The 56889-nt window shown below is 61.8% G+C and carries 50 protein-coding genes, 2 tRNA genes and 1 riboswitch (1 of these 53 only partly in view); of the genes, 30 read left to right on the top strand and 22 right to left on the bottom strand.

The genetic code is table 11. From position 1 onward, the window contains the following. Positions 1 to 328: the 3' portion of a phosphoglucosamine mutase gene (gene glmM / locus K9B37_RS13455; protein ID WP_224313841.1), read on the top strand. The gene continues 1049 nt to the left of window position 1, outside the view; only the last 328 of its 1377 coding nucleotides appear in the window; the start codon falls outside the window, past its left edge; its stop codon occupies positions 326 to 328. 66 nt (positions 329 to 394) lie between these two features. On the opposite strand, the gene K9B37_RS13450 is transcribed toward glmM, so the two are convergent. After that, positions 395 to 688 carry a DUF2218 domain-containing protein gene (locus tag K9B37_RS13450; protein ID WP_224313608.1) on the bottom strand — a complete coding sequence of 98 codons (294 nt, stop codon included), beginning with the start codon at positions 686 to 688 and terminating at the stop codon, positions 395 to 397. Between the two features lie 137 nt (positions 689 to 825). Here K9B37_RS13450 and K9B37_RS13445 point away from each other — a divergent pair, with 137 nt between their 5' ends. After that, positions 826 to 1599: an outer membrane protein gene (locus tag K9B37_RS13445; RefSeq protein WP_224313607.1), complete on the top strand. Its 774-nt coding sequence runs from the start codon at positions 826 to 828 to the stop codon at positions 1597 to 1599. 51 nt (positions 1600 to 1650) lie between these two features. Here the strand turns inward: K9B37_RS13445 and K9B37_RS13440 are convergent, their stop codons facing one another. Both K9B37_RS13440 and K9B37_RS13435 read right to left on the bottom strand, forming a co-directional pair. Further along, the gene (locus K9B37_RS13440; protein ID WP_224313606.1) at positions 1651 to 4806 is read right to left on the bottom strand and encodes an efflux RND transporter permease subunit; all 3156 of its coding nucleotides are present in this window, start codon (positions 4804 to 4806) and stop codon (positions 1651 to 1653) included. Between the two features lie 90 nt (positions 4807 to 4896). After that, positions 4897 to 6168 (bottom strand): efflux RND transporter periplasmic adaptor subunit, encoded by a 1272-nt coding sequence (locus K9B37_RS13435; RefSeq protein ID WP_224313605.1) that lies wholly within the window; start codon positions 6166 to 6168, stop codon positions 4897 to 4899. A 1009-nt stretch (positions 6169 to 7177) separates the two neighbouring features. Here K9B37_RS13435 and K9B37_RS13430 point away from each other — a divergent pair. The 4 genes from K9B37_RS13430 (at position 7178) to serA (ending at position 11036) form a co-directional block, all read left to right on the top strand. Continuing rightward, positions 7178 to 7519, top strand: coding sequence for a hypothetical protein (locus K9B37_RS13430; protein ID WP_224313604.1), 342 nt, complete (start codon positions 7178 to 7180; stop codon positions 7517 to 7519). A 38-nt stretch (positions 7520 to 7557) separates the two neighbouring features. Further along, positions 7558 to 7902: a hypothetical protein gene (locus K9B37_RS13425; protein ID WP_224313603.1), complete on the top strand. Its 345-nt coding sequence runs from the start codon at positions 7558 to 7560 to the stop codon at positions 7900 to 7902. Positions 7903 to 8077: 175 nt separating this feature from the next. Continuing rightward, complete coding sequence (locus K9B37_RS13420; RefSeq protein ID WP_224313602.1) at positions 8078 to 9250, top strand: phosphoserine transaminase; 1173 nt, start codon at positions 8078 to 8080, stop codon at positions 9248 to 9250. Positions 9251 to 9443: 193 nt separating this feature from the next. Then, complete coding sequence (serA, locus tag K9B37_RS13415) at positions 9444 to 11036, top strand: phosphoglycerate dehydrogenase (protein WP_224313601.1); 1593 nt, start codon at positions 9444 to 9446, stop codon at positions 11034 to 11036. Between the two features lie 165 nt (positions 11037 to 11201). Here serA and K9B37_RS13410 read toward each other — a convergent pair whose 3' ends face one another. After that, on the bottom strand, positions 11202 to 12107 hold the full coding sequence (locus tag K9B37_RS13410; RefSeq protein WP_224313600.1) for a DMT family transporter: 906 nt from the start codon (positions 12105 to 12107) through the stop codon (positions 11202 to 11204). A 77-nt stretch (positions 12108 to 12184) separates the two neighbouring features. Here K9B37_RS13410 and K9B37_RS13405 point away from each other — a divergent pair, with 77 nt between their 5' ends. From K9B37_RS13405 to K9B37_RS13395, 3 genes are all read left to right on the top strand, one after another. Then, on the top strand, positions 12185 to 13048 hold the full coding sequence (locus K9B37_RS13405; protein WP_224313599.1) for a type 1 glutamine amidotransferase: 864 nt from the start codon (positions 12185 to 12187) through the stop codon (positions 13046 to 13048). Positions 13049 to 13201: 153 nt separating this feature from the next. Beyond that, complete coding sequence (locus K9B37_RS13400; RefSeq protein ID WP_224313598.1) at positions 13202 to 14494, top strand: adenylosuccinate synthase; 1293 nt, start codon at positions 13202 to 13204, stop codon at positions 14492 to 14494. A 33-nt stretch (positions 14495 to 14527) separates the two neighbouring features. Beyond that, positions 14528 to 15712: a histidine kinase gene (locus K9B37_RS13395; protein ID WP_224313597.1), complete on the top strand. Its 1185-nt coding sequence runs from the start codon at positions 14528 to 14530 to the stop codon at positions 15710 to 15712. Positions 15713 to 15768: 56 nt separating this feature from the next. Here K9B37_RS13395 and rpoH read toward each other — a convergent pair whose 3' ends face one another. Further along, positions 15769 to 16653: an RNA polymerase sigma factor RpoH gene (rpoH, locus tag K9B37_RS13390; protein ID WP_224313596.1), complete on the bottom strand. Its 885-nt coding sequence runs from the start codon at positions 16651 to 16653 to the stop codon at positions 15769 to 15771. Positions 16654 to 16851: 198 nt separating this feature from the next. Beyond that, positions 16852 to 17844, bottom strand: a complete 993-nt coding sequence (locus K9B37_RS13385; protein ID WP_224313595.1) for an RluA family pseudouridine synthase — start codon at positions 17842 to 17844, stop codon at positions 16852 to 16854. 93 nt (positions 17845 to 17937) lie between these two features. Here K9B37_RS13385 and K9B37_RS13380 point away from each other — a divergent pair. The 3 genes from K9B37_RS13380 to K9B37_RS13370 all read left to right on the top strand — a co-directional run bounded on the left by K9B37_RS13380 (position 17938) and on the right by K9B37_RS13370 (position 18906). Next, positions 17938 to 18013: transfer RNA gene (locus K9B37_RS13380), tRNA-Glu, on the top strand. A 22-nt stretch (positions 18014 to 18035) separates the two neighbouring features. Beyond that, a complete protein-coding gene (locus K9B37_RS13375; RefSeq protein ID WP_224313594.1) occupies positions 18036 to 18413 on the top strand; it encodes a hypothetical protein in 378 nt (125 codons plus the stop codon). Positions 18414 to 18525: 112 nt separating this feature from the next. Next, positions 18526 to 18906: a hypothetical protein gene (locus K9B37_RS13370; RefSeq protein ID WP_224313593.1), complete on the top strand. Its 381-nt coding sequence runs from the start codon at positions 18526 to 18528 to the stop codon at positions 18904 to 18906. Between the two features lie 449 nt (positions 18907 to 19355). Here the strand turns inward: K9B37_RS13370 and K9B37_RS13365 are convergent, their stop codons facing one another. The 4 genes from K9B37_RS13365 to ggt all read right to left on the bottom strand — a co-directional run bounded on the left by K9B37_RS13365 (position 19356) and on the right by ggt (position 23813). Then, a complete protein-coding gene (locus K9B37_RS13365) occupies positions 19356 to 19523 on the bottom strand; it encodes a hypothetical protein (protein ID WP_224313592.1) in 168 nt (55 codons plus the stop codon). Positions 19524 to 19609: 86 nt separating this feature from the next. Continuing rightward, positions 19610 to 20797, bottom strand: a complete 1188-nt coding sequence (locus tag K9B37_RS13360; protein ID WP_224313591.1) for an O-succinylhomoserine sulfhydrylase — start codon at positions 20795 to 20797, stop codon at positions 19610 to 19612. Positions 20798 to 20914: 117 nt separating this feature from the next. Next, positions 20915 to 21973 carry a dTDP-glucose 4,6-dehydratase gene (gene rfbB, locus K9B37_RS13355; protein ID WP_224313590.1) on the bottom strand — a complete coding sequence of 353 codons (1059 nt, stop codon included), beginning with the start codon at positions 21971 to 21973 and terminating at the stop codon, positions 20915 to 20917. An 82-nt stretch (positions 21974 to 22055) separates the two neighbouring features. Beyond that, positions 22056 to 23813, bottom strand: coding sequence for a gamma-glutamyltransferase (gene ggt / locus K9B37_RS13350; RefSeq protein WP_224313589.1), 1758 nt, complete (start codon positions 23811 to 23813; stop codon positions 22056 to 22058). A gap of 214 nt (positions 23814 to 24027) precedes the next feature. Between ggt and K9B37_RS13345 the strand changes: the two genes are divergently transcribed. Continuing rightward, positions 24028 to 24273 carry a hypothetical protein gene (locus K9B37_RS13345; protein ID WP_224313588.1) on the top strand — a complete coding sequence of 82 codons (246 nt, stop codon included), beginning with the start codon at positions 24028 to 24030 and terminating at the stop codon, positions 24271 to 24273. A gap of 149 nt (positions 24274 to 24422) precedes the next feature. Beyond that, entirely contained in the window at positions 24423 to 25694 is a 1272-nt protein-coding gene (locus tag K9B37_RS13340; RefSeq protein WP_224313587.1) for an MFS transporter, read from the top strand. Between the two features lie 12 nt (positions 25695 to 25706). On the opposite strand, the gene K9B37_RS13335 is transcribed toward K9B37_RS13340, so the two are convergent. After that, on the bottom strand, positions 25707 to 26882 hold the full coding sequence (locus K9B37_RS13335) for a transglycosylase SLT domain-containing protein (protein WP_224313586.1): 1176 nt from the start codon (positions 26880 to 26882) through the stop codon (positions 25707 to 25709). A 185-nt stretch (positions 26883 to 27067) separates the two neighbouring features. Continuing rightward, positions 27068 to 28084: a threonine-phosphate decarboxylase CobD gene (gene cobD / locus K9B37_RS13330; protein WP_224313585.1), complete on the bottom strand. Its 1017-nt coding sequence runs from the start codon at positions 28082 to 28084 to the stop codon at positions 27068 to 27070. Between cobD and cbiB the strand changes: the two genes are divergently transcribed. Continuing rightward, a complete protein-coding gene (gene cbiB, locus K9B37_RS13325; RefSeq protein WP_224313584.1) occupies positions 28068 to 29048 on the top strand; it encodes an adenosylcobinamide-phosphate synthase CbiB in 981 nt (326 codons plus the stop codon). The two genes, cobD and cbiB, sit on opposite strands and share 17 nt — an antisense overlap. 8 nt (positions 29049 to 29056) lie before the next feature. Here the strand turns inward: cbiB and K9B37_RS13320 are convergent, their stop codons facing one another. Then, complete coding sequence (locus tag K9B37_RS13320; protein ID WP_224313583.1) at positions 29057 to 31027, bottom strand: TonB-dependent receptor plug domain-containing protein; 1971 nt, start codon at positions 31025 to 31027, stop codon at positions 29057 to 29059. A 36-nt stretch (positions 31028 to 31063) separates the two neighbouring features. Further along, positions 31064 to 31280: riboswitch (cobalamin riboswitch) on the bottom strand. 54 nt (positions 31281 to 31334) lie between these two features. Between K9B37_RS13320 and K9B37_RS13315 the strand changes: the two genes are divergently transcribed. Further along, positions 31335 to 32150 carry an ABC transporter substrate-binding protein gene (locus tag K9B37_RS13315; RefSeq protein WP_224313582.1) on the top strand — a complete coding sequence of 272 codons (816 nt, stop codon included), beginning with the start codon at positions 31335 to 31337 and terminating at the stop codon, positions 32148 to 32150. On the opposite strand, the gene K9B37_RS13310 is transcribed toward K9B37_RS13315, so the two are convergent. From K9B37_RS13310 to K9B37_RS13300, 3 genes are read right to left on the bottom strand one after another with little or no spacing between them, the layout of a single operon-like run. Continuing rightward, on the bottom strand, positions 32151 to 33617 hold the full coding sequence (locus K9B37_RS13310) for a cobyric acid synthase (protein ID WP_224313581.1): 1467 nt from the start codon (positions 33615 to 33617) through the stop codon (positions 32151 to 32153). It abuts the gene before it with no gap. Continuing rightward, positions 33614 to 34159, bottom strand: coding sequence for a bifunctional adenosylcobinamide kinase/adenosylcobinamide-phosphate guanylyltransferase (cobU, locus tag K9B37_RS13305; RefSeq protein WP_224313580.1), 546 nt, complete (start codon positions 34157 to 34159; stop codon positions 33614 to 33616). Before cobU ends, K9B37_RS13310 begins: the two co-directional genes overlap by 4 nt. A 25-nt stretch (positions 34160 to 34184) precedes the next feature. Continuing rightward, positions 34185 to 35576, bottom strand: a complete 1392-nt coding sequence (locus tag K9B37_RS13300; RefSeq protein WP_224313579.1) for a sensor histidine kinase — start codon at positions 35574 to 35576, stop codon at positions 34185 to 34187. A gap of 245 nt (positions 35577 to 35821) precedes the next feature. Between K9B37_RS13300 and K9B37_RS13295 the strand changes: the two genes are divergently transcribed. Beyond that, complete coding sequence (locus K9B37_RS13295) at positions 35822 to 36865, top strand: lysylphosphatidylglycerol synthase domain-containing protein (protein WP_224313578.1); 1044 nt, start codon at positions 35822 to 35824, stop codon at positions 36863 to 36865. A gap of 65 nt (positions 36866 to 36930) precedes the next feature. Further along, positions 36931 to 38238 (top strand): ATP-binding protein, encoded by a 1308-nt coding sequence (locus tag K9B37_RS13290; RefSeq protein ID WP_224313577.1) that lies wholly within the window; start codon positions 36931 to 36933, stop codon positions 38236 to 38238. A gap of 93 nt (positions 38239 to 38331) precedes the next feature. Here the strand turns inward: K9B37_RS13290 and K9B37_RS13285 are convergent, their stop codons facing one another. Then, positions 38332 to 41139 carry a hybrid sensor histidine kinase/response regulator gene (locus K9B37_RS13285; protein ID WP_224313576.1) on the bottom strand — a complete coding sequence of 936 codons (2808 nt, stop codon included), beginning with the start codon at positions 41137 to 41139 and terminating at the stop codon, positions 38332 to 38334. Between the two features lie 266 nt (positions 41140 to 41405). Here K9B37_RS13285 and pstS point away from each other — a divergent pair, with 266 nt between their 5' ends. From pstS to phoB, 6 genes are read left to right on the top strand one after another with little or no spacing between them, the layout of a single operon-like run. Next, on the top strand, positions 41406 to 42449 hold the full coding sequence (pstS, locus tag K9B37_RS13280; protein ID WP_224313575.1) for a phosphate ABC transporter substrate-binding protein PstS: 1044 nt from the start codon (positions 41406 to 41408) through the stop codon (positions 42447 to 42449). Positions 42450 to 42484: 35 nt separating this feature from the next. Continuing rightward, positions 42485 to 43456 carry a phosphate ABC transporter permease subunit PstC gene (gene pstC, locus K9B37_RS13275; RefSeq protein WP_224313574.1) on the top strand — a complete coding sequence of 324 codons (972 nt, stop codon included), beginning with the start codon at positions 42485 to 42487 and terminating at the stop codon, positions 43454 to 43456. 9 nt (positions 43457 to 43465) lie between these two features. After that, the gene (pstA, locus tag K9B37_RS13270) at positions 43466 to 44359 is read left to right on the top strand and encodes a phosphate ABC transporter permease PstA (RefSeq protein WP_224313573.1); all 894 of its coding nucleotides are present in this window, start codon (positions 43466 to 43468) and stop codon (positions 44357 to 44359) included. A gap of 53 nt (positions 44360 to 44412) precedes the next feature. Next, on the top strand, positions 44413 to 45174 hold the full coding sequence (gene pstB / locus K9B37_RS13265) for a phosphate ABC transporter ATP-binding protein PstB (RefSeq protein WP_224313839.1): 762 nt from the start codon (positions 44413 to 44415) through the stop codon (positions 45172 to 45174). Positions 45175 to 45198: 24 nt separating this feature from the next. After that, positions 45199 to 45909: a phosphate signaling complex protein PhoU gene (gene phoU / locus K9B37_RS13260; RefSeq protein WP_224313572.1), complete on the top strand. Its 711-nt coding sequence runs from the start codon at positions 45199 to 45201 to the stop codon at positions 45907 to 45909. 3 nt (positions 45910 to 45912) lie between these two features. Continuing rightward, complete coding sequence (gene phoB / locus K9B37_RS13255; RefSeq protein WP_224313571.1) at positions 45913 to 46614, top strand: phosphate regulon transcriptional regulator PhoB; 702 nt, start codon at positions 45913 to 45915, stop codon at positions 46612 to 46614. A 56-nt stretch (positions 46615 to 46670) separates the two neighbouring features. Here the strand turns inward: phoB and K9B37_RS13250 are convergent, their stop codons facing one another. Next, positions 46671 to 47201: a GcrA family cell cycle regulator gene (locus K9B37_RS13250; RefSeq protein ID WP_224313570.1), complete on the bottom strand. Its 531-nt coding sequence runs from the start codon at positions 47199 to 47201 to the stop codon at positions 46671 to 46673. 383 nt (positions 47202 to 47584) lie between these two features. Between K9B37_RS13250 and K9B37_RS13245 the strand changes: the two genes are divergently transcribed. Genes K9B37_RS13245 through K9B37_RS13235 form a run of 3 tightly spaced genes read left to right on the top strand, consistent with a single transcriptional unit; the run spans position 47585 to position 50702 of the window. Then, positions 47585 to 48793 carry an aspartate aminotransferase family protein gene (locus K9B37_RS13245; protein ID WP_224313569.1) on the top strand — a complete coding sequence of 403 codons (1209 nt, stop codon included), beginning with the start codon at positions 47585 to 47587 and terminating at the stop codon, positions 48791 to 48793. Next, complete coding sequence (gene argF / locus K9B37_RS13240) at positions 48790 to 49716, top strand: ornithine carbamoyltransferase (protein WP_224313568.1); 927 nt, start codon at positions 48790 to 48792, stop codon at positions 49714 to 49716. Before K9B37_RS13245 ends, argF begins: the two co-directional genes overlap by 4 nt. Next, entirely contained in the window at positions 49713 to 50702 is a 990-nt protein-coding gene (locus K9B37_RS13235) for an Hsp33 family molecular chaperone (RefSeq protein WP_224313567.1), read from the top strand. The genes argF and K9B37_RS13235 overlap by 4 nt, the downstream gene beginning before the upstream one ends. A gap of 21 nt (positions 50703 to 50723) precedes the next feature. Here the strand turns inward: K9B37_RS13235 and argE are convergent, their stop codons facing one another. Next, complete coding sequence (gene argE / locus K9B37_RS13230) at positions 50724 to 51899, bottom strand: acetylornithine deacetylase (RefSeq protein ID WP_224313566.1); 1176 nt, start codon at positions 51897 to 51899, stop codon at positions 50724 to 50726. Between argE and K9B37_RS13225 the strand changes: the two genes are divergently transcribed. Then, complete coding sequence (locus tag K9B37_RS13225) at positions 51898 to 53841, top strand: calcium-binding protein (RefSeq protein WP_224313565.1); 1944 nt, start codon at positions 51898 to 51900, stop codon at positions 53839 to 53841. The two genes, argE and K9B37_RS13225, sit on opposite strands and share 2 nt — an antisense overlap. Positions 53842 to 53901: 60 nt before the next feature. On the opposite strand, the gene apaG is transcribed toward K9B37_RS13225, so the two are convergent. Then, entirely contained in the window at positions 53902 to 54294 is a 393-nt protein-coding gene (apaG, locus tag K9B37_RS13220; RefSeq protein WP_224313564.1) for a Co2+/Mg2+ efflux facilitator ApaG/CorD, read from the bottom strand. A 238-nt stretch (positions 54295 to 54532) separates the two neighbouring features. Here apaG and K9B37_RS13215 point away from each other — a divergent pair, with 238 nt between their 5' ends. Next, a complete protein-coding gene (locus tag K9B37_RS13215; RefSeq protein WP_224313837.1) occupies positions 54533 to 55624 on the top strand; it encodes a 2'-deoxycytidine 5'-triphosphate deaminase in 1092 nt (363 codons plus the stop codon). Between the two features lie 13 nt (positions 55625 to 55637). Here K9B37_RS13215 and K9B37_RS13210 read toward each other — a convergent pair whose 3' ends face one another. Continuing rightward, positions 55638 to 55910 (bottom strand): hypothetical protein, encoded by a 273-nt coding sequence (locus K9B37_RS13210; protein WP_224313563.1) that lies wholly within the window; start codon positions 55908 to 55910, stop codon positions 55638 to 55640. Positions 55911 to 56050: 140 nt separating this feature from the next. Between K9B37_RS13210 and K9B37_RS13205 the strand changes: the two genes are divergently transcribed. Next, positions 56051 to 56125, top strand: a tRNA-Gly gene (locus K9B37_RS13205). Between the two features lie 550 nt (positions 56126 to 56675). On the opposite strand, the gene K9B37_RS13200 is transcribed toward K9B37_RS13205, so the two are convergent. Next, a partial coding sequence (locus tag K9B37_RS13200) for a hypothetical protein (RefSeq protein ID WP_224313562.1) occupies positions 56676 to 56889 on the bottom strand: 214 nt, incomplete at its 5' end.

The raw sequence follows: 56889 nt of genomic DNA, 5'->3' as shown, positions 1-56889 counted from the left end.
CGCGGTGGTCAAGCGCCTCGACAGGCCCGTCTCGGAAGTCTGCCACTGCTTCGAGCCCCTGCCGCAGATCCTCAAGAACGTGCGCTACAAGGCGGGCCAGCCTCTCCAAGCAGAGTCGGTGGTGAGGGCCATCGAGGCCGGCCGCGAGCGCCTGGGGACGAATGGCCGTCTCGTCATCCGCCCGTCAGGCACCGAGCCTGTCATCCGCGTCATGGCGGAAGGTGACGACAGCGACCTGATCACCCGCGTCGTCGACGATGTCGTCGATGCGGTTTCACGGGTGGCATCGCAAACGCTCGCCGATACGTCGATCAAAGGCGCAGCGTAAAGTCTCCATCTGCGATCATTCGTCTTGCCCTCTCCCTAGCGGGGGAGGGCTTTTGTTTTTCGGGCATCACGCCGGCTGAGCTGTCCAGTCGTAAGCGAGCGTTTCCTTGAAGGCGAAGCGATTCAGGTGATCCTCGATCACCTTCTGCATCCGGACCCGGCTTTCTTCATCCGGCACGGTCAGAGTGATCCAGAGACGGTCGTCCTCGGCGACCAATTCGGCCGTTCTGTCTTCGGAGAACGGAATGGTGCTGTTCGTCGCGGTATAGTTCACATCGAACTTGTGTGACCAATGCTTGCTGAGCTGCTGCAGATAGCGGCTCGCATTCGCCGTCGAAACGCTTGATTTGGATGTGATCACGCTGTTTCTCCTACATTCGACCGCCGCATGAGAACCCCTGCGACGGCTCATCGTGAGCGTTATAGCCCGGTGAAAAATTATGGTTAAGAGCCACTTAACCACTCCGCTTTAGAGTTGCGCTCCTCAGAAGCCGCGGCATGCGCCACGGGCTGGAGGAGCGTGTGCGGAGCGTCGGATTGCGTCGAAAAGTCATTGTTCTGGCAGGAAGCCTAGTCGTCGGCATTGCTGCTGTTCCCGCTCGCGCTGCCGACCTGCCGCCGGCGCCGGTGCTCGATGATTCCGACGAGCCGACCGGCTCAGGCTGGTATCTGCGAGGTGACATCGGTATCGACGAGCCGGTGCTGCGCCATGGACGCGACCTGGGAACTGCCATGACGCCGCCTCTCACTAAGGCACGGTTCGATCGAGAGGGAAGCTTCGGTGGCGGCATCGGCTATCATTGGGCGTCATTTCTTCGAACCGATCTGACCATCGACCGCCGGTTCGGCGGCACTTACAAAGGAAGCCGCTTCGGTGTCGGTTCGGGGCTCGCTTTCGACCGAGCGGATTTCGAGGCAACGACTGTCCTCCTCAACACCTATATCGATCTGCCGCTGTGGAGTGGCGTCACGCCCTATCTGGGTGCGGGCATCGGCGTCACGCGCAACCGCTTCGATGACGCCACGCGCAGCTTTGCCGACGTGATTGCGCCGGTGGCGCTGCCTTCGAAGACGCAGACGGCCCTGGCCTGGGCGCTCACGGGCGGCGTCGCCATCGACCTGACGGCACAACTGAAGCTCGATCTCGCCTATCGCTATACCCATCTCGGCTGGGCCCGCACCGGCTATGCGGATGTCGACGAGCCGCCGATCCGCGCCCGAAGCATAGGCACGCACGAACTGCGTATCGGCGCGCGCTACTATTTCGATTGAAGCATGATGGATTTCAGCCGTCCGACACGGATCGCATCGGACGGTTGACGGTTACTCCGCCGGATGGGCGGGCGGGTGATGCTTGCGCGGACCCAGATCTTCGCCATGGGCGCGCATGCCGGTCTGCTCGCGCAGCTTCTCGATCAGCTCGCTCACATAGGTCGCAGGCTTGGTGTAGCCGCCGAGGAGCAGGTAGATCGACGGTACCACGAGCACGGTGAGAAGAGTCGAGAGCGTGACGCCGCCGACGATCACCGAGCCGATGGCGTTGCGCGCTTCGGCACCGGCGCCGGACGACCAGGCGAGCGGGATTGCGCCGCCGATCATGGCGATCGACGTCATCAGGATGGGGCGCAAGCGCAGCACGGAAGCCTCGATCACTGCATCACGCACCGAGTAGCCGCGCTCGCGAAGCTGGTTCGAGAACTCGACGATCAGGATGCCGTTCTTCGTCATCAGGCCAATGAGAAGGATCATGCCGATCTGGCTGTAGATGTTGAGCGACTGGCCGGTCAGCGCGAGGGCCGCGAGGCCGCCGGTTACGGCGAGCGGCACCGTCAGCATGATGATGAAGGGGTTGATCCAGCTTTCGAACTGCGCGGCCAGGACAAGGAAGACCACCAGCAGCGCCATGCCGAACGTGACATAGATGGCGTTGGAGGATTCCTTGAAGTCCTTGGACTGGCCCGTATAGCCGATGCGTGCCTCGGCCGGCAGGTTGTCGTGCACGATCTGCTCGAGAATGCTCAGGCCCTCGCCGATGGAGACGCCCGGCCTCAAGGTCGACTGGATCGTGATCGAGCGCAGACGGTCGAAGCGGTTCAATGTCTGCGGCGCAGCGGATTCCGTCAGGGTCACGAAGGACGAGATCGGGATGAGTTCGCCGTTGGCGGCCCGCATGAACGTATTCGTCAGATCGTTCGGTGTCGCCCGGTCCTCGGGCCGGCCGCGCATGATGACGGAATATTCCTCGCCGCGATTCACGAAGGTCGAGATCTCGGTTTCGCCGAACATCAACTGGAGCGTGCGACCGATATCCTCAATGGAGACGCCGAGATCGGCGGCGCGGGCGCGGTCGATCTGCACGCGGATATCCGGCTGGGATTCCTTGTAGTTGGAATCCATGTTGACGAAGTTGCCGGTCTCCTGCGCCTTCTGCATCACGATATCGCGCCAGTCGCGCAAGGTGTTGTAGTCCGGTCCGCCGAGGACGAACTGGATCGGCTGCGAGAGACCGCGCTGGCCGAGCGAGCCCGGATTGATCGGGAATGCGCGCGCGCCGGGGAAATTCGAGACTTTGCCGAATAGCTCCTGCGTCAGGCTCTGCTGCTTCATGCTGCGCTGGTCCCATGGAACGAGGCGCACGATGATGATGCCGGAATTGACGGGGGACGGCCGCGCAAAGCCCGGCGCGACCTGGCTGGTGATCGACGCGACGATGCCTTTTTCCTGATAGGGCAGGATCTGCTTCTCGACCTCTTTCACACGCTCGCGCGTGTAGTCGAGGCTTGCACCTTCCGGTGCGCTGACCTGAACGATGATCGCGCCACGATCTTCCGTCGGCGAAAATTCCTTCGGAACGATCTGGAACAAGCCGTAGGCCGAGAAGGACACGGCCACGCCCATGGCGAGGATCACGAGCGGTGCCTTCAGGGCGCGCGATAGAATGCGCCGATAGACGTTGTTCATGCCCGTGAAGAAAGGCTCCGTCATGAGCTGGATGCGGCCATGTGCCGGCACCATCAGCTTGGAGCAGAGCATCGGCGTCAGCGTACGCGCGACAACACCGGAGAAGAAGATCGCAGCTGCGAGCGTGATGGCGAATTCACGGAACAACTTGCCCGTATTGCCGGTCATGAAGGCCAGCGGAATGAACACGGCCATGAGAGTTGCCGTCGTCGCGATCACCGCAAAGCCGATCTCCCGCGCACCATCGAAGGAGGCGAGCAGAGGCGGCTGGCCTTCCTCGATGCGGCGGTGAACGTTCTCGATCTCGACGATCGCATCGTCCACCACGATGCCGATGGCCAGAACGATGGCGAGCAGCGTCAGCACGTTCACGGATGCGTTGAAGAAGCTCATCACCATGAAGGCTGCGATGATCGAAACAGGAATCGCCACCATGGCGACGATCGTCGATCGCCAGTCGCGCAGGAACAGCAGGATCACCAGGATGACGAGGCACAGGCCTTCGATCAGCGTGTGCAGCACGCCGTTGATCGAGGCGCTGATGAACTGGCTCTCGTCGTAGGACACGTCGGCCGAGGTGCCGGGGGGGAGAGAGTCCTTGAGCTTGACCAGTTCCGCCCGCACGTCGTTGGCGACGGAGAGGGTGTTTGCCGTCGATTGGCGCACGATGCCGATGCCGACGGCGGTCTTGCCGGAATCGTAGAACTCAAAGCGCGTATCTTCCGCGCCGACCTCGACGCGGGCGACCTCTCCGAGGCGGACGAGGTAGCCGTTCTTGTTGGAGACGATGACCTGCTCGAAGTCGCGCGGGGAGGCGAGGCGGGAATCCGTCTTGACGGTGAATTCGCGCTGCTGGGATTCGATGCGTCCGCCCGGCAGTTCCACGTTCTGCTTCTTGATGGCGCTCTCGAGATCCTGAACCGTCAGGTTGCGCGCGGCCAGCGCGGCGCGGTCGACCCACAGCCGCATGGCATAGCGCCGCTCGCCTGCGAGATAGACGTTGGCGACGCCGGGAACGGTCGACAGACGATCGACATAGACCCGCTTCAGAAAGTCACTGAGTTCGAGCGCGTCGAGGGAGTTCGATGTGACGCTGATCCACATGATCGCGGAGGCATTGTCGTCCACCTTGCGGATGACCGGCTGGTCGACGCCATCGGGGAGGCGGCCGACAATCCGGAAAACGGCATCGCGGACGTCGGAGGTTGCTCCTTCCGGATCGCGTGCCACGTCGAATTCGATCGACACGGAGGAGCGCTCGTTCTGGCTCTGCGAGTTGATCTGACGGATGCCCTCGATGCCGGCGACGGCGCCTTCGATGACCTCGGTCACGCGGCTTTCGAGAACTTCGTTCGAGGCGCCGCGATAGATCGTCGAGACGGACACGACCGGCCGGTCCACGCTCGGATATTCCCGCACGGGCAGGTTGATCAGCGATGCGAGGCCGCCGACGACCAGCAGCAGACTGACCACGACGGCGAAAACGGGACGGCGGATGAAAAGGTCTGAAACCTGCATGGTTCTACGTGGTCCGAGGAGGAACGGGTCCGCTTGGGCACAAAGGCGTTGCCCCGACCTGCACGCGGGCGGACAGGGCAACGAAAATGATCAGTTCCGCTCCGCGGCTGCGGCACTTGTGATGGCGGGCGGAAGATTGAGCGAACTCCGGGACGGCTGCTCCTTGGTCGCAGCCGGCGGCTGCGCGGCGGCAGGAGGAGGCGATCCGAGAGGACGCGCAATCACTTCGATGCCCGGCCTCACGCGCTGGACGCCGAGGACGACGATGGTCTCGCCGGCCTTGAGCCCATCGAGCACCTCCACGTTGCCGCCCTGGCGCTGTCCGATGGTGATGACCCGGCGCTCGATCTTGTTGTCCTTCACCGGATAGACGAGCTGGCGCAGGCCTTCGCTCACGACGGCCTCTTCTGGTACGATGACCGCGTCGTCCTTGGTCGTGACCTCGAGAGCGACGGCGAGGAACATGCCCGGCTTGAGCGCCTCGTCCGGATTGTCGAACTCGGCCGTGAGCCGCACCGTGCGGGTCGTCTGGTCGACGCGCGGGTCGATGGTGGACACCGTGCCTTTGAAGACGCGGCCCTTGTACGCGGGCGAAGTGGCATTCACCACCTGACCGGGATTGAGACGCCCAAGAAGATTTTCCGGAACTGCGAAGTCGAGGCGCACCCGTGAGAGATCGTCGAGCGAGGTAATACGGGTTCCGGGAGAGATGTAGGCGCCCAGCGAGACCGAGCGGGTGCCGACGCGACCCGCGAAGGGGGCCCGGATCGTCAGATCCTCGAGCCGAGCCTCTGCGGCCTTGCGCTGAGCCTGGGCGGAAGCGATGGAGCCTTCGAGCGATTTCACCTGGGCCGTCAGGTCATCCACCTGGGCACCGGTGCCGGCACCGGTGCGGTTGAGAGCCTGCGCACGCTCCAGCTTGATCTGAACCTCGTTGCGAAGCGCAACGGCGCGGCTGGCCTCCGCGGTCGTCTGCTCGATCTCGGCCTTGCGCTCGGCAGCGTCGAGCTGCACGAGCATGTCGCCGGCCTTGACCTTCTGACCCTCTTCGAAGCCGATCTCGCCGATCACGCCTGCTACCTTGGCAGTCACGGTGATCGATTCATAGGCACGGACGGTGCCTACGGATTCACGGCTGTCGACGATCCGACCGGTCTTCACCGTGCTGACCTCGACCGTGGGTGGGCCGGAGGGGCCGCCGCGCCCTCCGCGTCCGGACCGGGCCGCGGGTTCCTCTGCTTTCGCGAAATAAGCCCCTATGACCGGTGCCTTCGCGAGGTGGCCGCCTTGATAGGCATACCAGCCGCCATACCCCGCTGCCCCCAGCACGGCAATGACGGCGAGCTGACGGGACACACGCATGCTCGCTCCTTGAAACCTTTTTTATGTCGGAGTTCCTAGCACAATATATGCCAAGCAATGCTACCATAGCGCAGCCTACACCAGATTTTGTATTACGATTTCGTAATCTGCCGCTCCTCCGAAAGTTTTGCTCTTACCTGCACCGTTCCGAGCAAGCTTGACAATGTTCATGTTATGTTCTAACGATGCGTGAATATTTGGAGTGCCGGAATTGCTTGATGTCTTTTTCATATCTGCAGAGGCGGGAGTTATTGCGAGCCCGTCATGCTCTCGCTGTCGCCCAGCTGGAGCTAAGGTTCTTACGCGTTTCACTCGCCTTGAGACGCTTCAATCCGTCCCAGCCGCGCGTCCCGGCGGGTCATCCAGGTGGTGGGCGATGGACGGATGGGGGAAGTTCCGCCCGCATCGAGCGCGTGTCCACACGTCCACGCCCGGGAGGTGGCGGGACACGCGTCATCCGTGGCCGGACTTACGAGACGACGCCAGCACAGGAAGTGCGTCTCGACGTGTCGGCGGCACATGCTCGCGCGCTCGTCCAGGAGGTGCAGAGATACGAGCCGAACTGGCGCCCAAGGCCGAGCATCTACGAAGGGGTCGAGGGCGAGATTCTCGCGAACGAATCCGCAGCCTCGCAAGCAGCAGCGCGGCTGAGAGAATTGAATAGGCCAGAGCCTGTCCGGGGACCGATGGAGGAAATCCTTATGTCCAATGGGCAGCATGTTGGGATGCGATACAGGAGTGCTGCAGATAATGTGCGAACAGTCACGAGCCCTGAATTCAATACGTTGCTCGAAGCGCTTGTCCCTGGCTCGCAGACTGTTCCATCGCCACCGGCATATGAGGGGTTTTGGTACAGGCGATTTGATGGGTCGGTCTTCGGCGTGCGGCGAAGTGAAGAACACGGAATTACGATCGACGTAATCCTGAACGGCCATCCGACCGTTCGAAGCGGATACAAGGTACACCAGAAATGACAAAAGAGCCTAGGCACAAACATTTCGGCCGCCCGATGAGCCAATGGATTAAGATGGTGGCCAACGAACTTCCGGTCGACGCCGTCGGGATGTGGCAGATCGTACCCGGGGGGCGCCACGGCTTCGGCCTCGAAGGGGAAGCTCTGACCGATTATGTCCGGCGCTGCATCGCCGAGTTGTTGTCACGCGGCGCGGTGCCGGTCATAGGCGGGGGCGGTACCGGATATTACTGGATCGAGCAGAAGCAATACGGTTCGAAGCCGGATGAGATCATCGAGAATGTGGTGCGCGAGTGGCTTGCCAACGGCGCAAAGGACGAAGACCCCGGCGGTCTCTGGTTCGCGCTCCCTCGAATGTGCGAGACGCGATGGAAATGACAACGGAAGAACCTAAACACCTCAGGTACGGCCACCCCATGAGCGAATGGATTAAGATGGTGGCCAACGAATTGCCGATCGATGCCGTCGGGATGTGGCAGATCGTGCCGGGTGGCCGCCGTGGTTTCGGCCTCGAAGGGGAAGCTCTGACCGATTATGTCCGGCGCTGCATCGCCGAGCTTCTGTCGCGCGGTGCGGTGCCGGTCGTAGGCGGCGGGCTGGACGGTGAGCATGAGTGGATCGCTCAGCTGCAATATGGCTCGAAGCCGGATGAAATTATCGAGAATGTGGTGCGTGAATGGCTTGCCAATGGCGCGAAGGACGAAGACCCAGGCGGTCTGTGGTTCGCCCGCCGAGAGCGGGCTTGGTTCCCTCCCGCTTGAGAAATGTGCGAGACGCGTCGGAAGTGATATCTCGCCCGATCATTGCCGACAGACTGGGATGATTGTCCGGAGGGATGTCGCTGAATTGTCTTGACTGGCAAGGGCTGCTCCCGCATACCTGTCGGCGGGACACCTCTCCCCAACGAGAGGCGCCCATCTGTAAGGATGGAATGACATGACAGATCTCCCTGCCGCGCGTCCTCGCGCGCCTTTTTTCTCGTCTGGCCCCTGCGCGAAGCGCCCCGGATGGTCTCTCCAAAATCTGAAGACCGACGCCCTCGGCCGCTCGCATCGCGCCAAGCTTGGCAAGGCGCGCCTGAAGCGGGCCATCGATCTCACTCGCGAGATCCTTGAGGTTCCGGCCGACTATCGCATCGGTATCGTTCCCGCCTCCGACACCGGTGCGGTCGAAATGGCCCTGTGGTCGCTGCTCGGCGCCCGGCCCGTCGACATGCTAGCCTGGGAAAGCTTCGGCGAGGGCTGGGTCACGGATGTAGTCAAGCAGCTCAAGCTTGATGATGCCCGCGTCATCACCACGCCTTATGGTGAGCTTCCCGATCTGTCCAAAGTGGACACCAAGACCCGCGATGTGGTCTTCACCTGGAATGGCACCACCTCCGGCGTGCGCGTCCCCAACGCGGACTGGATCGCGGCGGACCGCGAGGGCCTGACGATCTGTGACGCCACCTCGGCGGCCTTCGCGCAGAAGCTCGATTTCGCCAAGCTCGACGTGGTCACCTTCTCCTGGCAGAAGGTGCTCGGCGGCGAGGCGGCCCACGGCATGCTCATTCTTTCGCCCCGCGCGGTCGAGCGGCTCGAAACCTACAAGCCGGCTTGGCCATTGCCGAAGATCTTCCGCATGACCAAGGGCGGCAAGCTCATCGAGGGCATCTTCGAGGGCGAGACGATCAACACACCCTCCATGCTCTGCGTCGAGGATTACATCGACGCGCTCGAATGGGCGCAGGGTCTCGGGGGCCTCAAAGGTCTGCTTGCGAAGGCCGATGCCAACGCGAAGGTCATTCTCGACTGGACTGCCCGGACGCCCTGGATCGCCAATCTCGCCAAGGATCTGGCCACCGCCTCCAACACCAGCGTCTGCCTCGTCGTTGCCGATCCGGACGTGGTCGCGAAGGGACCGGAGGCTGTGGCCCAGGTTGCCAAGGGCATCGCTGCAATCCTCGACAAGGAAGGCGTCGCCTTCGACATCGGCGCCTATCGCGATGCGCCTTCCGGCCTTCGCATTTGGTGCGGCGCGACGGTGGAAGCCTCCGACCTTCAGGCCCTGACGCCGTGGCTCGATTGGGCCTTCGCGCAGGAAAAGGCGAAGCTCGCGAAAGCGGCTTGATGCTCCCGTTCCCTCCCCCTTGCGGGGAGGGCTAGGGTGGGGGTCGCAAACTCAAAGCGTGACCGGAGCCACCCTCGCAGTGACGAGCCTGTAAGTGCCCGTCCTGCACAGTTTCGCAATTTGATCTCACCCGGTGGGGCAACCCCCACCCCCAACCCCTCCCCACAAGGGGGAGGGGAGTTTGAGGTGCACCATGCCCGCTCCCCGCGTACTCATTTCCGATGCTCTTTCGCCCGCTGCCGTGCAGATCTTCAAGGATCGCGGCATCGACGTCGACTTCCAGCCCGATCTCGGCAAGGACAAAGATAAACTTGCCGCCGTGATCGGTGATTACGACGGCCTCGCCATCCGCTCCGCCACGAAGGTCACAGCGAAAATCCTCGAACAGGCTAAGAACCTGAAGGTGATCGGCCGCGCCGGCATCGGCGTCGATAATGTCGAGATTCCCGCCGCCACGGCGAAGGGCATCATCGTCATGAACACGCCCTTCGGCAATTCCATCACCACGGCCGAGCATGCCGTCGCGATGATGTTCGCGCTGGCGCGCCAGATCCCGCAGGCCGATGCATCGACGCAGGCTGGCAAGTGGGAGAAGAACCGCTTCATGGGCGTCGAGCTCACCGGCAAGGTGCTCGGTGTCATCGGCTGCGGCAATATCGGGTCGATCGTGGCCGAGCGCGGCATCGGCCTGCGCATGCGGGTGATCGCCTACGATCCGTTCCTGTCGCCGGAGCGGGCTCTCGAACTCGGCGTCGAGAAGGTGGAGCTGGACGATCTCCTGCGCCGTGCCGACATCATCACCCTGCACGTGCCGATGACCGAGAAGACGAAGAACATTCTCTCGGCCGAGAACATCGCCAAGACCAAGAAGGGCGTGCGCATCATCAACTGCGCCCGTGGCGGCCTCGTCGATGAGGCAGCCCTGCGCGCTGCACTCGATTCGGGCCACGTCGCAGGCGCTGCCTTCGACGTGTTCACGGAAGAGCCGGCGACCGCCAATCCGCTCTTCGGCCATCCCAACGTGGTCTGCACCCCGCATCTCGGCGCAGCGACGACGGAAGCGCAGGAGAACGTGGCGCTTCAGGTCGCCGAGCAGATGTCCGATTATCTGCTCCAGGGCGCGATCCAGAACGCCGTGAACTTCCCGTCGATCACGGCGGAGGAAGCACCGCGCCTCAAGCCCTTCGTGGCACTGGCGGAGAAGCTCGGTTCCTTCTTGGGCCAGCTCACGGAAGCGCCGATCAAGGGCATTCGCATCGAGTACGAAGGTGACGTCGCCGAGATGAATACCCGTGCGCTGACATCGGCCGCCGTCACCGGCGTGCTGCGGCCCTTCCTGCAGGACATCAACATGGTGTCGGCGCCTGTTGTGGCCCGCGAGCGCGGGATCACGGTGGAGGAAGTGAAGCGTGAGAATGTGGCGCGCGACTACGAGAGCTTCATCCGCATTGTAGTGGATGCCGAGGACATGGCACGCCATGCGGGCGGCACCGTGTTCCAGGATGGCAAGCCGCGTGTCACCGAGATTCGCGACATCGCCGTCGACGCGGAATTCGCGCCGCACATGATCTATGTGCGCAACGCCGACAAGCCAGGTTTCATCGGCAGCTTCGGTACGCTTCTCGGCCAGTCCGGCCTCAACATCGCGACCTTCGCCCTTGGCCGCGACGAGCCCGGTGGCGATGCCATCTGCTTCGTCTCCGTCGATCAGCCGGTGACGGAGGAGCTGCTGCGCAAGATCGAGGACATCCCGCAGGTGAAGCGCGCCCGCTCCGTGCGGTTCTGAAAATACCCTGTCATTCCGGGACAGCGCGCAGCGCTGGACCCGGAACCTACAGCCGCTGACGGTGCGGATTAAAGTGCAACGGCTATCGCGGCTTTCTATTCGGAACTGTCAGTGTTTATGGGTTCCGGGTTCCGCTGCGCGGCCCCGGAATGACGGTATTTGTCTTTATGCCCTCCGCTCGGCCAGCCAAATGCCGCCGAGCACGAGCACCAAACCGAGCGCGTGATAGAACGCGAAGGGTTCTCCGAGGAGGAGGACCGCCAACAGGGCGCCGAAGACCGGAACAAGATTCACGAAGAGACCGGCCCGGGCCGGGCCGATCAGTTCCACGCCGCGGATGAAGAAAACCTGAGCGAGAAGCGACGGCAGGAACGCGACGTAGATCAGCACGAGGCCTCCCTTCATCGTCGGCCATTGAACGGTGCCGTGCGCGATTTCGAGGGCCAGGAGCGGCAGCGAACTCAGGAAGGCGACGATCGCGAGGGCGGTGAAGAACACGAGTCCTGAGACGGGCGGCCGATGTCTCAGGCCGAGGGTGTATCCGGCATAGAACACGCAGGCGATCAGCATCCACACGTCGCCGATGTTCAGCGCCAGCGTCCGCAAGATCTCAAGATCCGCCTTCACGGAGACGAGGATCACGCCGGCCACCGTGACGATCATGCCGAGAATCTGCAGGGGCAGAACCGGAGCACGGAAGAACAGAACCATGCCGATCAGGACCAGCACCGGAATCGCACCCTGGAAGATCGTGAGGTTGACTGCGCTCGTATAGTGGGCGGCGGCATAGAACAGGGCGTTGAACGCCGTGAAGCCGAAGGCACCCATGAGAACGATGAAGAGCCAGCTTTTGCGCAGCAGCGGCCATTCGGCGACGACCTTGCGTCCGAGCAGAGGCAGCATCACGCAGACCACCAGCACCCAGCGCAGGCAGGTCAGCACCATGGGAGAGATCTCGCCGACGGCCAGGCGGCCGGCAATGGCATTGCCGCCCCAGAATAGGGTCGTCACCACGAGCAGAAGATAGGCCTGTCCGAAGAATCCCTTCCAGAGGGAATGCAGGATTTTCATGGGACGCAGGACCTCCAAGCGCTTGCCGCCGCGCGCCGTTCGGTTAAACCGGCGCAAAAGGGAGGCTCTAGCAGGTCATGGCCTTAAGATTTCTGGTGGTCGAGGGCAATACGCAGGGCGCAAGGCAGGCCCACCGTGAGGCCTATGGACTCATGCCGTCCGAGTCCTATGCTGCCGTGTTGCAGGAAATCGCGCCGGATGCCCTCTGCGATCTGGCGTTCCCCGCGGATGAGGGGGCGAACCTCCCCGATGCCTCCGGTCTTGAATCGTATGACGACATCGTGCTGACCGGTTCCCATCTCAACATCTACGACCGGACGCCGGATATCCTCCGCCAGATCGATCTCATGCGCGCGATCTATGCATCCGGCACGCCAAGCTTCGGGTCCTGCTGGGGCCTGCAGGTGGCGGCCGTCGCGGCGGAAGGGGATGTGCGCCCCAATCCATCAGGCCGCGAAGTAGGCTTCGCCCGACGTCTGACCCGGACGCAGGCGGGGGAGGGCCATCCTCTGCTCGATGGGAGACCGGCCGCCTACGATGCACCTGCCATCCACCTCGACATGGTGACCGCGCCGCCCACGAGCTGCACCATTCTGGCCTCGAATGCGGTGTCCTTCGTGCAGGCTGCCGAGATCACGGTGAATGGCGGCACGTTCTGGGGTGTCCAGTATCATCCGGAATTCAGCCTCGGCGAACTGGCTGTCATCCTTGCCCGGCGAACCAAGATCCTCATCGACGAGGGGTTCTGCCGCACTGCCGAGGACGCATCCGCCTACGTGGCCGACCTGAAGACCCTGCATGCGGATCCGGCAAGGCAGGATCTCGCCTGGCGCCACGGCCTCGATGCGGAAGTGCTGGATCCTGAACGCCGCACCCGCGAAATCCGTAACTTCATTGCTCACCGGGTTCAGCCGGAGAAGAGCATCCGGGGGCGTGCCTGACGTAACCGGCAATCTCTCGGGAGATGAGATGGAGGAGGATGAGCGGTATTCCATCTTGACCTCGCCGCCTTGATCCACCATGAGAGTTTGCAAGGTTTTTCCACCCCAAACCCTGGCCTTGCGCCAGGGTTTTTTCATGTGAGGCTATAAGCGATGGCGAACGTGGTTGTCGTGGGCGCCCAGTGGGGCGACGAGGGCAAGGGCAAGATCGTCGACTGGCTGTCCGAACAGGCTGACGTGGTCGTACGGTTCCAGGGCGGCCACAATGCCGGCCATACCCTCGTCATCGGCGACAAGGTTTACAAGCTCTCGCTCCTGCCCTCCGGCGTCGTGCGCCCCAACAAGCTGTCCGTGATCGGCAACGGCGTCGTTCTCGATCCCCATGCCCTTGCGGGAGAGGTGGAGCGCTTGGCGGAGCAGGGAGTTGCGATCACCCGCGACAACCTGCGCATCGCCGAGAACGCGACGCTCATCCTCTCCATCCATCGTGAGCTTGATGCCCTTCGCGAAAGCGGCAGCGCGGGCACCAAGATTGGCACCACCAAGCGCGGCATCGGTCCGGCCTATGAGGACAAGGCAGGCCGGCGTGCCATCCGCCTCATGGATCTCGCCGATTTTGGCTCCCTGCCAGACAAGATCGATCGCCTGCTGACGCACCACAACGCGCTGCGTCGCGGCTTCGGCCTTTCCGAGTTCGACCCCAAGGTCATCTACGACGAGCTCGCCTCCGTGGCTGACAAGGTGCTTCCCTACATGGATGCGGTGTGGCGGCTCCTCGACGAGGAGCGCAGGGCCGGCAAGCGCATCCTGTTCGAGGGCGCTCAAGGGGCGCTCCTCGACGTGGATCACGGCACCTACCCCTTCGTCACGTCATCCAACACGGTGGCGGGGCAGGCGGCAACGGGCTCCGGCCTCGGGCCCGGGGCGGTCGGCTATGTGCTGGGAATCGCCAAGGCCTATACGACCCGTGTCGGCGAGGGGCCGTTCCCGACCGAGCTCTTCGACGAAATCGGCGAGCTGATCGGCCAGAAGGGCAAGGAATTCGGCGTCGTCACCGGCCGCAAGCGCCGCTGCGGATGGTTCGATGCGACCCTGGTGCGGCAGACCGTGCGCACTTCCGGGATCGACGGCATCGCGCTCACGAAGCTCGATATCCTTGACGGCTTCGACACGATCAAGGTCGGCGTCGGCTATCGGCTCGACGGCGAGACGATCGACTATTTCCCTGCGAGCCAGGGCGCACAGGCCCGCGTCGAGCCGATCTATGAGGAGATGGAGGGCTGGAGCGGCTCCACGGCCGGTGCGCGCTCATGGGCGGATCTTCCAGCACAGGCGATCAAATATGTCCGCCGGATCGAGGAATTGATCGGCGCGCCGGTGGCGGTGCTCTCCACCTCGCCGGAGCGTGACGACACAATCCTCATGAAGAACCCCTTTGAGGGTTGACGCGGGGCGCGCTCCGCGCCATTCCGAGGGCAAATGGCAGATTATTACCCACTGATTGCCCGAGCCGTCGAAGGCTTGTCCGACCAGACGCCCGAAATGCGGCGCGCCGTTTACGAACGCGCGCGCTCCGCTCTCGTGGCTCAGTTGCGTTCACTTGATCCGCCTCTGTCGGAGGCTGACCTCCAGAAGGAAAGCCGCTCGCTGGACGATGCTATTGTCCGGGTCGAGGCGGATTTCTCCTTCAAGGATTTCGATTTCAACACCGAGCCGTCCGTAAGCCCGGCCTCCGCAGAGGAGCCGCCGCGCCGCCATGAACCCGCGCCGGTTGTGCCCCTGTCGGCACCTGCGACTTTCAAGCCGGACGATGCGGACGAGCATGATGCCGACGTGCAGGACAATGCCGCTGCGCGACCGCGGGTGGAGAGCCGGCCGCATCCGGGCATCCAGGGCAACAAGCGTGGACGGACGATTATCCTCGGGACCGTACTCGCCCTCGTCATCGCGGCGATTGCGGCGGTCGCCTTCCTCTGGCGCGACAAGCCGGAGGATCTGACGCCCCAGACACCGGTGGCCCAGGCACCTCAGTCCCAGCCCGAGGCCGGCAAGAATAACGATCGTGTCGGCGCACCGTCAGCACCCGCTCCCGCCCCGTCGCAGCCCGCGCGGCAGGAAATCGGCGTGGCGCAACGCGCGGTTCTCTATGAAGAGGATCCGTCCAACCCATCTGCGCCTAAGGCGCAGACCGGCCGTGTCGTCTGGCGTCTTGAGGACATCAATCCCGGACAGGGCCAGCCGCTGCAGCGCGCCGTAACGGCCAATATCGACATTCCGGACGCCGGATTGACCATGCGGATGGTGCTGCGTCGCAATCTCGATGCGACGCTGCCGGCATCCCACACGGTGGAAATCTCCTTCACCACGCGCGCTGGGGATAGCGGCCGCGTCATTCGGGACGTTGGCCTGCTTCAGTTCAAGGATGAGGAAGCCGCGCGCGGAACGCCCGTCGCAGGCCTGCCGGTGCCCGTGCGGGAAAATCTCTTCCTCATCGGCTTTTCGAACCTGTCAGGCGATGTGGAGCGCAACACGGAATTGTTCGTGAGGCGCAATTGGATCGACCTGCCCGTGCGGATGGCGTCGGGACAGCGCGCCATTCTCAGCTTTGAGAAGGGGGCCGCTGGGGCGCAGGTGGTCAACAGCGCCTTCAGCCAGTGGCAATAATCGAATGAAAAAGCCGCGGTTCTCCGCGGCTTTCTTCTGCGTCCTGATGGCGGACGTCAGTGCGCTTCTTCGGGGGCCTCGATCTTGGCGAGGTTCTTCTTGACGGCTTCCTGAACCTTCTCGAATGCGCGGACTTCGATCTGACGCACCCGCTCACGGGAAACGCCGAACTCCGTCGAGAGCTCCTCGAGCGTGATCGGGTCGTCGGACAGGCGACGTGCCTCGAAGATGCGGCGTTCGCGCGGGTTCAGAACGGTCAAGGCACTGCGCAGGGCGGACAGGCGGTTCTGGCCTTCCTCTTCCTGCACGAGCGTCTGCTCCTGGCTCTCGGAATTGTCCACGAGCCAGTCCTGCCACTCGCCTTCCCCTTCCTCGCGCAGAGGAGCATTCAGGGAGGCGTCGCCGCCGAGGCGGCGGTTCATGTCCACCACGTCCTGCTCGTTGACGCCGAGCTGCGTGGCGATCTGCTTGACCTGGTCGGGATGCAGATCGCCCTCGTCGAGTGCCGAAATGCGGCCCTTGGCCTTGCGCAGGTTGAAGAACAGCTTCTTCTGGTTCGCAGTGGTGCCCATCTTCACGAGGGACCAGGAACGCAGGATGTATTCTTGAATCGCGGCCTTGATCCACCACATGGCATAGGTGGCAAGCCGGAAGCCCTTCTCGGGCTCGAACCGTTTGACGGCCTGCATAAGGCCGACATTTCCTTCGGACACGACCTCGCTGATCGGCAGGCCATAGCCGCGATAGCCCATGGCGATTTTCGCCACGAGACGGAGGTGGGATGTCACGAGCTTATGAGCGGCCTCGCGATCTCCATGCTCCCGCCAGCGCTTGGCGAGCATGTATTCCTCACGCGGCTCAAGCATGGGGAACCGACGAATTTCGTCGAGATAGCGCGAAAGGCCCCCTTCATTGGCAAGCACTGGAAGCGCTGCAGCCATATCGATCTCCTTGTTTGGCCCCCTCTTGAGACGAGGCAAGCCCAGGACGGCCTCCGGCAATGGACGGCCATCCGCACGCCCAATATAGACGGTCGAACCTTGTCAGAACAGAGGCAGTCTGGCTTCAAGACGGGACAACGCCTGGAATCTGCAAGGGTGCCGCCTCGGCTAAATTTTGCGACGGATTGCCGCTCTTATTCAGCTCCGCAGGGCTTGGAGAAGGCGTTCCATGTCGGTCGGAAGCGGGCTTTCGAAATGGAGGAACTCCCCCGTTCGCGGATGCACGAAACCGAGCACGGCCGCGTGCAGCGCCTGCCGCCCCAAGGCACTGAGGGCAGCCTGCTGCGGCTCCGACAACCGGTTGGCCTTCGTCTTGAAGCCCGATCCATAGAGAGAATCGCTGAGCAACGGATGACCGAGATGGGCCATATGAACGCGGATCTGGTGAGTCCGGCCGGTTTCCAGGACGCATCGCACGAGGCTTGCGACCGGTGCTGAGACGGGCAGGGGCTCGACGAGCTCGTAATGGGTGATGGCGTAGCGGCCCCGATCTTCGCCGACGACGGCAATCTTCTCGCGATTGTGAAGGCTGCGGGCAAGCGCGGCCTCCACGGTGCCGTGCTGGCGGGCGGGGACGCCCCAGACGATCGCCAGATAGGCGCGTTCGAGCGGCCCACTGCGTCCGTGATCGGCGAACTGCTCGGCCAGACCCTGATGTGCCCGGTCATTCTTGGCGACGACGAGGAGGCCGGACGTGTCCTTGTCCAGCCGATGGACGATGCCCGGCCGCTTGACCCCGCCAATTCCGGAAAGACTGTCGCCGCAATGGGCGATGAGCGCGTTGACGAGCGTGCCTGTTTCGTGACCGGCCGCGGGATGGACGACGAGGCCCGCCGGCTTGTCGATCACGATCAGATCCTCGTCCTCATACACGATGGTAAGCGCTATGGTCTCGCCTTGAGGCTCCGCCGGTACAGCGGGCGGAACGACGAGTTCGATGCGGGCGCCGCCTGCCACCTTCCGGCTCGGGTCGAGGACGGCGATTCCATCGATCTCGACCTGCCCATCACGTATCAGCGCCTGCAGGCGGCTTCGTGATAAATCTCCTGCGAGACCGGCCAGCACCCGATCGAGCCGCTCTGCCGGAATTCCGGCTTCCAGGATCCATTCTTTCCGCGTTTCGCCGCTCACCGTATCCTCGTTGTCAGGATCCTTCGCTTTTTTCTGCGAAAGGACTTGAAGGGTTTCCCCGAGGTGGTTATACGAGCGGCCTTCACCTTGCTAGCTCCCTTCGTCTAGCGGTCTAGGACGTCGCCCTCTCACGGCGAAAACAGGGGTTCGAGTCCCCTAGGGAGCGCCAAAGGTTTCAAAAGCCTCGCTTGATGCGAGGCTTTTTGCTGTCTGCTTCAGAAATCGGCATCTGGACGTTCTGTCAGCTTGCGAATCCTGAAGCAGGTTTGTTTGATTCCCCCATGCATCGGTTCTTGCAAAAGCTCCGCCGGGCAGCAGTCCGGTTATTCGGGCATCGAACGCATGAAGGCCTGACAGCGGTGGAATATGAGGCCGTCTGTCTTTTGGCTTATGAAGGCCGTGACGCGCTGGCTAAGGCGCGGGAGCAGGCTGCCTATTGCCACAGGATGAAAAGCTCCAGCGGCGTGATTTTCTGGACATCCGTTGCCGACGAAGTGGCGCGCCGCACGGGCAGGGCAACAGCAAAGGGCGACGAAGGCCAGAGGCAGACGCCGCGCGGGAGCAGCTGAGCCGTCGCTGGAACCTCCTCCGCTTCCGACAGTTCACCCGGCACCCTTGGCCGAGACGCTTCGGGATGCGTTGTCGGCATCCGTGATGGCGTCACCCTCATGGAGATTCTTAATGCATAAGGTCCTGATCTTGGCAGCCGGTTTGGCTCTACTCGGCACATCCGCGATGGCCCAGTCCATTTCGCGAGACCGCGACGACGATTATTCCCGCGGGCGCTGGAACGACAATCACGACCGGTGGGACAGGAGCCGGGACGACATGCGCGGATGGAGCATGCGCGACGATGACGAACGCGATCGTGCAGGCGGAAATGCTCGTTTCTTCGTACGCAGTGGCGACGCGCAGCTTCGCATCATCTGCGGTGACCGGGAATCGACGCAGGCTTGTGTCGATTCTGCATTGCGCCTCTTTGAACGCGTGCAATCGCAGTCGCGCAGTACGACAGGATCGTCGGCATCGCCTGCACCCTCTCCAGCGCCATCGAATCAGTAACCGGCGGAACGATACCGACCAGCGGTCATTTCGCCGGTCTCATATGAGAAAGCGGGCTTTCGCCCGCTTTCTTCCATTCTGGTTCTCGTTGCGTGCGACGGAGGAGATCGGATGGCTACCTTTGGTCGCCGGCTCCCGAATTCGTCGATGCGGCCTGCTGTGAACCGCCGGCGCTCTGCTGCTCGAGGGCATGTTCGCACCGTTCGATATGATGTTGGGCGCGCTGCCGCATGTCGTGAATATTGTGGCAGGGGTTTCTGACGTCCTGCTGACAAAAAGCGCAGATCATGAACGTGTCCTCCATCCTGATGTGACCCAGAGGCCAACGTAGCTGGAGAGGCAGGGTTCCGCGTCGCAACGTCCGCTCAATCCGCGGACTTCCGCGACGCGCAGATCAAACAGCACGCCGAAGGGGGGCGTCGCGAAATAGGAAGCTTGGCTGCGGCGCCTCAGGCCTCTATGGGCGGTGCGAGGCCGAGTTCGTTGAGCTTCGTGAGCACATCGGCGGGAGAGCGCTTAAGCTTGAGGCTGATGACCGAGACCGGCATGCCTTCCTTGGCAAGAGACACGAGAGCGTGGGTGTCTTCGAGAGTCCAGTCGCGTCCGTGAGCGTTCATCTCGTTTCCTCCGGTCTGGTGGAACGGAGAAGGTTGGGCGTAACTGTGGCGAGAGCATGAACGAACCCGGAGGCTCGCGGCCAGGGTCAGACCTGCGCCAGTGCCTGAGTCAGATCCACCAGGAGATCGTCCCGATGCTCAAGCCCCACCGACAGGCGTACCAGTCCATCCGTAATGCCCATCTCGGCGCGTAGCTCCGGCGTGAATCGCCCATGCGTGGTGGTGGCCGGATGAGTGACCAGACTCTTCGCATCGCCGAGGTTGTTGGAAATGCGGATCAGTCGAAGCGCATTCATAAACCGGAAGGCCCCTTCCTTGCCGCCTTTCACGTCGAGAGCGATCATCGTCGAGCCGCCGCTCATCTGGCGTTTGATCAACTCCGCCTGGGGATGGTCCGGACGGCCGGGATAGGTCAGGCGCCGAACCTTGTCGTGGCCGTGCAGCTCATCGGCGAGAAAGCCTGCGGTGTCCGTCTGGCGCTCGACGCGCAAGGGCAGGGTTTCGAGACCCTTGAGAAGAACCCAGGCATTGAACGGCGAGATCGAAGGCCCCGTCATGCGCAGAAATTGCTGCACTTTCGTCTCGATGAATTCCTGCGAAGCCAGGATGACGCCGCCGAGACATCGGCCCTGCCCATCGATGTGCTTGGTTGCCGAGTAGACGACACAGTCGGCACCGAGGGCGAGCGGCTTCTGGAACAGGGGTGTCGCGAAGACATTGTCGACCGTCAGCGTCGCTCCGGCCTCATGCGCGATGGCAGCGACCCCTGCGATGTCGATGATCTCGAGGCTCGGATTAGAAGGCGTTTCGAGGAGGAAGGCCTTGGTCTCGGGCCGGACCGCTCGGCGCCAAGCATCGAGATCGGGACCGTCGACGAGGGTGCAGCCGACGCCAAAGCGCGGAAAGAGATCTTCCACGATCCATCGGCACGAGCCGAACAGGGCCCGCGCAGCCACGACATGATCTCCGGCCTGGACTTGGCCCATCATCGCGGCCGTCACCGCCGCCATGCCGGTGGCCGTCGCCTGGGCCATCTCCGCGCCTTCGAGACCGGCAATCCGCTCCTCGAACATGGTGATCGTCGGATTGGAGTAGCGGGTATAGCTGTAGCCCTGTTCCTCATTGAGGAAGCGGCGCTCGGCCGTCTCGGCGGTCTCATAGATGAAGCCCTGCGTCAGGAAGAGGGCCTCGGAGGTCTCGCCATAGGGCGTCCGGGTCTGGCCTTCATGAACGAGGCGGGTTTCGAGATGATAGGTGTGGTTTGGGTCGGTCATCGGTTTAGGGCATGTTTGTTCTGTAAAAAGAACAATCGTCCCTTTGGAAGAATTTGTCCAGCGGTCATGTGGACCGGAGAACAAATTGCTCCTCGATCGGCCCTTAAAGAGCAAATTTCAGGCCGAAAGCCCCAGGCGCTCGCCACGATAAACCCCTGACCGCACCCGCTCCCACCATTCCTGGTTGGCCAGATACCATTCCACGGTCTTGCGCAGGCCGCTTTCGAAGGTCTCGACCGGGCGCCAGCCCAGCTCGCGCTCGATCCTCGCGGCATCGATGGCGTAGCGCAGGTCGTGGCCCGGCCGGTCACTCACGAACGTGATCAGATTCTGACGTGATCCGATGGAGAGGCGGGGCGCAAGTTCGTCCAAAATCGCGCAGATTCCCTGCACAACGTCGATATTGCGGCGCTCGTTATGGCCGCCGATGGCATAGGTCGCGCCGGGAATGGCCCTTTCTGCGGCCAGGATCAGCGCCCGGGCGTGGTCGTCCACGAAAAGCCAATCGCGGATATTCTCGCCCTTGCCGTAGACGGGCAGGGGTTTGCCCTCCAGGGCATTGAGGATCGTGAGCGGGATCAGCTTCTCGGGGAAGTGGTATGGGCCGTAATTGTTGGAGCAGTTCGTCACGAGGGTCGGCAGACCGTAGGTGTGGTGCCAAGCTCGGACCAGATGGTCGGACGCGGCCTTGGAGGCCGAGTACGGAGAGGTCGGTTGATAGGGATAGTCCTCGTGGAAGAGGCCGTCCTCGCCGAGGGATCCGAAGACCTCGTCGGTCGAGATGTGATGGAAGCGGAAATCCTTCTGCTTCTCCGGCGCAAGCTGGCGCCAGTAGCCGAGGGCGGCCTGCAGCAGGGCATAGGTTCCGATGATGTTGGTCTGAATGAATTCCCCCGGACCGTCGATGGACCGGTCCACATGGCTTTCGGCGGCCAGATGCATCACGACGTCAGGCCGGAAGGCCTCGACGATGCCGCGCATGGCCTCGGCATCCGCGATATCGGCCTGTTCGAACTGGTAGCGCGGGTTGTTGGCCACCGGCTTCAAGGAATCGAGATTGCCTGCATAGGTCAGCTTGTCGACCACGAGCACCGTATGGGGCGTCTCGCGCACGAGCATGCGAACGACCGCAGAGCCGATGAAACCTGCTCCGCCGGTGACTAGAAAACGCTTCATGAGGCCCCTTGAAGACTATCCATGGTTCGAAATCGAAGCATTCCTCGGCCTCGCGGGCGAGGAATGCAAGCTATGATGCCGTTCAGTTGTTGCCGATGGCAACGCCCTCGCGCCGACTATCGGCGCCACCGACGAAGCCCACAGGGGTTACGACGATGGCATGAATGCCGGAATTTTGATCGATCAGCTTGACCTCATGGCCTTTCGCTTCGAGCCCGGCCTTCCAGCCTTCAGCCTCCGTCCCAGCCTCCAGCTCGGTAGGTCCGTTGCGGCTGCCGACATTCGGCAGGTCGGCGGCAACCTGGGGGTCGAGCCTCCAGTCGAGGATACCGACCAGAGCTTTGGCCACATAGTTGATGATCAGGCTGCCGCCGGGCGATCCTACGACGGCGTAGAGCTTGTCGTCCTTGTCGAGCACGATCGTCGGCGCCATGGAGCTCCGGGGCCGCTTGCCGGCCTCGACCCGGTTCGCCACGGGCTTGCCATCTTCGACGGTGGCAAAGGAGAAGTCGGTCAGCTCATTATTGAGAAGGAAACCGCTCTTCGTCATCTGCCGCGAGCCGAAACCATCCTCGATCGTCGTCGTCATGGAGACGGCCTGGCCGTTCCGATCCACGATCGACATATGGCTTGTGCCGAACTCGATGCCCTCCGAGGGGCCCCAGAGAAAGGTCTTCTGGAAGGGCGGCTCGCCGGGCTTCGCTTTGCCCATGGACTTGTTCTCGTCGATGAGGGCCGCGCGGCTCCTGAGGTAGCCCGGGTCGATCAGTCCCTTCACCGGGACGGTCACGAAGGCCGGATCCGCCACATAGAGCCCGCGGTCCGCGAAAGCGAGGCGCCCGGCTTCGGCGATCCAGTGCGCCGCCTCGGGACCGGGCTTCATCGCCGCCATATCCTTGGTCTCGAGAATACCGAGGATCTGCTGGACGGCGATCCCGCCGGAGCTTGGAGGAGCCATGCCGCAGACCTTGTAGGTGCGATAGGTGCCGCAGATCGGCTCCCGCTCAACGACCTTGTAGGCCTTGAGATCGTCGAGGGTCATGTCGCCCGGATTGGTCGGATGGCTGGTCACGGTTGCGACGATGTCCTCGGCGATCTCGCCGGTATAGAAGGCATCGGCGCCCTTGTCGGCAATCGTTCTCAGGGTCTTGGCGAGAGCCGGATTCTTGAGAATCGTCCCGACCGCTTTCGGCTTGCCGTCGGCCTCATAGAAATAGGCCCGGGCGACGGCGTTGTTTTGAAGGTAGGTCTCCTGTGACAGGAGCCCGTTGAGGCGCGGGGAAATGGCAAAGCCGTCCTCGGCCAAGCGGATAGCCGGTTCCATCACCTGCTTCCAGGGGAGCTTGCCCCAGCGGGTGTGAGCGGTTTCCAGGAGGCGCACGGTTCCAGGAACCCCCACGGACCGCCCGCCGACCACGGCGTCGTAGAACTTCATGGGCTTGCCGTCGGGTCCAAGGAATCGCTCGGGCTTGGCCGCTGCCGGCGCTGTCTCCCGGCCGTCCAGGGTCGTCACCGACTTTCCGTCCCAGAACACCATGAACGCGCCCCCGCCGATGCCGGAGCTCTGCGGTTCGACGAGGTTGAGGACGAGTTGCACGGCGATGGCCGCATCGACCGCGCTGCCGCCAGCGGCGAGAATTTCACGCCCCGCTTGCGCCGCGAGCGGATTGGCCGCCGCTACCATATCCTTCGTTGTCGTTTCGATGGATTTTGCGGTCCGACCGGTGGGAGCTTCGGGCGAGGGCGCAACGGGCTGCGCCAGAGCGGGCGAAGTCATTGGCGCTGTGGCTAGGAGGCCGAGGCCGACCAGAATCCGCCAGTTCAAGTCTCTTGCCGTCATGTCGCTACTCCCTTTGGCTGCTTTCTAATTCCGCCGAGGTCAGGCTAGACTGTAAGCCTAACACAAAGAAAAACCGCTGCTGCCGCCCTTCCGATTCATCCCTTCCGCCCATGTCCGGGCGTAACAAGAACACATTCCCGCCTAGGTGTGTCAGCACAGTGCTGACCCCGTAAGTGTTGCGATTCGCGTCGAAAATCGATCGAGGAGGATCAGCATGTCTGCTTACAACCTGTTCCGAAACACAGGACCTGACGGCCTGTCATGTGCCGTGCCGGAGGAGCGCTCCGTGCCGCGGTTCGTGAGTGCGCCGGATTGGGAATTCGCCGGAAAGGTTGACAACCTTCGCAAACCTCCCCTCGGCTTCGACGACAAGGCCGCAGTGGCCGGCGTGCGCTTCAATGGCTTCTATCTTTTCGCGAGCTTCCAGAAGGGTGTCCGCGACACCTGCAAGGCATGCTGATCGCATTCCTGCCGGTCGATCGACGCGGCCGACAGGATTCTCAAAAACATCCGCCGTATGCGATAACGACTCTTGATCTCTCTGGGAGGCTGGAGTCTCTTAGCGGACGACCCGCGCGCATGCGCCTTTAATCGCCGCTGCTTTCCATTGTGAACTCGCCCCTCTCCCTCATCTGGACCATCACGGCTGCGACCACGTTGCTGCAGATCGGCAACGGACTGCTCCAGGCCCTGATGCCGCTTCGGATGCAGGCATCGGGCCTGTCGATTTCCTCCATCGGCATCGTCGCAGCCGCCTATGGTTTGGGTTTCTCGTCCGGATGCTTTCTGGCACCGGCTTTCATCCGCCATGTCGGCTATATTCGCGCCTTCGCGAGCCTTGCGGCGATTGCGGCTGTGGTCATCCTGACGATGGCATCAGCTGAAAGCACTCTCACATGGGCTCTGCTGCGCGGTCTGAGCGGCGTCACCTTCGCCTGCGTCTTTACGGCGACGGACGGCTGGATCAGTGCCCGTGCGACCTCGAGCCATCGCGGCCGGATCCTGTCGGTCTACATGATCTGTACGAAGATTGCCCTGATGCTCTCTCCCCTGGGCATCGCTCTGGGCGACATCCGTTCCGACGGTCTCTTCATGGCGGCGAGCGCCTTGATGTCGCTGTCGCTGCTGCCGATCGCCGCGACGACGACGCAGGAGCCGCCTGCGCCGCGCAGCGTCCGGATCCGCGTGAAAAGTCTGTTTCTCGCCGCTCCCTCCGCTGTCGTCGGCTCCTTCATCGTCGGGCTGGTCAACGGACCTGTCGTCGCCATCACGCCGGTTTTCGGCATCAGCATCGGTCTCAATCAAGGAGAGGCGGCGGCTCTCCTGTTCGCGTTGCAGGCCGGAAGCCTCCTTCTGCAATGGCCTCTCGGATGGCTGTCGGACCATTGGGACCGCCGCTATGTGATCGCAGGCCTGGCTGCTGGCACGAGCGTCGTGTCGGTTGTCATCTTGTTCGCCAGCATGAGCGGGGCAGGGGCTCTGATCATCTGGGCTTTCGCAGCGTGGGGCGGCTTTGCGCTGTGCATCTATTCCGTCTGCGTCGCCCATGCCTGCGACATCATCGAGCCTGAGCACATCATCTCGACCATTGGAACGCTGCTGTTCTCCTGGGCGGTCGGAGTGACCATCGGACCCCTTTTCGGCGCCATGGCCATGTCTACTCTCGGACCCGGGGGGCTGTTCATCTATTCGGCAGTCGTCTGCCTGCTCCTCGCCGTGTTCGTCATCGTGCGTATTCGTCAGCAGAAGCGGGAGCCCGCGAAGGGCGGCTTCGTCGATGTGACGCCGACGAGCTCTCCGACGGCAGTCATGGCGCCGCGAGGCGATGTGGCCGAGGCTAGCGAGCGGACGATGGCCGAAGAGACGACCGATGCGAAATAGCGTCGCCGACGATTAAAGATTGGCGTCCGAGACGGCGACCGTCGAGACGTCTTCGTAGCGGCTGAGCCGCTTGTCGATCATGCCGTCGATCTTGCCGTAAACTTCCGCGACCGAAAGCTGCCTGGTCTTGCGCCCAGCCTTGGCGAAGAAGAGGGTCCGGTTGGCCTTGGCTGCAGCGGGGAAGACGCGGGATGCGCTCTGCTTGGGCTTGTTGTCGAGCAGCGCGATGAACTTGCCGGCGCTATCGACCCCGAAGAAATGCGCCAGATAGAATTCGGACCGGGTGATGGTGCGCCCGAGTCGGGCTTCGATCTTGGTACGGTCACGCTTTAGCATTTCGGCAGCCATCAGAGCCGATACGAAAGGATTGCGGCGAAGGCCGAGAATGTGCTCGCGCATGGGGCCTTCGGCAACGCTCAGCTGCCCGTCCACGGACTGGATCGCTTCCGCTTCCGCCCGGAAGCCGTATTTGGCGCCGAAGGAACGAACGACTTCGAGCCAGGTGCTGGTCACGAACTGGAACAGTCCTTCCGCGGAGGATGTCGACGCGCGGTTCTCGGGCAGAAAGCTCGATTCCTTGTCGGCCAGGGCCATCATGTAGACCGGATCGACGCCCGTCGCCTCGGAGGCCCGGAGGATCGTGTCCACAATCCAGCGCGGCACACGCATGGTGTCGAAGGTCATATGCTCGTTGGCCTTTGCCAGGACCTGTGACCCTTCGTCCCGTACCGATTCGGGGGCGGGAGTCAGGGGCAGTGAGGTGATGATTCGCGCCCGGACGTTGTCCGTATCGGCCGGCTCGACAGGAACGATCGCTTCCAGGGGATCGGCCATGGCTGAAAGGGCGGCAGGTGCCGGATCGAGTGAGGCCACGCGAATGGTCCCGGTGACAGGGGCATCCGAGAGGTCGATCTGGGCAGCGGGCTGGGGCTCCAGCTGGGGCTCGGGCAGCGATAAGGCATCTTGGCCGGCCGCCGCTGCCGGCGCGATGGCGGCTGAGGCGGTGGCGACCGTCAGGCAGGCGCTAAGGCCGAGGCTCGACGTGAAGCGCAGCAGAGAGCGCAACAGGGGCGACCGGTCGCCTTTCTGAGCTACGCCCCGCGGGGTAAGCCAATGAATCGGTTCGTTGGAATCGCAAAGGCTGAGTGGCTGGCGAGCGTCAGAAGACGCTGTCAGGTCGACAGTCATGCAGGGAGCCCCCGAAGAAATACCGCGCTGCCGCGAAGCGTGCGTGCGGTCCTTTATGGTTAGAACCCGCTCTTGTTGACCTCCTGATATGTCAAGAATAGGTCAGCTTGGCCTTATGGGTTCCAAGTATATTTTCGGGTGCGACCGGAAGTCGCCATTCGAATAGAGGGGGATTCCGTAATGCTTTAGTCGGAAATTGCTTTTTCTAAGCGATTCCACTCTTCTTCTTTAGGTATACCAAAGCGAAGCAGTGCCGGATCGAACGCGAAGGATCGAACCCAGATCCCGCAGCCTGCGAGACGTTCGAAATACTGCGCGGCCACTTCGTGGCGCGCAAGTCGGAACAAGCAGGTTCCACCGATCAGTTCAAAGCCCGCCCGGTGCAGAAGTGCATCGAGACGATGGGAGGCTCGGCTCAGCCGGGACCTTTCCGCGGACAGCCATGCTTGGTCTGCAAGGGCTTGAGATCCCAGGGCGAGCGCCGGCCCCGAAACGGCCCAGGGGCCGAGATTGTCCCGGATCGCCTGTGCCTGCGCTGGCCATGCCACGGCAAACCCAAGACGCAGGCCGGCCAGACCATAAGCCTTGCCGACGGACCGGAGCACGATGGTGTTGGCGAGCGAACCGCCTGCGACGGAATGACCGGGCTCCAGATCGGCGAAGGCTTCGTCGATCACCAGCCAACCGCCTCGTGTCGCGAGGAGCTGCGCAGCGTCCGCCAATCGTTGTGATGGAATGACGCGCCCATCCGGATTGTTGGGATTCACCACAACGATGACGTCCGCTTGTGCCGCAAGCGCAGCGTCGAGATCGGCCATCGACAGGACCCGATGGCCATGTCGCGACCAGCTCAGTTCGTGCTCGCTATAGGTTGGACCGATGATGGCGACACGGCCTGGAGGTCGCAGGCGCGGCAGGAGGCCGATCAGAGCCTGTGATCCGGCTGCCGCTACAAGACATTCGGGATCGCCGACCCCATAGGCCTGGGCGGCGATGCGCTCGCACGCGCGGACCTGTTGGGGCGAGGGCAGGCGGTGAAAGATCTCGGGATCGAGAGGCGGCACGGGATAAGCGCGGGGATTGATGCCTGTCGACAGATCGATCCAGGGCTCCGGCGCTTTCGGGAAGCGCGCTTTTGCGTCATGAAGATTGCCGCCGTGTTCCATCGTGTCCGCCCTGAGTTCGATGCATTTCCTATTCACTGGACTTCCCGTTGCCCTGTCTGCGCTGATTGTCGAGGCCGGTATCGGCTACCCATCGCGGCTCTTTGATCGCATCGGGCATCCGGTGACATGGATCGGAGCCGCGATCGCTGCGCTTGAAAAGCGTCTGAACGATCCTGCCTGCGCCCCTCGGATTCGTCGATGGCGCGGCGTCCTCGCCCTGCTCATGCTGGTTGCTGTCGTCGCCGGATTCGCCTTGGCGCTTGACCTGTTGTCGCGCTGGGCATTCGGCGTTTGGGCTGTTCTGCCCCTCGGCGTCCTGGCGAGCAGTCTCGTCGCGCAGCGCAGTCTCAGTGAGCATGTTGCCCGCGTCGCCGAGGGGCTCGATATTGGTATCGACGAGGCGCGTCGCGCGGTCTCTCACATCGTCGGCCGTGACCCACGCTCTCTTGACGAGGCCGCCGTTGTACGGGCGGCGATCGAAAGTCTGGCCGAGAATTTTTCCGACGGCATTGTTGCTCCCGCGTTCTATACGGCTCTCGGTGGAATTGCAGGAGGTGCCGTCTACAAGGCCGTCAATACGGCCGACAGCATGATAGGCCACCGCTCCTTGCGCTACGAAGCCTATGGTTGGTCTGCTGCCCGGCTCGACGACTGGATGAATCTGCCGGCGTCGCGCCTTTCCGCCTGCCTGCTCGTTCTGGCTGCGGCCTTGGTTCCGGGATGCAGCGCATTGGCTGCGTTGGAAGCCGTTGTCCGCGATGCGCGTCGTCATCGCTCGCCCAACGCGGGTTGGCCGGAAGCGGCGATGGCTGGTGCTTTGTCGCTTCGCCTTGCCGGTCCTCGCACTTACGACGGTCTGGTGATCGAGGATCATTGGATGGGTGAGGGCACGTCTGACGCAACGCAGAAGGACATTCGCCGCGCCCTTACCATTTACAAGATCGCTTGCGTGCTGCAGGGGAGCCTTCTGGCTCTCCTGCTGCTGATCGTCATCGTCTGACGCATGCACTACCAGGTTGCGCGCAGGCCCGCATAGAACGAGCGCCCGGCCGTCCCATAGTTGTAGACGTCCTGATAGCGAGCGTTGGTCAAATTTTCGGCACGCGCATACATGCTGAACGTGTCGTTGATCTTGTAGTCCGCATAGAGATCGAAGCGCGCGTAGGGCGCCAGTTCGTTCTGCTCGTTCGTTGAGGAGAAGCGCGTGCCGACGAAGACGACCGACGGCTCGATGGAGAGACCCGCGACGGGCGTGATGATCAGCCCGAGCCGTCCCTCATCCTGGGGACGGCGCGCAAGGCGTAAGTGAGTCTCGAGATCGAATGCGTCGGTGTGGGTGTAGACCGCCTTCACGCGCAGGATCGACGGAATAACGTCCACGTCGGCCGACAATTCGACGCCCGATGTGCGCGCCCGCGCCACGTTCAGATAGCAGCCGAAGGGATTGCTCGGCGGGCACGCTCCCGGATCGAAGCTGAAGTCGATAAGGTCGCGGAAGCGGTTGGCGAAGAACGTTGCCGACAAGGTCAGGCGGTCGTCGAGCAGGCGCTGATCGATGCCGATATCGGCACCGATCGAATGCTCGGGGCTCAGAGTGGGAGTTCCGTAGGTCGGATCGTAAAGCTGGAAGAGGCTCGGCGCCTTGGCACCGGTTCCGATGCTCCCACGCAGAGTTGTGCCGTGGGTCGGGAATTCATATGCGGCCGTCGCCCGCCATGTTCCGAACTGGTCACCGTTCTCGATCGCGTCCAGGCGGCCACCGAAGGATAGGTGCAGGTTTTCAAAGAGACTGATCTGATGCAGCGCATAGATCGAGCGCGTATCCCGTGAAGCGTCGTTGGTCTCGTGGGGCAGGGTCGCGAACGGCAGCACATCCCGCGCCTTCGACACGAAGCGTTCCCGTTCCAGCTTCGCGCCGAAAGTCAGCAAGCCGAAAGTCCCAAGTTTCAAATCGCCCTGGTATTCGGCCGATACGCGGTCTCCCGCGTAGCCGGTATTCGACCAGCTTGTGATCAGCGGCGAGCCGAAATAGCTCACGTCCCGATAATGTCGGTTGGTGCGGCTTCCTGAAACCAGGAAGGTGTTGCGAAGAATGCCGTCGAAGGTGTTGAGGGTCAGCTTCGTGTGACCTTCGAATAGGCGCTGTTGGGATTGAGACGGCGAGTCCGGTGCCGCTCCGAAGCCGGCGTCATATTGCGCGCCATTATAGGAAGTGTAGCCACCGAACTCGAGTTCGGCATCGGGCGACAGGGCTATTCCGACGCGACCCGTAGCACCGAGCCGCAGTGCGGAATCCGCTTCCAGAGGCCAGGCTTGCAGGCGCTCGATCCGTCCGATCCGATAGCCGTAGCGTGAGAAGCCGGCGGTGTCGAAGCCGATCGCCGAGAAGGCATAGTTCACGGGTCCGGAGGAGCCCGAGACGGCAGCGCGGCCGGCTTTCGTTCCATAGGAGCCACCCTCGGCGCTGATCGTCGCGCGGGGCACCTTGCCCTTGCGGGTGATGATATTGATCACACCACCCATGGCGTCCGAGCCATAGAGCGCCGATTGCGGACCGCGCAGAACTTCGATGCGCTCGATGTCGACCGATTCCAGATTGGCGAAGTCGAACTCGCCCGCACCCGATGACGGATCGTTGACGCGCACGCCATCGATCAGGACAAGCGTCTGGCGTGCTTCCGCCCCGCGGATGCGGACGACCGTGGTACCGCCGGGCCCTCCGGTCTCGGTGAGCGACAGGCCCGGGACACGACGCAGGACATTCGCGACGTTCTTCGGGGATTCCTTGGCGATTTCCTCAGCTGTGATCACCGAGATGGCGCTGCCGGCGCGGCTGATCGCCTGGGGCGTGCGCGTTGCCGTAATGACGATATCGGGGACGAGGGTCGGTTCGGTGATGGATTGTGCTTGGGCTGCGCCGGAGACGAGAGCGCAAAGTGAAACAGACGCTGCCAGAAGGCCGCGCGAAGACGTCAGCATGGAGACCTCCTGCTCGCCCCACCGGCGAGCAACTGGGTTGACACTCAGACGCAGGCCGGTCTCCTGGCTTGCGGGTCGTCGCGAGCGGTTCGCCTTCCCAAATCATCTCGAGCTTGTCGGGCCCGCAGATTCAGTGGCATGTAGAACCGCCGCTCGCCGCTTACAGTTGCGGGGGCAGCCACGGCATAGGAAATTCCGCACCGTGTTCCCGTTTCACCTCGATGGCTCGAGGACCAACGTCTTAACCTCTCATAGTCGGTCGTCACGCATGCTGCAACTCTGCCTCAGGCGGATTCTCCCGTGTATTTTGCCGGTAGCGCTCGCGTTGACCTTAGGGGAAACGAAAGTCGCTGCAGCGGCACCGACGCGCGTGATCTCCCTGAACCTGTGCGCCGATCAGCTTCTGTTGGCGCTCGCCGACAGAAGCCAGATCGCCTTGTTGAGCCCTCTGGCGCACGATCCGGTGATCGCCTTCCTGCTCAAGGAGGCGGAAGGGCTGCCGATCAACGACGGCAAGGGCGAGTCGATCCTGTTCAGCGGCGCCGATCTGGTCCTCGCCGGGTCTTTCGGACAGCAGGGTCGTACCGCTCTCCTGCGCGACCAGGGCCTCGATGTGCTGACCTTGGCGCCATGGCGCGATCTTGCGGACGGGAAGGACCAGATCAGAACGGTTGCCGGCCGCCTCGGCCACCCGGAGCGTGGGGAGGCTTTGATCGCATCCATCGATGCGGCGCTCGCCCGGAACGAGGGCATCGTGCCGGAGAAGCGCAGCATCCTGACCTATTACCGCCGGGGATGGGTTCCGGCCTCCGATTCGCTCATCAGCGAGCTTCTCAGGCATATGGGTTTTTCCCTACAGCAGGAGGCCTTGGGCCTTCGCTGGGGTGGCGTCGCAAGGCTTGAAAGCATTGTCGAAACGCCCCCCGACTACCTGCTGATGGACGATGACGCAGGCAAGACGGTCGACAACGGCTCGGCGCTGCTCAGCCATCCCGCCCTCGCGATGGCCGTGCCGGCGACAAGACGCCTCATGGTGCCCGGTAAGCTGACGATCTGCGGCGGCCCGTCGACGCCTGCCCTCATCGATGCCCTGGGCAGTGAGGTGCGGGCAAAGGTCCGATGATCAAACGCGTTCCCGCGCGATCGCCAGAATGCCGTCGATATCGAGATACTCTTCGAGATGATGGCCCAGCGCATTCAGAATGCGCTCGACCTCTGTCTCGTAGTGCAGACCGCCGGCGGCGGCCGGGTGAAGTTCCTTCAGGAACGCGCTTCGGAACGCATCCGTGGAGAAAAGGCCGTGAAGATAGGTCCCGAGAACGAGGCCGTCCCGCGAGACAGCGCCATCGAATGAGCCCTCCACGGAGAACGGTGCGCGCGCCGTGTCGGGTCCGGTCGTGCGACCGAGATGGATTTCATAAGCCGCGAGATCGAGGCCGGTGGGTGCGTGGCGCGCCGTCACGGGCCTGACCGTTTTGTTGGATGTCAGGACTGTTTCGACATCGAGGAGACCAAGGCCTTCCGCGGTGGCCGATGTTCCCTCGATACCGTCCGGATCGGCGATGCTGCGACCCAGCATCTGATACCCGCCGCACAGGCCGAGGACCTTGCGGCCTCGTCTTAGGTGGCCCTTCAGATCGATATCCCACCCCTGAGCGCGGAAAAATGCGAGATCGGCAATCGTCGCCTTGGATCCCGGAATGACGACGAGGTCCGCATTCGCCGGCAGGGGCTTGCCGGGAGGCACCATCGTCAGGGAGACGGTGGGTTCGAGCTTGAGGGGATCCAGGTCGTCGAAATTGGCGATCCGCGGCAGGATGGGGACCGCGATCCTCAAGACCGCGTCGTCCGCGCCGCTGGAGACGATGTCGAGCGCATCCTCTGCCGGCAATTTGTGGGCATCCGCGAACCAGGGGACGATGCCCAAGGATGGCCAGCCGGTCATCGATGCGACGGTGGCTAAACCATCCTCGAAGAGGCGAGGGTCGCCGCGGAATTTATTGACGAGGAAACCACGCACGAGACGACGGTCGTCCGGCTCCAGAACCGCATGGGTGCCCACGAGGCTTGCGATGACGCCGCCCCGGTCGATATCGCCTGCGAGAAGAACGGGCACGCGCGCTGCCGAGGCAAAGCCCATATTTGCGATGTCACCCTTGCGAAGATTGGTTTCCGCCGGGCTTCCCGCTCCTTCGACGACGATCAGGTCGGCATCGCGGCTCAGAATTTCGAAGCTGTCGAGGACGGCGGGCAGGAGAGTGTACCGATTGCGAAAGGAGAAGGCTTCGAGCTGTCCGAAACGTTGCCCTTGGACGATGATCTGCGAACGCCGATCGGTTTCTGGCTTCAGGAGCACGGGATTTATGTGAACGCTGGGCGCAATCCCCGCCGCGCGGGCCTGAAGGGCCTGCGCGCGCCCGATCTCTCCGCCGTCGACCGCTGCGGCATTGTTAGACATGTTCTGCGGCTTGAATGGTTTCACGCGAAGGCCGCGCTGCGTGAAGAGCCGGCAGAGGCCGGCGACGAGCAGGGATTTTCCGACATTGGAGCCAGTGCCCTGAATCATGACGGCGGGCGGGGAGATTCTCATGCGAGAGTCAGGTCGAGAGGCGGAGCGGGTTTCAGGAGGATCGGACAGCCGGCTGCCACGAAGATTACCGCATCGCAGATTTCCGCCATCTGCTGGTTGAGCCTTCCCTGGGCATCGCGAAATGTGCGACCCAACCGCGTTGTCGGTACAATTCCCTGGCCAACCTCGTTCGACACCAGAACGATCGGGCCCTGCGCGGCCTTCAAGGCCGTAATCAGGCGGTCTGTCTCCTGATCCGGATCCTGGTCTGCAAGACAGATGTTCGACAGCCACAGAGTCAGACAGTCGACCAGGAGGACCCGATCGGGTCCGGCCGCGGCGGCCACGACATCGGCAAGCTCCAGGGGCGCTTCCAGGGTGTGCCAATGGCCCTCCCGTTCTGCCTGATGCCGACGAATGCGGTCGCGCATTTCCTCGTCGAACCCTTGCGCGGTCGCAATGAAAAAGCATGCCTGCGAGGCTTTCTCGGCCAGCGCCTGCGCTGTGCGGCTCTTGCCCGAGCGAGCTCCGCCCAGGACGAGAACACGTCGGTGAACTGTCATGGAAAGTGTCCGAAAGTACGGTGCTCTAGGTGGCCAAGCGGTCGATGGAGAATGTCATGTGTACGCAAAGACCCTCGCGGCGCCATTCCCGATCAAGCTCGCCGCCGAGTTGCCCCGTGACGCTCCGTTGAGTTAGCTGACTCCCGAAGCCCTCGAAAGTTGGCGGGGCCGGGATCGGCGGGCCGTCCGTCTCGATCCATTCCAGGGTGATCTTGTCTCTCTCCTGTCGCCACCGGATTGTGAGCCGTCCCTTCGCGCTCGACAGGCAGCCATATTTGAGAGCGTTGGTCGCCAACTCATGAAGGACAAGCGCAAGAGCTGTCGTCGTATTGGAGCCGATACGGATATCGGGCCCTTCGATCGAGATGCCTTCTGCGTGAGTTTCCTTGTAAGGAGCCAGTACGGCCTCGATTAGCCGGCCGAGCATAATCTCCGCGCCGCTCCGGTCTTCCTCCATGGAGGGTGGTTGCACCAGCTCGTGAGCCCGGGAAAGGGCGCTCAGCCGTCCCCGCAGGGCGGTCGCCATTTCCTTCGTGTCCTTTGCCGTGCGGGCCGTGAGGGACACCATGCCGTTGGCGATGGCGAAGAGGTTTTTGACGCGATGATTCAACTCTCGGGTCAGGAGGTGCCGCGTCTCCTCGAGGGCATGCTGGCGCGTGCTGTCATTGAGCACACCTGACAGGCGAACCGCTTTCTTTTGATCGTTTTCTCCAATGAAGAAGGCTTTTCCTCGGGCGTGGACCCACCGCACATCATCGTCAGGCTTCGGGACGCGGTATTCGACATCGTAATAGCCATCGGTTTTCGGGTCCGTTGCAGCAGCCATGCGCTTTCGAATCAAATCCCTGTCCTCGGGAGTGATCAGCTCATAGATGTCATCCAGCGACATGCCTTTAGCGTGCTCAGGCGAAATCCGCATGAGTTTGCAGGTCATCGCGTCGAAATCTGCAATCTCCGTGGCGAGGTCGAGGTTCCAGGTACCCAGCTGCGCCGCTTCCAGGGCAAGACGATGCTGCTCTTCCAGGCGGGCGAGCGCGTTCTCGGCCCGTTTCTGAGCGTCGATATTGGTGCAGGTGCCGAACCAGCGCGTAATTCTGCCGTCCGGATCCCGATGGGCGAGGCCACGGCTCAGCATCCAGCAATAGACGCCGTCGGCTCTCCGAAGCCGATATTCGGCTTCATATAATTCTCCAGCAGAAAGGGCACTGCGCCACTGGTTGTCTACGTGAACGCGGTCAGAAGGGTGAACGGCGTCTTTCCAACCCTCGCCCCGGCATTGCTCTGCCGTCATTCCGGTCAGGTTATACCAGCGCTGGTTGAAATAACCGTGGTATCCGTCTGGGTCGGTAAACCAGACGAGGTGCGGCAAACGTTCCGCCAGAAGTGCGAGCTGGTCGTCGCTTTCCGTCAATAGCACCCGGAATCCCCTAGCGTTTGGCCCCTCAAGCCTGGTCCCTAGTATGGCCATTGTTGTAGGCCTTTTTGAGCCTGACAACCCGAATCGCGTCGAATCTGTGGCTATTGTGACACATCGGTAGCGATCCTTCCTCAACAGGGTTAAACGTCCTGGGCCCCTGGCGGCCCAGGTTTTCACTCCTTAGATGCAGGGCTGCATCTCACGATCAAGCACGGACCAAGCTGGCTTCGCCTTTCATGAATGATATGAGACCCATTTCGGCGGCGCCGCCGGAAATCACCGCCGCCGACGCTCTTCATCCGAAGGAGCGGCGATCCCGCCGTTTCGCATGGATTGGGATGGTCGGAAGCGTGCTGCTTTTCGGCGCGTCCTTGGTCGTTCTCTGGCATATCGTCTCCGGAATCGACATCAATGAGCTCAAATCCGCCTTCACGGCGGCGAGTATCCGCCAGATCGGCCTTGCGATCCTTTTCACGACGATCAGCTACAGCCTTCTGACCTGCTACGATGCCATCGCCCTGCGACAGCTTAAGCTGCGCATCCCCTACCGGACCACGGCTCTCGCCTCCTTCACGAGCTATGCGGTCAGTTTCACCTTGGGCTTTCCGCTGCTGACCGCCGGAACGGTCCGTTACTGGATCTATTCCTCGCGCGGGATCAGCGCCGGCCGAGTGGCAAGCCTGACCGTTATTGCCGGGGTGACATTCTGGCTCGGCATGGCGCTGGTGCTGGGTTCCAGCATGATGCGCCAGGCCGATGAGGTCGCAAGTCTCATCTACACGAATATCTGGATCAACCAGCTCGTCGGGCTGGCCGCCGCGGCTCTGGTGGTTGCCTACCTGATCTGGGTTTCCATCAAGAGACGCGCTGTCAAGATCCAGGGCTGGCGCCTCGATCTACCGGGATTTCGCCTGACGGTCGCCCAGATGCTGATCGGTGCCGTGGACGTTTGCGCCGGCGCGGCGGTTCTGTTCGTGCTTCTGCCCGGCGGCCACAACATCAGCTTCGAGACTTTCGTGGCCATCTACATCTTCGCAGTCATGCTTGGGGTCGCGAGTCATGCTCCTGGCGGGCTGGGCGTGTTCGAGGCGACGATCCTGCTGGCCCTGTCGAGCTATCCCAGAGAGCCGATTCTCGGTGCTCTCCTTCTGTATCGCTTGTGCTACTACCTGATCCCATTCGTGTTGGCGCTGGCGCTCCTCGGCGCTTATGAGATCCGCAACCGGATCCAGGCCATGCGTGACAAGTTCAAGCCCGAAGAGGACGAAGAACCGATTTCAGAGGCGTGATCCCCCGCTGGTGACTTTTCGGCGCGCTTCTCCTAGATAGCAGGCGTCGTCCTGCCGAGTTGATCATGAGCGAATCCGTGGAGACCAGGGAGCCGGCCGGGCCTCGCGGCCCGAGGCCGGAGCGGAACGCGGCCTTGGCCGGTGCTCTCATCGTGGGCCTCGTCCTGTTCGTCGTGGCGGCCGTTCGGGGATATGCGGACGGATGGTTCCTCGGTATCGCCCTGATATCGGTCGTCTTCGCGACCCTGGCAGCCAGCTATCCCCGCTCGTCAAAAAGTACGGAACGTCTTCAGCTCAAGGAGGCACGACGCTCAAGCGTGGCGGAGGCCGTTCTGGCGCACATTCCCGATCCCGTGATCCTGGTCGACCAGCGATCCTTGATTGTCGAGGCCAACACGGCCGCCCGTGTCCTCCTGCCGGGGCTAAAACTCAATCACCCGCTGTCATTCGCCCTGCGCAGCCCTGACGTCCTGGACGGTATCGATCTCGTTCTCGCCGAAGGGGAGCCGATCAAGGTCGAGTATTCGGAGCGGGTGCCGACCGAGCGCACCTTCGAAGTGCATATCGGATTACTACGTGGCAATTCGACGGACGTCGGCGGTCGTATCGGAGTCGTCCTCGTCTTTCGCGATCTCACGTCGGTCAGGCGGCTCGAGGCCATGCGCGCCGATTTCGTCGCCAATGCGAGCCATGAGTTGCGCACGCCGCTCGCTTCGCTCCTCGGCTTCGTCGAAACTCTGCAAGGGCCGGCCCGTAACGATTCCGCAGCGCGCGAACGCTTTCTCGAAATCATGCGCGTGCAGGCGCAACGAATGAAGCGTCTGATCGACGATCTGCTCTCTCTTTCTCGGATCGAGATGCGAGCCCATGTCCCGCCGACCGAAGCTCTCGATTTCAAGTCGATCACGGCGCAAATGATCGAGACGCTTTCTCCCCTGGCGCGAGATCGGGGTACCATCATCCACGCTCACCTCCCGGACGAGCCCATCACCATCTATGGAGATCGGGACGAGCTTCTCCGCGTTCTCGAGAACCTGATCGAGAACGCGGTGAAATACGGCGAAAGCGGGGGCAAGGTGGATGTCCAGCTCGCCCGTATCGAGGGACCGGACGGTCAGTCGCAGGCGGTGCTGAGCGTGCAGGACTATGGCCCGGGTATCGCTCCGGAGCATCTGCCGCGTCTGACGGAACGGTTTTATCGCGTGGATGTGGTGCAGAGCCGGGAGAAGGGCGGGACGGGCCTTGGCCTCGCAATCGTCAAGCACATCGTCAACCGTCATCGGGGGCGTCTGGATATTGCGAGCGAGCCGGGGGAGGGGGCCCGCTTCACTGTGGCGTTGCCAGCCTATGTGGAGAAAGCGGTCTCCGAATGATCAAAGATGCTCCGTTTGTCCCGAGAGCATTTTTTGGTTGAGTGGATGCAGTCCACCAAAGGAAGAGACGGGTCCACGCCCGCGGAAGCAGCTCTAGTGAGGCATCTTATGCTCGATCATGTCACGAATGCGCTTGGCTAGGTTGTCGACTGCGAAGGGCTTTGTGATCATTTCCATTCCGTGGTCGAGAAATCCTGACGCCAGAGTGACGTTCTCAGCATAGCCCGTCATGAAAAGGATCTTCAGTGCGGGGCGCTGTCCCCGAGCTGCATCGGCGAGCTGGCGCCCGTTTATGCCGGGCAAGCCGACGTCTGTGATCAGCAGATCGATGTGGTGATCGGATTGCAGGCATTTCAGGCCGCTTGGGCCGTCGCAGGCCTCCAGAGCCCGATACCCAAGCTCCGCCAGCACATCGACGATGAGACTGCGGACGGTGGCGTCGTCTTCCACGACAAGAACGACTTCGCCTGAGCCCGGCTGTGCCCGGTCCTCATCTCCGGCCGCCGAAGGTTCGTCCTCGGTGCTGCCTTCATAGCGCGGCAAGTAGATCTTGACCGTCGTCCCCCTGCCGAGTTCGGAATCGATGCGAACATGGCCTTCGGATTGCTTGGCGAAGCCATAAATCATCGACAGGCCGAGGCCTGTTCCTTGGCCGAGGGGTTTCGTGGTGAAAAACGGATCGAAGGCACGTGTCCTGATTTCCGGCGACATGCCAATCCCCGTATCCGTGACGCACAGGGCCACATACTGTCCCGGCACGATGCCGCGCTGCGCGGCAAATACGGCGTCGTTCAGCTCGATGTTCGATGTCTCGATGGTCAGTGTGCCGCCTTTCGGCATGGCATCGCGCGCATTGATGACAAGGTTGAGCAGCGCGTTCTCGAGTTGATTGGGATCGCACCGCGTCAGCCATAATGCGCTCACCGTCTTGAGGTTGAGCGCGATCGTTTCGCCGATGGTGCGATGGAGCAGATCCTCCATGGATCGAACCAGCTGGTCGATATGGACGGGCCTGGGATCAAGCGGCTGGCGGCGTGCGAAGGCAAGGAGGCGATGCGTGAGTGCCGCCGCCTTGCTGGCGGATGTAATTGCGGCGTCGGCATATCGCGGCAGGGTCTCGTAGCGGCCCTGTGCGATGCGCGCCTGAAGAAGGTCGAGAGAACCGATGATGCCGGTGAGCAGATTATTGAAGTCGTGGGCGATGCCGCCGGTGAGTTGTCCGATGGCCTCCATCTTCTGACTTTGCCGAAGCTGCTCTTCCAGCTCCTTGCGTGCGGTAATGTCGCGTCCGGCGGCATAGAAAATGTCGCCCTCGGCGACGCTGGTCCAATTGTACCAGCGATAGCTACCATCTCGGGCCTGAATGCGAAGATCGGTCTCGACCATGCCCGTATGTTTGAGGCGCTCAAACTCCCTTCGGGATCGCTCGACATCCTCGGCATGCACGAGATCGAGACAGGATCGGCCGATGAGCTCTGGGGCCGCGTATCCCAGAGCCTCCGTCCATGCGGGATTCACGCTCTGGTAGAGACCATCGAAGCCGCAGATGCAGAAGAGGTCCTTCGAGACGCGCCAGATCGAGTCGAGTTCTCGCGTGCGTTGCTCGACCTGGGCTTCGAGGGCATCTGCGGCTAGCCGCGCTTCCGTAATGTCGACGTTGCAGCCGACATAACCCAGGAACTGGCCCATGCTATCGCGGCGCGGAACCCCTTCACACCGGAGCCAGCGCAGCTGCCCATGTCTATCCCAGGCCCTGAATTCGGCCTGGAACGGGACTTGCGCCTGAAATGCCTCCTGAAAGCGCTCGCGAAACGCTGCGCTGTCCTGCTCGTAAATGATCTTGCGCCATTCTCCCCGGTGGATCTTTTCCAGCGTCAGTCCGAGTTCCTTCTGGTGCCGTTTGTTGACGAAACTCGGCCGGGCTTCGGCATCGGTGGCCCATATCAGCACGGGTGCGCTGTTGGCCATGAGACGGAATCGGGCTTCGCTCTCGCGGAGGGCCTCCTCGGCCACCTTGCGGTCAGTGATATCCTGAACCGCACCGACAAAGCGTATCCGCCTTCCGTCCGGATCGTGGACGAACCTGGCTTTGCGACCGATCCAGCGCAATTCGCCGGTATCGGGACGAGCGATACGGTATTCAATGGACGGTTGCACTTGCCCGGCTGCCCGGGTCTTGCGGCAGGAGACGATGTCCTTGTCCTCAATCAGCACCAGGCGTTCCACAGTCGATGAGGGGAATTCGTCAGTGACGGGAAGGCCATAGATGCGGCAGAATTCCGGGGTGGCAGTCATGAGGTCGGTGGCTATGTCGAGATCGAACATGCCGATGCCGCCTGCTTCCTGCGCCAGCCGGAGTTGCTCGTCCCGCTGCTCAAGGCTCTGTTGCGCCCGGACGCGCTGGGTCGTTTCCACGACCACCGCGAGCACGCCACCAGGCCGATAGCTCTCGTCCAGGATGGGGCTGTAATTGAGATCCATCCAGACGTCCTCGGGGACGCCATTGCGATAGAGGATCAGATGCTGATCCTGGAAGGACAGAGTTCCTCCGTTGAGCCCGACCTCCATGACCCTACGGTTGAAATCAGCGACCTCCGACCATCCTTCCAGAACTTTGGAGCCGAGTAGGCGGGGATGGCGGCCCCCTGCGAAGACCGAATAGGCGTCATTGTAGAGCATCACGCCGTCTTTTCCCCAGAGCATGACCATGGGGACCGGGGACTGTAGGATCAGATCCAGCGCAGTCTTGAGGCTCTGGGGCCAGGAGGTGATCGGGCCAAGGCTCGTCCGAGACCAGTCCAAGGACCGAATGAGAGCTCCTGTTTCGCCCCCACCCACCGGAAAGGCCCGCGGTACCTGCCCTTCCGTTTCGCCCTGAGACGCGTTCACCTGAAGCTTCATGTCAGATCTGTGCCACGCAAACCCAGTGATCGTATCTAGGTAAAACGTTCAAGGTTCAACTCCCGGAATGACCACGGGACGCTCCGAAATCGCGGAGGCGGGCCGGACTGCCTGCATCCAAGCGGGGCTTCGGAGCGTTGTCACGTGAGTGTCATCCAATTGTCTTAGACCCGTAACGGGGAGGCCATAGCTGTCCGACACGGCGCGGATCCGTCCTTCAATTGAAAGGATGAGCGGCCGCGCTTGTATGAACAAGGAGACGTCTCGTGAAGTTCCTGTCCTTCGCCTTCGCGGCTGGTCTTGCCGCCGTTAGCCTCGCGACGCCGGCCGCCGCCGCCGATATCACCGGCGCAGGCGCGACTTTCCCCTTCCCGGTTTATGCCAAGTGGGCCGAGGCCTACAAAAAGGAGACCGGGAACGGCCTCAACTATCAGTCGATCGGCTCTGGCGGCGGCATCAAGCAGATCCAGGCCAAGACCGTCGATTTCGGTGCGACCGATGCGCCTCTGAAGGGCGAGGACCTTGAGAAGCATGGTCTTCTGCAGTTCCCAACCGTGATGGGCGGTGTCGTGCCGGTCGTCAATATCGCAGGTGTCAACGCAGGGCAGCTGAAGCTGACCGGTGACGTCCTGGCCGACATCTTCCAGGGTAAGATTGCCAAGTGGAACGATGCGAAGATCGCCAAGCTGAACGAGGGCTTGAAGCTTCCCGATGCCGCGATCACTCCGGTCTATCGTTCGGACGCCTCCGGCACGACCAATGTCTTCACCACCTATCTGTCGCAGGTCTCTCCATCCTGGAAGACCGATCTCGGCGCCAATACGAGCGTCAGCTGGCCGGTGGGGCAGGGCGGCAAAGGCAACGAAGGCGTCGCCGCAACCGTGAAGCAGGTTCCGAATTCGATCGGTTACGTTGAGTACGCCTACGCCAAGCAGAACAATATTCCGTTCGCTCTGCTTCAGAACAAGGCTGGAAAGTTCCCGGCTCCCGCCGACAAGGCGTTCCAGGCTGCTGCGGCGAATGCCGACTGGACGGCTGCTCCCGGCTTCGGCATCTCGCTGACCGACCAGGCCGGCGACGAGGCTTGGCCGATCACGGCTCCGACCTTCATCCTCGTCTACAAGGCTCCCGAGAAGCCGGAGCAGACCGCTGAAGTGCTCAAGTTCTTCAACTGGGCCTACACGAAGGGCGACAAGCTCGCCAGCGACCTCGACTATGTTCCGCTTCCCGACAACGTGGTCAAGATGATCGAGACCGCCTGGGCGAAGGAGATCAAGGACAAGTCCGGCCAGCCGGTCTTCAAGCAGTAACCGGCTGACACTCTCTCGAAAACGGAGTACGGCGGATGGTTGCCTTGTCTGAACGGATTGCCATTTCGACTATGCAGACGACCCGCCGTGCTCCCAAGTCCATTTCGGATCCCCTGTTTCGCTGGGCGAGCTTCGCCTCAGCCTTGCTCGTCCTCATCGTCCTGGCGGGGATCCTGGGCTCCATGGTTTATGGCGGGTGGCCGGCTTTCCGACAGTTCGGTTTCGGCTTCGTCACTTCGAGTGTCTGGAACGTCGGCAAGGAGGATTTCGGCGCCTGGGTGGCGATCGCCGGAACCTTGACCTCGGCGCTGATCGCGCTGGTCATCGGTGTCCCGGTCTCGATCGGCATCGCAATCTTCCTGACGCAGCTTTGCCCACGTTGGCTCAAGCGCCCTGTGGCGACCACCGTCGAACTGCTCGCTGCCGTCCCAAGTATTATCTACGGCATGTGGGGGCTCTTCGTTTTCGCTCCCTTCTTCGCCCGGTTCGTCCAGGTGCCCGTATCGTCTCTGGTCGAGGGACTTCCGATCGTCGGAACGATCCTGTACGCGCGAGTGCCGTCCGGAGTCGGCCTTCTGACTGCCGGCATCATCCTGGCGATCATGATCATTCCGTTCATCGCGTCGATTGCCCGCGATATCCTCGACCAGATCCCGACGATCCTGCGCGAGAGCGCCTACGGCATCGGCTGCACGACCTGGGAAGTCGTGCGCCATGTGCTCTTGCCGCAAGCCGGCGTGAGCATCATCGGCGCAGTCATGCTGGGGCTTGGGCGGGCTCTCGGCGAGACGATGGCTGTAACCTTCGTGATCGGCAACGCCAATCGGCTGTCATTGTCCCTCTTCGATCCGAGTTCGACCATCGCATCCCGTATTGCCAACGAGTTCAATGAAGCATCCGACATGCACCTCAATGCGCTCCTGGCACTTGGTTGCATTCTCTTCCTGGTCACGTTCACGGTTCTGGTTCTCGCGCGCCTCCTGATTGCGCGCGTCCGTACGCAGTAAGGGGCAACGATGAACGACGTCACCTCGACTGTTCAATATACCGGTAGGCCTGCTGCGGGACGCGTGCGGCGCGGCCGCCGGATCGCCGATCGGACCCTCAAGGTCGTCTGCACGGTTTTCACGGGGCTCGGCGCTTTCGTGCTCGGCTGGATCCTGCTGATGCTCTTCTATGAAGGTGGTGCAGCTCTTTCGCTCGACGTCTTCACCCATGTCACGCCAGGGCCCGGCACCGAGGGCGGTGGCATCGCCAATGCGATCGTCGGCAGTCTCATCCTGACGCTTCTGGGCATCATTGTGGCGACGCCGATCGGCGTGCTCGCCGGAACCTATCTCGCGGAGTACGGGAAAGGTTCGAAGCTTGCGGAAATCATCCGCTTCGTGAACGATATCCTGCTTGCCGCTCCCAGCATCCTCATCGGCCTCTTCGTCTACACGCTCATGGTGCCGCCGCTCGGCGGATATTCCGGATGGGCGGGGGGCGTCGCGCTTGCCATCATCGCCGTGCCCGTCATCGTGCGCACCACTGAGGACATGCTGCGTCTCGTGCCGGGCTCCCTTCGCGAGGCAGGCGCTGCATTGGGCGCCCCTATGTCGACAGTGATCGTCAATGTCAGCTGGCGCGCGGCGCGGGCCGGCATGGTCACCGGTATTCTCCTGGCAACTGCACGTATTGCCGGAGAGACGGCGCCACTTCTCTTCACGGCGCTCAACAACAATTTCTGGTTCAAGCCGAACCTGATGGGCGGCGTCTCGAACCTGCCCGTCATGATCTATCAGTTTGCGCTGGCGCCCTATGACAACTGGCGCGCGCTCGCATGGGCGGGAGCCCTGATCATCACTCTTTCCATCCTGGCGCTGTCGATCGTCGCACGCCTGCTGCTGAAGAAGGATCTCGCCCGATGACTTCGATCGCCATCAATGCGAGCAGCGCCATCGGGGGCGCAGCCGCGGCCGACATGCACGCACCGGTGCGCATTTCCGTCCGGCACCTCGACTTCTTCTATAGCGACTTCCGAGGCCTGAAGGATATTTCTCTCGACTTCTACGACCGGCAGGTGACGGCCTTGATCGGACCATCCGGCTGCGGCAAGTCGACTTTGCTGCGCACCTTCAACCGCATCTACAGCCTCTATCCGGAGCAGCGCGCTCAAGGGGAGATCCTGCTCGATGGTCAGAACATCCTGGCCTCTTCTGTCGATGTGAACGAATTGCGTGCCCGCGTCGGCATGGTATTTCAGAAGCCGACACCTTTTCCGATGTCCATTCACGACAACATCGCCTTCGGCATCCGGCTTTACGAAAAACTGTCCAAGGCTGATCTCGAAGACCGCGTGGAGCAGGCGCTGCGCAAAGCGGCGCTCTGGGATGAGGTCAAGGACAAGCTGCGTCAGTCCGGCATGGGATTGTCCGGAGGGCAACAACAGCGCCTCTGCATTGCGCGCACTATCGCCCAGCGGCCAGAGGTCATTCTGCTCGACGAGCCGACCTCGGCTCTCGACCCGATCTCGACCGGTAAGATTGAGGAATTGATCGAGCAGCTTCGGGCGGAATTCACGATCGTCATCGTGACGCACAACATGCAACAGGCCGCACGTATCTCCCAGTTCACGGCCTTCATGTATCTCGGCGAACTTGTGGAGTTCGGGCCGACGAGCAAGATGTTCATGACACCCAACAAGAAACAGACCCAGGACTACATCACGGGCCGCTTCGGCTGATCGGAGCGATAAGGAGACTATCCCATGGCGGAGCATATTGTCAGCTCCTACGACAACGACCTGCAGAGCCTCCGGCGCCGCATCTCGGAGATGGGCGGCATTGCGGAGAAGATGCTCGTCGATGCCATCGCGGCCCTGGTCCGGAGCGACCTGCCGCTAGCGCAATCTGTCATTTCGTCCGACAGCCGCCTCGATCTTCTGCAGCGGGAGGTAGAGGAGAATGCGATTCTCACCATCGCCCGGCGCCAGCCGCTCGCGGTGGACCTGCGTGAAACCATCTCGGCCATCCGGGTCTCCGGCGACGTAGAGCGCATCGGCGATCTGGCGAAGAACATCGCCAAGCGCGCGGTTGCCATCGGTGGCCCCTTTCAGGCGCAGAAGATCGTCGTCGGCGTTCAGCACATGAGCGACCTCGTGCTGGGACAGCTCAAGGACGTTCTCGATGCCTATGCCCAGCAGGATACCGTGCGGGCTCTCGACGTCTGGCAGCGGGATGGAGCGATCGATGCGCTCTACACCTCTCTCTTCCGGGAGCTGCTCACCTATATGATGGAAGATCCGCGCAATATCTCCTTCTGCACGCATCTCCTGTTCTGCGCGAAGAACATCGAGCGTATCGGCGATCACACGACCAACATCGCCGAGACGGTCTATTATCTTGTGACCGGAGAGACCCTCGCGATCGATCGCCCGAAGAATGACCGTTCGATCGACGTGGCAAAGGCTGGAGCTTGAGGCATGGGGCCACGTGTTCTGATCGTGGAAGATGAGGAGCCCCTGACACTTCTTCTGCGCTACAATTTGGAGGCCGAAGGATACGAGGTCGACAGCGTCGGAAGAGGCGATGAAGCGGAGATCCGCCTACGGGAGCAGGTTCCCGATCTCGTGCTCCTCGACTGGATGCTGCCGGGCTTGTCCGGCATCGAGCTTTGTCGGCGTATCCGCATCAGGCCCGAGACGGAGCGAATGCCGATCATCATGCTCACGGCCCGTGGTGAAGAAGGCGACCGCATTCGCGGGCTCTCGACGGGAGCCGACGACTATATCGTCAAGCCATTCTCCGTGCCGGAGCTTCTGGCGCGTGTCAGGGCGCTGCTGCGGCGGACCAAGCCCACGCATATCGCGACGCTTCTGACGGCCGGCGACATGGAACTCGACCGTGAGACGCACAGGGTTCGGCGCAGCAATAAGGAGCTTCATCTCGGGCCGACGGAATTCCGGCTCTTGGAGTTCCTGATGACGAGCCCTGGTCGCGTCTTCACGCGGGAGCATCTGCTCAACGCCGTCTGGGGACATGACGTCTACATCGATGAACGGACCGTCGATGTCCATGTAGGGCGCCTGCGCAAGGCGATCCGGATCTCTCATAAGCCCGATCCGATCAGGACCGTGCGTGGCACGGGCTACTCCTTCGACGAAACCTTCGCCCGCGACGAATAAGCCCAACAAAAAAGGCAGGCTCGAGGCCTGCCTCAGTGACGGTCTTAGGCCGCTGCTTACGCCCGCGCCAGCTTCCGCTCGCGCTTGCGGTCTGCAACCGGCTGATAGGCGACGCGTGCATGATGGGCGCAATAGGGCAGTCCGGTCAGCGAACGCGCCCCACAGAAGCGGAACTCGGGCTTCGTCGGATCGCCCATAGGCCAGCGGCACATGGACTCGCGCAGGTCCATGATGGTCACGCGTTCTGACATTGGGATCGCGACGTCGTCTTCGGCCATGATCTCGACTGCCTCCGCCGCCGGTTGACGGGGAATAGATGCGACGATCACATTGTTCCGATTTTGCGGCGCAATAGGGGCGGGAGCACTGGGAGCGCGAGCCGGTTTGCGGGCGCGCTGCGCGGCAGGCGCGGCCACCTTGTCCTTGGCCCGTCCGGATAGGCCGAGACGATGAACCTTCCCGATCACCGCATTCCGGGTCACATTGCCAAGCTCGGTCGCGATCTGACTCGCGCTCAAGCCGTCGGCCCAAAGCTTCTTGAGAAGCTCGACCCGTTCGTCCGTCCAGGTTGCACCCGCATCTATCATTTTTATATTGCCTCCTCCGGGACGGCTTTGCCCAGGCTCGAATCCCTCATGTATCGCGGACAGAATGAAAAGTCCGGCCGCGTTGTGAGGGGCTCTCTCCTGGAGTGGAAGCCGTCGCTCGAATGCGTAATCGACGGCTTCGAAGTTACTAGATCGGTGGACTCGGGCGCAAGAGTCCCCGGACAGGCTCTGTCGTTTTCCCCAGGGAACTCCGTTGGGCCGGGAATCTCAGTGATGAATAAGTTCATTTCTCTTGAATTGACAGGGTCTCCGGTCTGGCTAGAATCCTCGTGCTGCCGTCCCTTTGGGGGCGGCGCTTTCTTTTTCCGGCCCAGGTGCGACCTTTTGGTGCGGCCTGGGTCTTCCAAGCGGAGAATAATCCCGTGACGTCGCCATTGCTGCCGACCTACGCACGTGCCGATATATCCTTTGAGCGGGGAGAGGGCCCTTGGCTCTTCGGCCGAGATGGCGAGCGATATCTCGATTTTGGCGCCGGCATCGCCGTCAATGCCCTGGGCCACGCCCATCCACACTTGGTCAAGGCCCTGACCGATCAAGCAGCCAAGCTCTGGCATACCTCGAACTTGTTCCAAATCCCCGAGGGCGAGCGTCTCGCCCGGCGGCTTGTGGACAATACCTTTGCGGACGTGGTGTTTTTTTCCAACTCGGGCGCAGAGGCCAACGAGGCGGCCATCAAGATGGCCCGGAAATATCACTCTGCGAAAGGGCATCCGGAGCGTTTCCGCATCATTACCTTCGAGGGTGCCTTCCATGGGCGGACCCTTGCGACCATCGCGGCCGGCGGGCAGGCGAAGTATCTCGAAGGCTTTGGACCGAAGGTCGAGGGCTTCGACCAGGTACCTTTCGGGGATCTCGATGCTCTCAAGGCTGCCATCGGGCCCGAAACGGCGGCGCTGATGATCGAGCCTATCCAGGGCGAGGGCGGCATTCGACTGGTGTCGAACTCCTTCATCCGGACCTTGCGGGAACTCGCCGACGAACATGATCTTCTGCTGATCTTCGACGAGATTCAGACCGGTGTCGGCCGGACAGGCAAGCTTTTCGCCTACGAATGGACCGGCGTGACGCCGGACATCATGTCGGTCGCGAAGGGCATCGGGGGCGGATTCCCGCTCGGCGCCTGCCTTGCCACGGCCGAGGCGGCGCAAGGCATGACGCTGGGCACCCATGGCACGACCTTCGGCGGCAACCCGCTGGCCATGGCCGTTGGAAACGCAGTGCTCGATGTGATCCTCGAACCCGGCTTTCTCGATCGTGTCGAGCGCATGGGCCTGCTCTTGAAGCAGCGTCTGGCGGAGCTCATGGACCGCCATCCCGGCGTGATCGCAGAAGTGCGGGGCCTGGGTCTGATGATGGGCCTGCGCACCCATGTGCCGAATACGGAATTCATTGCCGCTGCGCGCCGCCATAAGATCATTCTGATCGGCGCCGGCGACAACGTCACCCGCCTCCTGCCGCCTCTGATCATCTCCGAGGGCGATATCGCGGAGGCCATGAACCGCCTGGATGCCGCCTGCGCGGCTGTAGAGGTTGAGCTGAAGTCCGTGGCTCAGCAGGGAGCAGCCGAATGAAGCCCCGCCATTTCCTCGATCTCAGCGAATTGTCCAGCGCCGAGATCCGTCGCGTTCTCAATATCGGCTCCGCCATCAAGGCGAAGCGCCGCCGCGGCGAGCGGGCCAAGGAGCGCCCCCTTGAGGGCAAGGTCCTCGCCATGGTGTTCGACAAGCCGTCCACCCGGACCCGCGTTTCCTTCGACGTGGGGATGAGAGAACTGGGCGGCGACACCCTTATGCTGACCGGCAAGGAGATGCAGCTTGGCCGGGGCGAAACCATTGCCGATACGGCCCGGGTGCTGTCGCGCTACGTGGATGCCATCATGATCCGCACCCTCGATCACGCGATGGTGGCGGAGCTGGCTCAGAATGCGTCGATCCCGGTCATCAACGGCCTGACCAAAATGACGCATCCCTGCCAGATCATGGCAGACGTCATGACCTTCGAGGAGCATCGAGGGTCGATCAAGGGACGGACCATCACCTGGTCGGGAGACGCCAACAACGTGCTGGCGTCCTGGGTTCATGCGGCTGCACGGCTTGATTTCACTCTTCGGATCGCATCCCCGCCGGAACTTGCGCCTCGTCCCGAGCTTTTGTCCTGGGCGAAGAAGGAAGGAGCGGAGATCGTGGTGACGACCGATGCTTTCGAAGCCGCCGAAGGAGCCGATGCGATCGTCACCGATTGCTGGGTGTCCATGGGCGATGAGGACGAATTCCGTCGCCACAATCTCCTCAAGCCGTATCAGGTCAACAAGAGGCTCATGAGCGTGGCCGACAAGAATGCGGTCTTCATGCATTGCCTGCCTGCGCATCGTGGTGAAGAGGTGACGGACGAGATCATGGACGGGCCGCAATCGGTCGTGTTCGACGAGGCTGAGAACCGTCTTCATGCACAGAAAGGCATCCTCGCCTGGTGCCTGGGAGCGGCCAGCGAATGACGACGGCTCCCTTCGAAGGCGCCGATGATGTCGTTCTGCCGTTCGCGGTTGAGCCGCTGGACGTGCGAGGCCGTGTTGTTCGTCTTGGCCCTTCCATCGATACGATTCTCACGCGCCACGGTTATCCCGACGTGGTCGCGCGGGTCATCGGCGAGGCTGCAGCACTGACGGCCATGCTTGGTTCGGCCCTCAAGTTCGAGGGACGGTTTCAGCTCCAGACCAAGACGGACGGCGCCATCGAGATGGTGGTGGTTGATTTCGACGCACCAGATCGCCTCCGGGCTACGGCACGCTTCGACAAGGAGAAGATCGACGCTCTCGATACCTCCACGGCGCGAACCGGCGATCTTCTCGGCTCGGGTTATTTGGCAATGACGATCGACAGAGGCTCCGATCGCAATCGCTATCAGGGTGTCGTTGCCCTCGACGGACAAGGGTTCGAGGAGGCCGCGCACCAGTATTTCCGTCAGTCCGAACAGATTCCGACCCGCGTCCGTCTTGCGGTGGCCGAGCAGTTCGAGGATGGTCGGCATACCTATCGCGCCGGCGGGCTGATGATCCAATTCCTGCCGACGTCGCCGGAGCGCATGCGCCAGGCCGATCTCGATCCAGGAGATATTCCCGAGGGCCATCCGTCACGCGATCTGGGGAACCCGGGCGAAGACGATGCCTGGGTCGAGGCGAAGGTGCTCATCGAGACGGTGGAGGATCATGAACTCGTCGATCCGGCTGTGTCGAGCGAGCGGCTGCTTTATCGGCTGTTCCACGAGCGTGGCGTGCGGGTGTTCGAAGGCCAGAGCGTGTATGAGGAATGCCGCTGCTCGGAAGACCGCATCATGTCGATGATGCGCCGTTTCTCGCCGGAGGACCGTCGCGACATGGTCGGCGACAATGGCCGCATCGGTATCACATGCGAGTTCTGTTCGCGCTTCTACGATCTCGATCCAGCCGATGTGGAGGCCGAGATCGCCAAGGCTGAAACCTGACGCTTCGCGCGTCAGGTTCTTTCAGTTTTGCGTACAGAACGCCGCGAGGCGGCGCATGAAGGCCTCTCCTGCATCCAGCTGTTCGAGGGTGATGTATTCGTCCGGCTGATGAGCCTGGTTGATCGAACCGGGGCCGCAGACGACGGTTGGAATTCCGGCTGCTTGGAAATGTCCGGCTTCTGTTCCGAAAGGCACGGTCTGCGTCCGATTTTTGCCGACGAGCTTTAACGCCAGGGCTTCAGCCGTCGAGCCGGGTTCAGGTGCAAGACCGGGTACCGCGACCTCCAGCTGTGTATCGATGCGTCCGAATTCGCCGAAGCGGTTCATCCGCTTGAGAACCACTTCATTGGCGAAGCGATCGAGACGTGCCGGGATCTCCTGCGGGTCGAGATCAGGCAGGCCGCGGAATTCCCAATGGAAAGTGCATTCTTTGGCCATGATATTGCGGGCGGTGCCGCCTGCGACGACGCCGACATGGACGGTAGTGTAGGGGGGATCGAAACGCCCGCTCTTGTCGCCGCGTTCCATCATCTCGTCGGCGATCCGGTTGAGTTCGGACATCAGTTCGGCCGCAGCCATAACGGCGCTTGCACCGAGATACGGCTTCGAGGAATGCGCTTCGAAGCCGTGAACCGTGGTCACGAATGTCACCACGCTCTTGTGGGCGTCAACCACTTCCAGGAGCGTCGGCTCGCCGATGATGACCGCCTTCGGAACAGGAAGATCGTGGCCCATGCGACGGATCGTATCGACGACGCCGAGACAGGTCGTTTCTTCGTCGTAGGACAGCATGATGTTGATCGGCGTCTTCAGGTTCGCTGCCAGAAAATCCGGAACGAGCGCGAGAGCCAGGGCGTCGAAAGCTTTCATGTCGACAGCACCGCGTCCATAGGCGCGCCCGTTCTCGATACGCAACGTAAAGGGGTCCGAGGTCCAGGCCTGTCCCGTCACCGGCACCACGTCCGTATGGCCCGACAAGACGATCCCGCCGCGGTCCTGAGGACCGATCGTGGCATAGAGCGCCGCCTTGTCACCCGTCGTGTTTGGAACACGAATGAAAGGGACATCCCAGCTGCTCAGATAGCTTTCGACGAATGCGATGAGCGGCAGGTTCGATTTCGAACTCTCGGTATCGAACGCAACGAGTTGCGCGAGCATCTCAAGCGGCGTCAGCCGCTGACCTTTGGAAAATATCATGATCGGTCGTTCGAGCTTTCAAGTTGCATCCGCCGACGGTGGTAGTGGCCATAGCATGCGGCGTCAATTTTCCGATGCGAGTTTCCTTGTTCGGGAAGGGGGTGGCTTGCATCCCAAAGTGCAGCGATATAATATTCATATGCAATTAAAGGTGGAATTCTCGTCGATGTTCGATAGCGCTCTCACATCCTTGTCCGATGGACGGTACCTCTCCGTTTGGACTTCGAGTTCAAACGCCGTTTTGGGGCAGATCAACAGCGCGGGGGCCTCCGCGACGGGGCCCGCCTTTTCCATATCCGCTTCGGAAATGACCAAGGATCATCTGTCGGTAACGGAGTTGAGCAGTGGCCGGTTCGTGGTCGTATGGGAGGAAACAAGCGCTGCGGGCAAACATAGTCTACAGGGGCGTCTGTTCGAGCATAATGCCATTCCTGTCGCCAGCGCTTTCGAGATCGGGCCAAGCTCCGCCAATCGAACCTCACCAAGCGTCATTGCAGATGCCATTGGCGGATTCTCTGTGTTTGCCAATGATGGCCCCAAGGTGACACGCGTCAATATTGATGCATCTGGAGCACAAGGTGCGCCCAAGGTATTGCTCGACGATGCAACCAATCCTTCGGCTGCCATTCTGCAGGACGGGAGCGCCATCATCGTTGCCGCGACGCCCTCGGACACCGGGGGGTATGAGATTTCCGGTGTCTCTCAAAATCCCGCTGGCGAAGTGACAATGTCCAGAGTTCTCGCGATCCGTAATGAGCCATCCGCTCCGCACCCCGTGGTGACTGGTCTGACGAGCGGTGGATTTGTTGTGGCCTGGGAGGGGCAGGTTAATGGGAGACAAAGCGTCATTTTCCAAGACTATCTTAAGGGAGGTCTTGTTTTTGGCTCCGCATCGCATTTCGACCCCGTGAAACCCGGGCAAGTCTTTTCAAATCCGATGGTTCAGGCTCTTCAAGACGGTGGATATGCTTACGCTGCAAAGCTCGGAACCGCCGGGGATAATGACGTCTATATGGGTTCTGTCTGGAGCGTATTCGCCTCCATGTCTGCGGATTTGGTGGATGCATCGAGCAGCAAGGATCAGGTCGATCCTTCTCTTACCCGCTTACCGGATGGCCGCTATGTGATCTCATGGCTTGAGGGCTCCGCGTCAGACTATGTTTTGAGGTCGAAAGTCATCGACGCTCGTTCTTCCGGCGTGACGGTGACTGGGACGAGGGCCGGTGATGATTATGTCGGGAGCAAGTATGATGACACGCTCTCCGGCGGCGACGGAAATGACTATCTGTCCGGCAATGGTGGCGACGACAGACTCGATGGCGGGACCGGCGCCGACACCATGGCCGGCGGCGACGACTGGACGTCCAACAACACAACCTATGTCGTTGACAATGTGCTCGACACATGTGTCGAAACCGCGAACGGCGGGACAGATAAGATCGTTACGTCGATCAACTGGAAACTCGGGCAATATATCGAGAACCTCAGCGCAATTGGTTCGGATCCGTTGGTCCTCGTTGGCAACGGTCTCGCTAATGCAATCGCCGGCAATTCAGGCGATAATCAGATAAGTGGCGGTGCCGGCAATGATGTGCTGTCGGGCGGAGCCGGAAAAGACATTTTCATTCTCGACGCCAAGCCAAATAAAAAGTCGAATCTCGACAAGATCACGGATTTCTCCGTGAAAGACGATACGATCTGGCTCGAAAACAAATATCTTTCCAAATTGGGCAAGGGGATTGCGGCCAAGCCGGGCAAGCTCAACAAGGCATTCTTCATGGTTGGCGCGAAGGCCAAAGATAAGAATGACTACTTGGTCTACGACAACAAAAAGGGAATCCTCTATTACGATGCCGATGGATCAGGTGGGAAGGCTGCCGTCGAGCTCGCCATTTTGAAGAAAGGTCTCAAGCTTACCTATCACGACTTTTTCGTGATCTAAGGGAAGTGTTGATGAGCCACAGGAGACGCTTGATTTCATGAACGTGCTCGCTGCCGCGCATCAGTGGACCACACGCTTCGTGTGGGGGCTGTCGAGAGAGAAGGCGGGGATATCTGCGTTGAAGGTTTCGCCGCCACTCGTTTCCATCACATAGCAGCCCTGCATGGTGCCGCTGGGCGTCGGGAGCGGGCAGCCGCTTGTGTAGCTGTAGCTTTCGCCGGGACCAAGAATGGGCTGCTCGCCGACGACGCCGGGGCCGCGCACCTCCTGCGTATGCCCGCGCTCGTCGATGATCTTCCAATAGCGCGCACGCAGCTGTACGCGTTCCAGGCCCGTGTTGATGATCTCGACCGTATAGGCAAAGAAATAGCGGTTGTCCGACGGTGAGGATTCCTCGGGCATGTAGCGGGGCGTGACGGTCACGCTGATGCCGCGTGTTACAGCCTTGTACATTCAGGTCTCTCAAAGACGCCGGATCGAGTACGGGAAGGGCGGCGTCCCGAACGTGGTAAGACGGGCTCCGGTCCTCGTCAATCGAGGGTCGGGAGAGGAGCTGCCGCCTTCCGGGCCGGGAGAGCCTGTCATATGTCGAACGGGAATGGCGAGGGAGCACTTTGAGAAATCCATCGCATCCCTTAGACATGGGCCCACGTTTCAGCAGGGGAGTGGGCCGGGGCCCGTCGGAATGAATATGGTTGCGTTACGGGACGGGATTCAATCGGCCGATGCCATCAGGCGCCTCGCGGACGAGGGGGCCATCAGGACGGAAACTCCCTTCGCCCCTGATCAGGTTCAGCCGGCGAGCCTCGATCTGCGGCTTGGGCGCCGTGTCTATCGTGTCCGGGCAAGCTTTCTGCCGGGGCGCAATCACACCGTTCGCGATCGACTGGCGCAGCTGAGCTTCCACGAGATCGACCTGAGCGTCGGGGCCATTCTTGAGACCGGCAGTGTCTATATCGCCGAATTGCAGGAAGGCCTGGCGCTTCCGCCTGAGCTCTCTGCTGCGGCAAATCCGAAGAGTTCGACCGGCCGTATCGACGTGTTCACCCGGGTCATCACCGACCGCAGCCAGGAATTCGATGCGATTGGCGCCGGCTACCATGGGCCTCTTTATGCGGAGATTTCGCCCCGCACCTTCCCGGTGCTGGTGCGGACAGGGACGCGCCTGTCGCAATTGCGGCTGCGTAAGGGAGAGGTGCGCCTGGACGATGCCGATCTTTACGCGCTTCATGCCCGAGAGAGGATCGTAACTTCGGCGGAGCCCTCGATCCAAGAAGGCGTGGCCGTCAGCGTGGATCTCGCAGGGTTCGGTCCTGATCGGCTCATAGGATACCGGGCCAAGCGCCATACCGGCCTCGTGGATGTGGACAAGCCCGGCTCCTGCCGCATCGCGGACTTTTGGGAGCCGCTTTATGCGGAGGCGGGCCGGACCCTCATTCTCGACCCCGGTCAATTCTACATTCTGGCGTCCAAGGAGGCTGTCCACGTGCCGCCGGACTATGCAGCGGAAATGGTCCCGTTCGATCCGCTCGTCGGAGAATTCCGTGTCCACTACGCGGGTTTCTTCGATCCGGGCTTCGGTCATGCTCCGGCCGGAGGGGAGGGCGCGCGCGCTGTGCTGGAGGTGCGCTCACGCGACGTTCCCTTTATCCTGGAGGACGGCCAGATCGTCGGCCGGCTCGTCTACGAACGCATGGCCGAGCGTCCCCATATCCTCTACGGCTCAGGCGTGGGTTCGAACTACCAAGCGCAGGGACTGAAGCTGTCGAAGCATTTTCGATAAGGTCTCTTTATGTTCATCGAACGGGGTGTGGACTACGCACGAGCCATGTGACCGACAGGAAGGCCCCGATCCAGGACCCGAGGGCCGCAAAGACTACATAGATTGCGTGCTCCGTGTAGCTGATGACAGCAAAGGCCGAGAGCAGGTACCAGATCCCGCTCCAGTTCGCAGCGCGAACCCGGCGCCGGGCAACGACGGCGGCATTGAAGAAGACATAGGCTGCATCTGTCGTCGCGGTGGCGAAAACGACACCGAGAGCGATCAGAGGATCAAAGGCCAGATTCATGAACGAACTCCTGCCGGGGAGAGCCACGCGGACCGCCGAAGGATAGGCCTTGCCCGGAACAGAAGTCGATGGACAGGGCCGGCATCCCTTTGCTAAGTTCCCGTCGTGACCGGCAAGTGCGACTGAGTGCGCAGGTCCATGCGGGTGTAGTTCAGAGGTAGAACGTCAGCTTCCCAAGCTGAATGTCGTGGGTTCGATTCCCATCGCCCGCTCCAGATTTTTCCGCCATGGAAGTTCCCGACGTCATTTCCGGTTAGATCTAACTGGCCAGGAATCGTGTCGATGGAGATCCCATATCTAGGTCTCTTGTTTGGCGCTGCCTTCATCCTGGCCGTACGGAGCGTCTGAGTAGGTCGTAAGGGCGCCGGAATTTTGCGGGTCGGGTGTTGACAACGGCGAGGATCGGGGACATATCCGCGACCCCGCCGGGTTTTACCCGACGAGCTTCAATCTCAAATGACGCGTCGTGGCCGAGCTTCTCGGAGCTCAGCCTTTTGGTCGCGTCGGATCAAGGCCCTCATCGGTCTTGATCCCGAGCACGAGCCTTTCGAGGCATCGCAAGATGCAATCGAGGCTCCTATGCAGGTCTGAGAAGATTATCGAGCAATCCTGATTGCGAGATATTAAGTAACCGAAAGAGTATATACTTTCTTCGGGGCGATGAAGCTTGTCTGGTTGCCGGAGGGCCGGAAAGAAATACTTAGCTCGAAGAAAAAAATTCGAATTAAGTGTTGACACTGGAGTGGGTCTTTTGTAGATGACTGTTCATCGGCGGCGCGGTTCTGGGACGGACGGCGCGGCGAGCTTCGGGACCGCAGGGTCTTTTGAGGTTTTGGCATCGGGAGTGATGCCTTTGCTCTTTGACAAGTGAAGATGAGAGAGAGAAGCGTGGACGGCGGTGTCCTTGCGGGTTGTCTGTGATGGACAACCGGAAGAAGCAGACATCGACTGTTCTATGCTTTTGGTGAGTACCACCGCT

The organism is Microvirga puerhi (assembly GCF_020089865.1).
GTDB classification, from domain to species: domain Bacteria; phylum Pseudomonadota; class Alphaproteobacteria; order Rhizobiales; family Beijerinckiaceae; genus Microvirga; species Microvirga puerhi.
This window is presented reverse-complemented; position numbering and strand designations above follow the sequence as displayed.

What these genes read in the sequence shown, in the direction of transcription:
- K9B37_RS13320 (WP_224313583.1), bottom strand. Translation starts at nt 31,027, where the DNA reads ATGCTGACGTCTTCGCGCGGCCTTCTGGCAGCGTCTGTTTCACTTTGC.
- K9B37_RS13440 (WP_224313606.1), bottom strand. Translation starts at nt 4,806, where the DNA reads ATGCAGGTTTCAGACCTTTTCATCCGCCGTCCCGTTTTCGCCGTCGTG.
- K9B37_RS13335 (WP_224313586.1), bottom strand. Translation starts at nt 26,882, where the DNA reads ATGACTGTCGACCTGACAGCGTCTTCTGACGCTCGCCAGCCACTCAGC.
- ggt (WP_224313589.1), bottom strand. Translation starts at nt 23,813, where the DNA reads ATGACGGCAAGAGACTTGAACTGGCGGATTCTGGTCGGCCTCGGCCTC.
- K9B37_RS13310 (WP_224313581.1), bottom strand. Translation starts at nt 33,617, where the DNA reads ATGAGAATCTCCCCGCCCGCCGTCATGATTCAGGGCACTGGCTCCAAT.
- K9B37_RS13285 (WP_224313576.1), bottom strand. Translation starts at nt 41,139, where the DNA reads ATGAAGCTTCAGGTGAACGCGTCTCAGGGCGAAACGGAAGGGCAGGTA.
- K9B37_RS13365 (WP_224313592.1), bottom strand. Translation starts at nt 19,523, where the DNA reads ATGAACGCTCACGGACGCGACTGGACTCTCGAAGACACCCACGCTCTC.
- pstA (WP_224313573.1), top strand. Translation starts at nt 43,466, where the DNA reads ATGAACGACGTCACCTCGACTGTTCAATATACCGGTAGGCCTGCTGCG.
- phoU (WP_224313572.1), top strand. Translation starts at nt 45,199, where the DNA reads ATGGCGGAGCATATTGTCAGCTCCTACGACAACGACCTGCAGAGCCTC.
- K9B37_RS13225 (WP_224313565.1), top strand. Translation starts at nt 51,898, where the DNA reads ATGATCGGTCGTTCGAGCTTTCAAGTTGCATCCGCCGACGGTGGTAGT.
- K9B37_RS13210 (WP_224313563.1), bottom strand. Translation starts at nt 55,910, where the DNA reads ATGAATCTGGCCTTTGATCCTCTGATCGCTCTCGGTGTCGTTTTCGCC.
- K9B37_RS13405 (WP_224313599.1), top strand. Translation starts at nt 12,185, where the DNA reads ATGGCCTTAAGATTTCTGGTGGTCGAGGGCAATACGCAGGGCGCAAGG.
- phoB (WP_224313571.1), top strand. Translation starts at nt 45,913, where the DNA reads ATGGGGCCACGTGTTCTGATCGTGGAAGATGAGGAGCCCCTGACACTT.
- rfbB (WP_224313590.1), bottom strand. Translation starts at nt 21,973, where the DNA reads ATGAAGCGTTTTCTAGTCACCGGCGGAGCAGGTTTCATCGGCTCTGCG.
- K9B37_RS13250 (WP_224313570.1), bottom strand. Translation starts at nt 47,201, where the DNA reads ATGATAGATGCGGGTGCAACCTGGACGGACGAACGGGTCGAGCTTCTC.
- K9B37_RS13235 (WP_224313567.1), top strand. Translation starts at nt 49,713, where the DNA reads ATGACGACGGCTCCCTTCGAAGGCGCCGATGATGTCGTTCTGCCGTTC.
- K9B37_RS13410 (WP_224313600.1), bottom strand. Translation starts at nt 12,107, where the DNA reads ATGAAAATCCTGCATTCCCTCTGGAAGGGATTCTTCGGACAGGCCTAT.
- K9B37_RS13290 (WP_224313577.1), top strand. Translation starts at nt 36,931, where the DNA reads ATGAGCGAATCCGTGGAGACCAGGGAGCCGGCCGGGCCTCGCGGCCCG.
- K9B37_RS13420 (WP_224313602.1), top strand. Translation starts at nt 8,078, where the DNA reads ATGACAGATCTCCCTGCCGCGCGTCCTCGCGCGCCTTTTTTCTCGTCT.
- K9B37_RS13445 (WP_224313607.1), top strand. Translation starts at nt 826, where the DNA reads ATGCGCCACGGGCTGGAGGAGCGTGTGCGGAGCGTCGGATTGCGTCGA.
- K9B37_RS13430 (WP_224313604.1), top strand. Translation starts at nt 7,178, where the DNA reads ATGAGCCAATGGATTAAGATGGTGGCCAACGAACTTCCGGTCGACGCC.
- K9B37_RS13435 (WP_224313605.1), bottom strand. Translation starts at nt 6,168, where the DNA reads ATGCGTGTGTCCCGTCAGCTCGCCGTCATTGCCGTGCTGGGGGCAGCG.
- K9B37_RS13370 (WP_224313593.1), top strand. Translation starts at nt 18,526, where the DNA reads ATGCATAAGGTCCTGATCTTGGCAGCCGGTTTGGCTCTACTCGGCACA.
- K9B37_RS13375 (WP_224313594.1), top strand. Translation starts at nt 18,036, where the DNA reads ATGCGAGGCTTTTTGCTGTCTGCTTCAGAAATCGGCATCTGGACGTTC.
- pstB (WP_224313839.1), top strand. Translation starts at nt 44,413, where the DNA reads ATGCACGCACCGGTGCGCATTTCCGTCCGGCACCTCGACTTCTTCTAT.
- rpoH (WP_224313596.1), bottom strand. Translation starts at nt 16,653, where the DNA reads ATGGCTGCAGCGCTTCCAGTGCTTGCCAATGAAGGGGGCCTTTCGCGC.
- K9B37_RS13215 (WP_224313837.1), top strand. Translation starts at nt 54,533, where the DNA reads ATGGTTGCGTTACGGGACGGGATTCAATCGGCCGATGCCATCAGGCGC.
- argE (WP_224313566.1), bottom strand. Translation starts at nt 51,899, where the DNA reads ATGATATTTTCCAAAGGTCAGCGGCTGACGCCGCTTGAGATGCTCGCG.
- K9B37_RS13395 (WP_224313597.1), top strand. Translation starts at nt 14,528, where the DNA reads ATGGCAGATTATTACCCACTGATTGCCCGAGCCGTCGAAGGCTTGTCC.
- K9B37_RS13425 (WP_224313603.1), top strand. Translation starts at nt 7,558, where the DNA reads ATGAGCGAATGGATTAAGATGGTGGCCAACGAATTGCCGATCGATGCC.
- apaG (WP_224313564.1), bottom strand. Translation starts at nt 54,294, where the DNA reads ATGTACAAGGCTGTAACACGCGGCATCAGCGTGACCGTCACGCCCCGC.
- K9B37_RS13360 (WP_224313591.1), bottom strand. Translation starts at nt 20,797, where the DNA reads ATGACCGACCCAAACCACACCTATCATCTCGAAACCCGCCTCGTTCAT.
- K9B37_RS13345 (WP_224313588.1), top strand. Translation starts at nt 24,028, where the DNA reads ATGTCTGCTTACAACCTGTTCCGAAACACAGGACCTGACGGCCTGTCA.
- cobU (WP_224313580.1), bottom strand. Translation starts at nt 34,159, where the DNA reads ATGACAGTTCACCGACGTGTTCTCGTCCTGGGCGGAGCTCGCTCGGGC.
- K9B37_RS13400 (WP_224313598.1), top strand. Translation starts at nt 13,202, where the DNA reads ATGGCGAACGTGGTTGTCGTGGGCGCCCAGTGGGGCGACGAGGGCAAG.
- cbiB (WP_224313584.1), top strand. Translation starts at nt 28,068, where the DNA reads ATGCATTTCCTATTCACTGGACTTCCCGTTGCCCTGTCTGCGCTGATT.
- K9B37_RS13295 (WP_224313578.1), top strand. Translation starts at nt 35,822, where the DNA reads ATGAGACCCATTTCGGCGGCGCCGCCGGAAATCACCGCCGCCGACGCT.
- serA (WP_224313601.1), top strand. Translation starts at nt 9,444, where the DNA reads ATGCCCGCTCCCCGCGTACTCATTTCCGATGCTCTTTCGCCCGCTGCC.
- argF (WP_224313568.1), top strand. Translation starts at nt 48,790, where the DNA reads ATGAAGCCCCGCCATTTCCTCGATCTCAGCGAATTGTCCAGCGCCGAG.
- pstC (WP_224313574.1), top strand. Translation starts at nt 42,485, where the DNA reads ATGGTTGCCTTGTCTGAACGGATTGCCATTTCGACTATGCAGACGACC.